Origin of the sequence: Clostridium grantii DSM 8605, assembly GCF_900129965.1 — a bacterium.
Classification (GTDB): domain Bacteria; phylum Bacillota; class Clostridia; order Clostridiales; family Clostridiaceae; genus Clostridium_AF; species Clostridium_AF grantii.
This window is the reverse complement of the sequence record NZ_FQXM01000007.1, coordinates 1-57,671: the sequence shown is the minus strand read 5'-3', so window position 1 is coordinate 57,671 and position 57,671 is coordinate 1. Positions and strand designations below refer to the sequence as shown.

Annotated in this window: 45 protein-coding genes (1 of these 45 running past the window's edge); 8 read left to right on the top strand and 37 right to left on the bottom strand. The window is 29.7% G+C overall.

Going from position 1 to position 57,671, the window contains the following annotated elements:
- The 7 genes from BUB83_RS07730 to BUB83_RS07700 all read right to left on the bottom strand — a co-directional run.
- Positions 1–272: the start of a TFIIB-type zinc ribbon-containing protein gene (locus tag BUB83_RS07730; RefSeq protein ID WP_073337882.1), read on the bottom strand. It extends 826 nt beyond the left edge of the window; 272 of the gene's 1,098 nt are visible here — the first part of the coding sequence; its start codon is at positions 270–272; the stop codon falls past the left edge of the window.
- A gap of 13 nt (positions 273–285) precedes the next feature.
- Positions 286–1,428 (bottom strand): SPFH domain-containing protein, encoded by a 1,143-nt coding sequence (locus tag BUB83_RS07725; RefSeq protein WP_073337881.1) that lies wholly within the window; start codon positions 1,426–1,428, stop codon positions 286–288.
- A 150-nt stretch (positions 1,429–1,578) separates the two neighbouring features.
- Entirely contained in the window at positions 1,579–2,364 is a 786-nt protein-coding gene (locus tag BUB83_RS07720; protein WP_073337880.1) for a hypothetical protein, read from the bottom strand.
- A gap of 11 nt (positions 2,365–2,375) precedes the next feature.
- Entirely contained in the window at positions 2,376–3,074 is a 699-nt protein-coding gene (locus BUB83_RS07715; RefSeq protein WP_073337879.1) for an ABC transporter ATP-binding protein, read from the bottom strand.
- A gap of 2 nt (positions 3,075–3,076) precedes the next feature.
- A complete protein-coding gene (locus BUB83_RS07710) occupies positions 3,077–3,445 on the bottom strand; it encodes a GntR family transcriptional regulator (RefSeq protein ID WP_073337878.1) in 369 nt (122 codons plus the stop codon).
- A 136-nt stretch (positions 3,446–3,581) separates the two neighbouring features.
- On the bottom strand, positions 3,582–5,906 hold the full coding sequence (yicI, locus tag BUB83_RS07705) for an alpha-xylosidase (RefSeq protein WP_073337877.1): 2,325 nt from the start codon (positions 5,904–5,906) through the stop codon (positions 3,582–3,584).
- A gap of 39 nt (positions 5,907–5,945) precedes the next feature.
- On the bottom strand, positions 5,946–7,415 hold the full coding sequence (locus tag BUB83_RS07700) for an alpha-L-fucosidase (RefSeq protein WP_073337876.1): 1,470 nt from the start codon (positions 7,413–7,415) through the stop codon (positions 5,946–5,948).
- Between the two features lie 157 nt (positions 7,416–7,572).
- Between BUB83_RS07700 and BUB83_RS07695 the strand changes: the two genes are divergently transcribed.
- The gene (locus BUB83_RS07695) at positions 7,573–8,385 is read left to right on the top strand and encodes an AraC family transcriptional regulator (RefSeq protein ID WP_073337875.1); all 813 of its coding nucleotides are present in this window, start codon (positions 7,573–7,575) and stop codon (positions 8,383–8,385) included.
- Between the two features lie 5 nt (positions 8,386–8,390).
- Here BUB83_RS07695 and BUB83_RS07690 read toward each other — a convergent pair whose 3' ends face one another.
- Together BUB83_RS07690 and aldA are read right to left on the bottom strand one after the other, a co-directional pair.
- The gene (locus BUB83_RS07690) at positions 8,391–8,813 is read right to left on the bottom strand and encodes an RbsD/FucU domain-containing protein (RefSeq protein WP_073337874.1); all 423 of its coding nucleotides are present in this window, start codon (positions 8,811–8,813) and stop codon (positions 8,391–8,393) included.
- A 111-nt stretch (positions 8,814–8,924) separates the two neighbouring features.
- Entirely contained in the window at positions 8,925–10,367 is a 1,443-nt protein-coding gene (gene aldA / locus BUB83_RS07685; RefSeq protein ID WP_073337873.1) for an aldehyde dehydrogenase, read from the bottom strand.
- A 143-nt stretch (positions 10,368–10,510) separates the two neighbouring features.
- On the opposite strand from aldA, the gene BUB83_RS07680 reads away from it, so the two are divergent.
- Positions 10,511–11,446 carry an ArsR/SmtB family transcription factor gene (locus BUB83_RS07680; RefSeq protein ID WP_143160496.1) on the top strand — a complete coding sequence of 312 codons (936 nt, stop codon included), beginning with the start codon at positions 10,511–10,513 and terminating at the stop codon, positions 11,444–11,446.
- 116 nt (positions 11,447–11,562) lie between these two features.
- On the top strand, positions 11,563–12,420 hold the full coding sequence (locus tag BUB83_RS07675) for a helix-turn-helix domain-containing protein (RefSeq protein ID WP_073337871.1): 858 nt from the start codon (positions 11,563–11,565) through the stop codon (positions 12,418–12,420).
- Between the two features lie 155 nt (positions 12,421–12,575).
- On the opposite strand, the gene BUB83_RS07670 is transcribed toward BUB83_RS07675, so the two are convergent.
- Positions 12,576–14,099, bottom strand: coding sequence for a sulfatase family protein (locus BUB83_RS07670; protein ID WP_073337870.1), 1,524 nt, complete (start codon positions 14,097–14,099; stop codon positions 12,576–12,578).
- A gap of 124 nt (positions 14,100–14,223) precedes the next feature.
- On the opposite strand from BUB83_RS07670, the gene BUB83_RS22925 reads away from it, so the two are divergent.
- A complete protein-coding gene (locus BUB83_RS22925) occupies positions 14,224–14,427 on the top strand; it encodes a helix-turn-helix domain-containing protein (protein WP_084133468.1) in 204 nt (67 codons plus the stop codon).
- A 64-nt stretch (positions 14,428–14,491) separates the two neighbouring features.
- On the opposite strand, the gene BUB83_RS21255 is transcribed toward BUB83_RS22925, so the two are convergent.
- Both BUB83_RS21255 and BUB83_RS07660 read right to left on the bottom strand, forming a co-directional pair.
- On the bottom strand, positions 14,492–14,677 hold the full coding sequence (locus BUB83_RS21255) for a hypothetical protein (protein ID WP_084133454.1): 186 nt from the start codon (positions 14,675–14,677) through the stop codon (positions 14,492–14,494).
- Between the two features lie 51 nt (positions 14,678–14,728).
- On the bottom strand, positions 14,729–16,225 hold the full coding sequence (locus BUB83_RS07660) for an arylsulfatase (RefSeq protein ID WP_084133453.1): 1,497 nt from the start codon (positions 16,223–16,225) through the stop codon (positions 14,729–14,731).
- A 268-nt stretch (positions 16,226–16,493) separates the two neighbouring features.
- On the opposite strand from BUB83_RS07660, the gene BUB83_RS07655 reads away from it, so the two are divergent.
- Positions 16,494–17,885, top strand: a complete 1,392-nt coding sequence (locus BUB83_RS07655) for a sulfatase family protein (protein ID WP_073337869.1) — start codon at positions 16,494–16,496, stop codon at positions 17,883–17,885.
- A gap of 343 nt (positions 17,886–18,228) precedes the next feature.
- A complete protein-coding gene (locus tag BUB83_RS07650) occupies positions 18,229–19,272 on the top strand; it encodes a uroporphyrinogen decarboxylase family protein (protein ID WP_073337868.1) in 1,044 nt (347 codons plus the stop codon).
- A 15-nt stretch (positions 19,273–19,287) separates the two neighbouring features.
- Here BUB83_RS07650 and BUB83_RS07645 read toward each other — a convergent pair whose 3' ends face one another.
- From BUB83_RS07645 to BUB83_RS07595, 11 genes are all read right to left on the bottom strand, one after another.
- Positions 19,288–20,178, bottom strand: a complete 891-nt coding sequence (locus tag BUB83_RS07645; RefSeq protein ID WP_073337867.1) for an AraC family transcriptional regulator — start codon at positions 20,176–20,178, stop codon at positions 19,288–19,290.
- 62 nt (positions 20,179–20,240) lie between these two features.
- On the bottom strand, positions 20,241–20,579 hold the full coding sequence (locus BUB83_RS07640; RefSeq protein WP_073337866.1) for a hypothetical protein: 339 nt from the start codon (positions 20,577–20,579) through the stop codon (positions 20,241–20,243).
- 14 nt (positions 20,580–20,593) lie between these two features.
- Complete coding sequence (locus tag BUB83_RS07635) at positions 20,594–21,790, bottom strand: cytochrome c biogenesis CcdA family protein (RefSeq protein ID WP_073337865.1); 1,197 nt, start codon at positions 21,788–21,790, stop codon at positions 20,594–20,596.
- A gap of 142 nt (positions 21,791–21,932) precedes the next feature.
- Positions 21,933–24,323 (bottom strand): glycoside hydrolase family 2 TIM barrel-domain containing protein, encoded by a 2,391-nt coding sequence (locus tag BUB83_RS07630; protein WP_073337864.1) that lies wholly within the window; start codon positions 24,321–24,323, stop codon positions 21,933–21,935.
- 151 nt (positions 24,324–24,474) lie between these two features.
- Positions 24,475–25,527 carry a glycoside hydrolase family protein gene (locus BUB83_RS07625; RefSeq protein WP_073337863.1) on the bottom strand — a complete coding sequence of 351 codons (1,053 nt, stop codon included), beginning with the start codon at positions 25,525–25,527 and terminating at the stop codon, positions 24,475–24,477.
- Between the two features lie 112 nt (positions 25,528–25,639).
- Positions 25,640–27,292: an ABC transporter substrate-binding protein gene (locus BUB83_RS07620; RefSeq protein WP_073337862.1), complete on the bottom strand. Its 1,653-nt coding sequence runs from the start codon at positions 27,290–27,292 to the stop codon at positions 25,640–25,642.
- Positions 27,293–27,358: 66 nt separating this feature from the next.
- Complete coding sequence (locus BUB83_RS07615; RefSeq protein ID WP_242950649.1) at positions 27,359–28,285, bottom strand: carbohydrate ABC transporter permease; 927 nt, start codon at positions 28,283–28,285, stop codon at positions 27,359–27,361.
- Complete coding sequence (locus BUB83_RS07610) at positions 28,279–29,241, bottom strand: ABC transporter permease (RefSeq protein ID WP_242950648.1); 963 nt, start codon at positions 29,239–29,241, stop codon at positions 28,279–28,281. Before BUB83_RS07610 ends, BUB83_RS07615 begins: the two co-directional genes overlap by 7 nt.
- A gap of 283 nt (positions 29,242–29,524) precedes the next feature.
- On the bottom strand, positions 29,525–31,678 hold the full coding sequence (locus tag BUB83_RS07605) for an AraC family transcriptional regulator (RefSeq protein ID WP_207649331.1): 2,154 nt from the start codon (positions 31,676–31,678) through the stop codon (positions 29,525–29,527).
- 278 nt (positions 31,679–31,956) lie between these two features.
- Positions 31,957–34,740 carry a beta-galactosidase GalA gene (gene galA / locus BUB83_RS07600; protein WP_073337860.1) on the bottom strand — a complete coding sequence of 928 codons (2,784 nt, stop codon included), beginning with the start codon at positions 34,738–34,740 and terminating at the stop codon, positions 31,957–31,959.
- Positions 34,741–34,949: 209 nt separating this feature from the next.
- The gene (locus BUB83_RS07595; protein ID WP_073337859.1) at positions 34,950–35,783 is read right to left on the bottom strand and encodes an AraC family transcriptional regulator; all 834 of its coding nucleotides are present in this window, start codon (positions 35,781–35,783) and stop codon (positions 34,950–34,952) included.
- A 106-nt stretch (positions 35,784–35,889) separates the two neighbouring features.
- Between BUB83_RS07595 and BUB83_RS07590 the strand changes: the two genes are divergently transcribed.
- Complete coding sequence (locus BUB83_RS07590; RefSeq protein WP_073337858.1) at positions 35,890–36,702, top strand: helix-turn-helix domain-containing protein; 813 nt, start codon at positions 35,890–35,892, stop codon at positions 36,700–36,702.
- 68 nt (positions 36,703–36,770) lie between these two features.
- Here BUB83_RS07590 and BUB83_RS07585 read toward each other — a convergent pair whose 3' ends face one another.
- The 5 genes from BUB83_RS07585 to BUB83_RS07565 all read right to left on the bottom strand — a co-directional run bounded on the left by BUB83_RS07585 (position 36,771) and on the right by BUB83_RS07565 (position 44,136).
- Entirely contained in the window at positions 36,771–37,829 is a 1,059-nt protein-coding gene (locus BUB83_RS07585; RefSeq protein WP_073337857.1) for a uroporphyrinogen decarboxylase family protein, read from the bottom strand.
- A gap of 145 nt (positions 37,830–37,974) precedes the next feature.
- Positions 37,975–38,862, bottom strand: a complete 888-nt coding sequence (locus tag BUB83_RS07580; protein ID WP_073337856.1) for a carbohydrate ABC transporter permease — start codon at positions 38,860–38,862, stop codon at positions 37,975–37,977.
- Between the two features lie 13 nt (positions 38,863–38,875).
- On the bottom strand, positions 38,876–39,835 hold the full coding sequence (locus BUB83_RS07575; protein ID WP_073337855.1) for an ABC transporter permease: 960 nt from the start codon (positions 39,833–39,835) through the stop codon (positions 38,876–38,878).
- A gap of 71 nt (positions 39,836–39,906) precedes the next feature.
- Positions 39,907–41,550 (bottom strand): extracellular solute-binding protein, encoded by a 1,644-nt coding sequence (locus BUB83_RS07570; RefSeq protein ID WP_073337854.1) that lies wholly within the window; start codon positions 41,548–41,550, stop codon positions 39,907–39,909.
- Positions 41,551–41,739: 189 nt separating this feature from the next.
- Entirely contained in the window at positions 41,740–44,136 is a 2,397-nt protein-coding gene (locus BUB83_RS07565) for a helix-turn-helix transcriptional regulator (protein ID WP_073337853.1), read from the bottom strand.
- 470 nt (positions 44,137–44,606) lie between these two features.
- On the opposite strand from BUB83_RS07565, the gene BUB83_RS07560 reads away from it, so the two are divergent.
- Positions 44,607–46,130: a sulfatase family protein gene (locus tag BUB83_RS07560; RefSeq protein ID WP_073337852.1), complete on the top strand. Its 1,524-nt coding sequence runs from the start codon at positions 44,607–44,609 to the stop codon at positions 46,128–46,130.
- An 89-nt stretch (positions 46,131–46,219) separates the two neighbouring features.
- On the opposite strand, the gene BUB83_RS07555 is transcribed toward BUB83_RS07560, so the two are convergent.
- The 9 genes from BUB83_RS07555 to BUB83_RS07515 form a co-directional block, all read right to left on the bottom strand.
- Positions 46,220–47,689: a sulfatase-like hydrolase/transferase gene (locus BUB83_RS07555; RefSeq protein ID WP_278336921.1), complete on the bottom strand. Its 1,470-nt coding sequence runs from the start codon at positions 47,687–47,689 to the stop codon at positions 46,220–46,222.
- Positions 47,690–47,697: 8 nt separating this feature from the next.
- Positions 47,698–49,185 (bottom strand): UxaA family hydrolase, encoded by a 1,488-nt coding sequence (locus BUB83_RS07550; RefSeq protein ID WP_073337850.1) that lies wholly within the window; start codon positions 49,183–49,185, stop codon positions 47,698–47,700.
- Positions 49,186–49,301: 116 nt separating this feature from the next.
- Positions 49,302–49,733 carry an L-fucose mutarotase gene (fucU, locus tag BUB83_RS07545; protein ID WP_073337849.1) on the bottom strand — a complete coding sequence of 144 codons (432 nt, stop codon included), beginning with the start codon at positions 49,731–49,733 and terminating at the stop codon, positions 49,302–49,304.
- A 53-nt stretch (positions 49,734–49,786) separates the two neighbouring features.
- Positions 49,787–50,803 carry an aldo/keto reductase gene (locus BUB83_RS07540; protein ID WP_073337848.1) on the bottom strand — a complete coding sequence of 339 codons (1,017 nt, stop codon included), beginning with the start codon at positions 50,801–50,803 and terminating at the stop codon, positions 49,787–49,789.
- A 57-nt stretch (positions 50,804–50,860) separates the two neighbouring features.
- Complete coding sequence (locus BUB83_RS07535) at positions 50,861–52,204, bottom strand: class II D-tagatose-bisphosphate aldolase, non-catalytic subunit (RefSeq protein WP_073337847.1); 1,344 nt, start codon at positions 52,202–52,204, stop codon at positions 50,861–50,863.
- An 11-nt stretch (positions 52,205–52,215) separates the two neighbouring features.
- Positions 52,216–53,262, bottom strand: coding sequence for a galactitol-1-phosphate 5-dehydrogenase (locus BUB83_RS07530; protein ID WP_073337846.1), 1,047 nt, complete (start codon positions 53,260–53,262; stop codon positions 52,216–52,218).
- A gap of 3 nt (positions 53,263–53,265) precedes the next feature.
- Positions 53,266–54,780: a xylulokinase gene (locus BUB83_RS07525; RefSeq protein ID WP_073337845.1), complete on the bottom strand. Its 1,515-nt coding sequence runs from the start codon at positions 54,778–54,780 to the stop codon at positions 53,266–53,268.
- A 91-nt stretch (positions 54,781–54,871) separates the two neighbouring features.
- Positions 54,872–55,741, bottom strand: a complete 870-nt coding sequence (locus tag BUB83_RS07520; RefSeq protein WP_073337844.1) for a class II fructose-bisphosphate aldolase — start codon at positions 55,739–55,741, stop codon at positions 54,872–54,874.
- A gap of 210 nt (positions 55,742–55,951) precedes the next feature.
- Positions 55,952–57,382, bottom strand: coding sequence for an NAD-dependent succinate-semialdehyde dehydrogenase (locus tag BUB83_RS07515; protein ID WP_073337843.1), 1,431 nt, complete (start codon positions 57,380–57,382; stop codon positions 55,952–55,954).
- Positions 57,383–57,671 lie beyond the last annotated feature (289 nt).

The following is a 57,671-nucleotide window of genomic DNA, read 5'->3' as shown; positions in this document are numbered from 1 at the left end:
ATTTTATCTTTATCAAAAATTGACTCTGCTCCACAATTCCCACACTTAAATAATCTTTTTTCTTCTCCCCAATCCTGTGCTTCAAGTTCATCTGCAGAATCAAAATCATATTCCACCATGTTATTTGATTCTGCTTTTATTTCAATTTTATTTTCACAATAGGAACAGCTTAAACACTGTTCCTCTGGATTAAAGATCATGTTGCCTCCACAACCAGGGCATGAAAAATTTTTGGTATCTTCTCTTATTATTTCTTTTTTTTCTTCGTCCATAATTTATATCCCCCTAATCAACTTTTGTTCCACACTCTGGACAGAATTTTGAATCTAAAGATAATTTATATGAACAGTTTGGACATTCTTTTTCTAAAACTTGTGGTGCTCCACATTCTGCACAAAATTTTGCACCTTTTTTTATATCTGCACTACATTTTATACATTTATCTTTTGGTTCTTCCATAGTTTTTCCACATTCAGGGCAGAATTTAGCTTTTTTATCCACAATTGCTGCACAATGAGGACATGCTATTTTTTCTGAAACTGTTTCAATTTTGGGTTCATTTTTATTTGACTCCTTGAATAATTCTGTCATTGCACCCCCAAGTGCTGCTCCTGCACCTAATCCAACACCAGCTCCAGCTAATCCTCCATTTGGATTTTGTGCAGCATCTCTCATTGCTTCTGCTGCCTGATATTTAGCATAATCATTTAAATTACCCAAAACCCCCATAGAAGTACGCTTATCCATAACTTTCTCAACTTCTTCTGGAAGAGAAATATTTTCTATTAATAAAGATGTTATTTGAAAACCATAATTCTCGAATTTAGGAATCATTTTTTTCTTACCTTGCTCACTTAATTCATCATAATACATTGCAAGGTCCAAGGCTGGTATCTTTGCTTCACCAAACATATCTGAAAGACCCGATACGATAGTTTTCTTTAATTGCCCTTCAATACTGCTTGTATCATAGGATGCACTTGTCCCAAATATTTCTTTTAAAAATTTAGTAGCATCAGATACTCTATAAGAATATATACCAAAAGCTCTAAGCCTTAACATTCCAAATTCAGCATCTCTCATCATTATAGGGTTTGATGTTCCCCATTTTTGGTCTGTAAATTGTTTAGTATTTACAAAATACACTTCTGCTTTAAAAGGAGAATCAAATCCATATTTCCAAGATTTTAATTTTGTTAATATAGGCATATTTTCAGTGCTTAAAGTATATTTACCTGGAGTAAATACATCTGCAATAGTACCTTCATTAACAAAAACTGCTGTTTGTGATTCTCTAACAGTTAATTGAGCTCCCATCTTGATTTCATTACCGTCTACTGGAAACCTATACACCATTGTGTTTGTGGAACTGTCTGTCCATTCAATAACTTCAATAAATTGACTTTTTATAAAATTAAATAACCCCATAAAACCCCTCCTATGTTAATGTTTATTATACAAAATCTACTATTTATTATTAATTATATCACATTAATAATGTAAATAGAGTTCCTACAAAAAGAAAATGGGCCATCCTCTTATTTTGAGGTTGACCCATTTTGTTTTTACCATCTCAATTTAAACTTCTAATTTTTTGTCCAACATATAAGAAGTGGTTAAAAATAGAATTACAATTATTATTAAAGTAAATATAGTTTCTACTGTAAAATAAGATACATCATTAAATGGTAATTCTATAGATGAACTCGCTATATCCATACCTGAGCTATCTGCATTTAAATTGAATCCAAAATTCGAAATTATACTATTTCCATAAATAATCTTTAAAATTAAAGTTTCAGCATAAGATATTATTCCTGAAAATACAAAGTAAATAATTACTCCTAGAAATCCCCCTATTTTACCTTTTATTTTATTACAACTAATTAATGTTATCACAAAATAAATTAATAGTATATCAGATATATATTGGGTTATTGTTATTGTTGCTAGAAAGCCATAATTTATAATAATTTTTTCTCTAAAAATATCAAATCCAAAATCTCCCATAGCCAAATCACAAATCATAAAATAAACAAATATTGCACAAACACCTACTGATAATATTGTCCACATTAATGTATTTAATGTTTTAACAAGTAAAACCTGCTTACCCGTCACTGGTAAGGTAAAAGTCAAATAAGCTCTATCATCATTTATATCTTTTTTGTAAAAATCTATTATTAATATAAAAAGTGCTATACCAAGTGCCATAGAAGATAAAACAGTTATTAATATTCTATATTCAATTTTTTGGTCTCCAAATGCTATTAAAGCAATAATGTTTGCAATTACGACAGCAAGTAAAAGCGGTCCATATATTCTGTAAGTGTTTTTTAATTCTAATTTAAATAATTTTCCCATTTTTCTCACCCCTAATCTCTAAAAATATCTCTATAAATTTCATCTATAGACATACCCTTATCTATTCTCAATTGTTCTGCATCTCCTTTTTCAAAAATCTTACCCTCAGAGATAAATGCAACTTCATCAAATAACTTTTCTATATCTCTAACTAAATGAGTAGTTATAATCATGGAACTACCTTCATTAAAATTATTCAATATAGCATCTAAAATTTTCTCTCTTGCCACAGGATCTACCCCTGCAATTGGTTCATCAAGAACATAAAGTTGCGCATCTCTTGATAATACAAGAGTTAAAAGAAGTTTCTCTGTCATCCCTTTTGATAAAGCTTTAATCTTCATATTTTCTTCTAGTTTCATGAATTCCAATAGTTTTTTGCATTTATCAATATTAAAATCCTCATAAAAATCTGAAAAAACTTCTATTGCATCTTTAATCTTCATCCACTTATAAAGAAAATTTCTGTCTGGTAGATAGGCTACTGTTTTTTTTGTTTCTACACCTGGTACTTTGCCATCAATTAATATTTCTCCATTATCTTGATGTAAAAGACCTACTAGCATTTTTATAAAAGTAGTTTTTCCGCTACCATTTGGCCCTAATAAACCTAAAATTTTTCCTCTTTCCAATTGAAAATTTAAATTATCTACTGCTATTTTACTTCCATATTTTTTAGTTAAGTCCTTTGTTTCTAATATAAAATCCATCTCTATACCTCCTCACCAATTTTTTCAGACACAATCTCAATTATATCTTTTGATTCAAATCCCAATTCCTTCATCTCAATTATAAAGTTATTCAAAATATTTTTCGCCATATTTTTCTTAAGTTTTTTTATTATTTCTTTATCCTCAGTTACATACTTGCCCATTCCTCTTTTAGTAAACGCTAATTCTTCTCTTTCCAGTTCAGTATAAGCTCTTTGTATTGTATTAGGATTAACTTTAAAATTTTGAGATAATTCTCTTACAGAAACCAATTTTTCTCCTCCTTGTAATTCACCAGATACTATTGATTTTTTAATATAGTTTATTATTTGAGTGTATATAGGTTCTTTGTCGTTAAATACTATATTCATTATTTCACCACCTTGAAAGTGTTAGTGTATTAATTCAATGGTACACTAACACTTTCAAAGTGTCAATACTTTTGCAAAAAAAAGATGGTGTTAATTTCACCATCTTAAAAAAAATTAATCAATGCTTTATATTGCTTTAATAAACCGTACATACTATTTCATTTGTATCGTTATTTGGAATAATGCTTGTACCTAACTTATTTACTTTAATTTGTGCTCCTTCTATACCTTTTAGTTCATAAATACCCCTCATTAGAATAGTAAACGATTTACAATTTCCTTCATATTTTATGTTAATTATTTTACCTTCTAAGTATATTTCTATTTTTAATTCTTCTTCCCCTTTAATATTATAAATAGAAGTGAAGGCTATTTTTTCTTCAATTAATTCAAATACATGTAGAGTAACGTTATCTGAGTAGTTATAGTCAGGTTTATTATCTTCTTTTCCTACAGCAATTATGCTATTAGGGCGTACCATTAAAGGTAAACTCAAATAATCATGTTTTTCTTTTCTCCAACATTCTCCGCTTATCTTCTCATTAGTAAAGAAATTGGTCCATTTTCCTTTAGGCAGATAATAAGTAGCTTCTCCTTTATCATTAAATATAGGTGCTACAAGAAGTGAATCTCCTAGCATATATTGACGTTCTAAATACCCACAAGTTAAATCTTCTTGAAATTCAAGAATCATAGATCTCATAACTGGTATCCCTGACTTTGAAGTTTCATATGCATTTCTAAATAAATAAGGCATCAAAGTACATTTAAGTTTTGTAAAATAACGTACCACATCAACAGACTCTTCGTCATATAGCCATGGAACTCTATAAGAGATACTACCATGCAAACGACTATGAGAGGATAATAATCCAAAAGCGCACCAGCGTTTATATACATCAGCACTTGAAGTACTCTCAAATCCACCTATATCGTGGCTCCAAAATCCAAAACCTGACATACATAATGATAATCCACCTCTAAGACTTTCTGCCATTGACTCATAATTTGCTGAACAATCTCCGCCCCAATGTACTGGAAACTTTTGTCCCCCAACTGTTGCTGATCTAGCAAATAATACTGCTTCTCCTTTTCCTCTCTTTTTTTCAAGTAAATCAAAGACCACTTTATTATATATATAAGTATAATAATTATGCATTTTCCTTGGATCTGAACCATCATAATATACTACATCAGTTGGAATACTTTCGCCAAAATCAGTTTTAAAACAATCTACACCCATATCTATTAATCTCTCTAATTTACCAGCAAACCACTCACAGGCAGCAGAATTTGTAAAATCAACAATACCCATACTAGGTTGCCACAAGTCACTTTGCCATACATCCCCATTGACTTTTTTAATTAAATATCCTTTTTCCATAGCCTCTTCAAAAATACAAGATTGTTGTGCTATATAAGGATTAATCCACACGCATATCTTTAATCCTTTATCTTTTAATCGTTTAATCATACCTACTGGATCTGGGAAAACTCTATTATCCCATTTAAAATCACACCAATTATAATCTTTCATCCAAAAGCAATCAAAATGAAATACATGAAGTGGAATATCTCTTTCCGCCATTCCATCCACAAAACTTGTTACTGTTTTCTCATCATAATTAGTTATAAATGAAGTAGTGAGCCATAAGCCAAAAGTCCAAGCTGCTGGTAGTGATGGTTTTCCTGTTAAAGAAGTATAATTTTCTATCACCTTTTTTATAGAAGGACCATTTATAATATAATAATCTAGGCTTTCACCTGGAACACTAAATTGAACCTTTGCTACTCTTTCAGACCCTACCTCAAAAGAAACTTGTTCAGGATGATTTACAAAAATACCATATCCTTTATTTGTCACATAAAAAGGAATGTTTTTATAAGCCTTTTCACTACCTGTCCCTCCATCTTCATTCCATATATCAATACTCTGTCCATTTTTAACAAAAGGTGTGAATCTTTCACCTAAACCATAAATCAATTCTCCAACAGATAAGGACATCTGCTCTCTCATAAATTCTCCGTCTTCTTCTGTTTTTATATAAGCCATATCTTTAAATTTACTAGAAGTTATTTTATCTTCTTTATTAAAAAAATCCATAGACCAAGATGATTTTTTATTTATTTCTACACTTAAGTCTCCACTAGTTAATTTAACCACAGATTCATTATCTACTATGTTTATCTTTGAATTTTCTTTACAATTCACTTCAAAATTTGGCCCATTTTTTCTAACTCCCATATGATGAAATAATTGTACCCTAATAATGTCTGGCATAGGAGAGGATAATTTCATCGTAATTACAGGTCCCCTTGTTGTATCTCCTCTATGATTTACTTTATTACATGGTGCATAAACCATAACTGAATCCTTATTAGTAATAACATTATAAACTTCTGTTGGGCTAAATGTGTTAACCCCTTCCTTATTAAACCAATATCCATTACTAAATTTCATAACACCAAGCCTTTCTAAACATGATTAATAAGAATTATATTAATCAATTATTATTTTAAAACAAACTGGATACTTTGTATCTATACCACCCTTAAGCACAATTTTCAAACATTCATCAGTTTGTTCAAAATCTAATTCATTATCAAATCCCAATATTTCAATATCTTTTATATGTCCACTAAAATGTTTACTTCCTTTTTTTAATGATAAAATTTTCACTTCATTACTTTCAGGCCAACTTAAAACATTAGCATAAATATAAGGTGCTTTATAAGTAAAACGAATATCTTCACTTTGGAAGGCTTTTCTATCCTTTTCAGCAAAGGTTCCCTCTGGAACTTCAGTAGATCCTTCTCCGTAAATATTCCAATAAGTAGTATCGTATATTGATTCTCCATTAACCTTTAACCATTCACCAATACTCAACAAAACACTTTTATCTTCTTCTGTAATTGTTCCATCGGCTTTAGGTCCAACATTTAATAAAAGGGTTCCATTTTTACTTACAATATCAATTAAATCGCATACTATATCCGCTGGGTCTTTAAAATCATTATTCTCTGTATAACCCCAAGAGTTTTTAGCTACTGCGGTGTCAGTCTGCCATAATCTTGGTCTTATATCCTTTAATTGGCCTCTTTCTATATCAAAAATTGCAGTGGAATAAGCATAAGCATCATTTTTATAATTAATGGCAACTTCTTCTCCCCATTCAACAGCTTTATTATAATAATAAGCTGCAAATTTCTTTAGATATGGTTTAAAACTCATATTTTGAATCCACCAATCAAACCAAACAATTTTAGGTTGATATTTGTCTACTATTTCACAAGTTCTTGCAAGCCAGTCTTCAAGATGCTCTTTTGTTGCTGGGGTTGAATATATACTATGAGTATCTTCTTGAACAAACCCTTTATGAGCATATCCATAAGGCTCTTGATATTCCATATCTTGAATACCAGAATCAAAATCACGACCTCCGCTAAAAAACCAATAATTCTCTGCTCTATGACTTGAAGCACATAAAACTATATCTTTATCTTTTGATGCTTTTTTTAATTCTCCAAGTATATCTTTTTTAGGTCCCATTTTTACGGAATTCCAGTCTGATAATTCACTATCATACATTTGAAAACCATCATGATGCTCTGCTACAGGCATAAAATATTTTGCCCCTGCTGCTTTAAATAAATCTATCCATTCATCAGCATTAAACTTTTCACCTTTAAACATAGGTATAAAATCCGCATACCCAAAATCTTTGTGGGCACCATATGTTTTTATATGATGGTCATATTCTTTTGTGCCTTTTATATACATCAATCTCGCGTACCATTCGCTACCAAAAGCTGGCACACTATATGCCCCCCAATGAATAAAAATACCGAATTTAGCTTTTTTTAACCAAGTTGGCTCTGGATAATCATTAAGAGATTCCCACTTATCCTTATAAGGTCCTTTTTCAATTACTACATCAATTGATCTTAAATAATCTTCTAGATTTAACATATACTACACTCCTTTTGGAAACAATATTTCTATTAATGACATAAGTATAACACCCTTATCTATAAAACAAAGGGTGTATATTAATAAGTATGTGGACAAAATTAATCATTATATGTTAGTATGTAATTGTAATAAAAAACCAAAAGGAATGATTATAATGCATAATGAAACTAATGTAAATTATTTTGATAACATATATGTTAAGAAATTAATATGTAGGAAAAATTTTTGTTCCCCTGATTGGGCAGAAAACAATTGTGTATATGGTTATAATAAATTTTATTATTTTTTGCAAGGTGAAGGGGTTTTAATAATCAATGGTGATAAATTTATTCCAAAACCAGAAGAACTATATTTAATACCTGCAAATACAATTCATAGCTACTACCATAACCCTAACAATCCCATTGAAAAATATTGGTGTCATTTTAATCTTGTATTAAATAAAGAAAAAAAATTTATCTACTCGAAAGAATCCACCAAATGCAAAATATCTAAAGAAAAAATTACACCTTTATTGGATAAATTAGTTAGCTTAGACTTTTCCACAAATCCGTTAGATACCTTAACAGAAAAAGCTGGTTTACTAGAAATTCTAAAAATCTTTTTAGATAACGTAGATATGAAGAAAATTTTACCTTCAACCTTCGATGAATTTGAAAATACAATAAATACCTACATAAAAAACAATATAACTAAAGATATAACCTTAACTAATCTTGCAGATATAGTTCATTTGCATCCTAATTATTTTATAAAATATTTCAAGAAACATTTCTCTACTACTCCCATTGAATATGTAAATTCAATGAAACTTCAAATGGCAACTTATATATTAATTAACGAGCCAGATAAAAGTATTAGTAATATAGCTATGGATTTAGGATTTAATGACTATAGGTATTTTTCCAGGTTATTTAAAAAAATGTATGGAATAACACCTTCTAATTATAAAAATTCTATTGGGTAATTTCCCTAATTTTCTTCTACCACAATACCCTTTTGTATTATAATGTTTCCAAATTTAGTAAAATCATTAGTGACAATAATACCAACCACCTGATCAGATAAATCGTAAAAACCAAATCTATCTATTGTACCAAGAGAATCTCCTTCTCTGTACTTGGATATAATTTTTTTATAGACATCTGCTGTCCCATTATCTAAAGCCCCACTCATTACCATTGTAGGTATTTCAACAGCATGGTCCAGAGGTAAGAATTTTAAAATATCATTGAGCAAATCGGATATCTTTATATTAAGGATAAATACAGTGTCTTTATTTCTCGATTTATAAGGAAAATTTCCGTCACAAATCAATAGCTGCTCTCCATGACCAACCTCCATAAGTAACTTCATCAAATCTGGGGTAAAAGTTTTTGGTATACCATATAACATAGTATTCCTCCTATAATTTTTTATTTTAGTAATATAAGGACATTTATTTCTTATGAAAAAACTCCCACAAGTTATATAAATGCCCCTATATTTAATTTATCAAAGCAAATATTATTTTCCGTAATTTAAGTAAATAGTTTTCTTCTGTGAATATATATCTAATCCATGCTTACCATCTTCTCCACCTACACCACTTAATTTTATACCGGCATGGAAACCATTGATTAATTCACCATTACGTCTGTTTACATAAATCTCTCCTACTTCAAGTTCATTCATAGCTCTCATAATATTACCCATGTTTTTTGTAAATATATAACCAGATAAACCGTACTTACAATCATTTGCTAATTGTAGAGCTTCATCAAAACTTTCAACTTTCATTGCAGCTACTATTGGTCCAAAGGTCTCTTCTTGAATAATTTCCATATAATTAGTTACATTAGTAATAACAGTAGGTTCAAACCAATACCCTGTTTTAAATTCTCCTTCAGTCAATCTGTTACCACCAACAATAATTTTTGCTCCTTGTTCTTTGGCTTTATCCACCATTGTAACTAGTTTATTCAATTCATTTATATTCATTTTAGGTCCAATATTTGTATCAGGGTCCATTGGATTTCCAACTTTTAATTGTTTTACCCCTGCAACAAATTTTTCCATAAATTCATCATAAACATCTTTGTGAATATACATTCTCTCATTTGAAGTACATATTTGACCACAATTATCATATCCTGATAAAACCGCTAATTTTGCTGCTTTATCAATATCAGCATCCTCAAGAACTATAAATGGGGCTTTTCCTCCAAGTTCAAGGCTAATAACTGTTAAATTATCTGCAGCTGCTTTGTAAATATGTCTTCCTATTTCTGTACTGCCTGTTAATGTTACCAACTTAGTAATAGGATTTCGAACAAGTTCATCCCCAATAACATTCCCTGCACCAGTAACAATATTAATAACACCTTTTGGTAGAACTCTTTCAATAATCTTTCCCAACTCATAAACAGCAAGTGGGGCATGTAACGGTGGCATAAGTACCATGGTATTTCCAGTAATTAATGCATTCCCTAATTTTCTTCCTGCAAGAGCTAATGGAAAGTTCCAAGTCAATAGCCCAACGGTTACCCCATATGGAATCCTTTGAATCATTATTTGCTCTTCTTCAACATCACTATAAAGAATTTCCCCTTGAATTCTTCTTGCTGACTCTGCTGCATAAGAAATAAATTGGGCTGTACCTTCTACTTCCTCATATGCCATTGAAATAAGTTTTCCTTGTTCTGTTGTTAAAAGTTCGGCTAAGTGTTTTTTTTCTTTTAACAATTCATTAGCTAGTTCTCTTAAATACTCCCCACGACGTTGAGCTGTAAGTTTAGACCAAGTTACTTGAGCTTCTCTAGCACTTTCTAAAGCTTTTCTAGCATCCTCACGTGTTCCCATGGGAACTGTTGCTATAACTTCCTCATTTGCTGGATTCAATACCTCAATAGTTTCATTTGAACTTGCTGGTACCCATTTTCCATCTATAAACATATTATATGATTTCATAATTTCATCTCCTTAATTGTGAATTTTTTAGTTCACTAATGAACTTTTATACTCTTATTAACTTGATTTTAATCCTTTTTCTTTAATTTGTCAATGCTTTATGTAACTTTTTTTGTTGACTTGCGAACTAAATAGTTATATAATTGTTTTACCTTAAGGAAAGTGGTGTTAATATGAAAATTGCTGTAACTTCCGAAAATTTAGATTTTTTCCAATGTTTTTCTTCAGAAAAAAAGCTAAAAATTATAGAATTATTAATAGATAAACCTATGAATATTGGAGAGATTGCTAATGAGTTAGATGTTTCATCAACCATTATAACCAGACACATTAATGCACTTGAAAGTGCCGGTTTAATTACCTGCCAATTAAGTCCTGGGAAAAGAGGACTTCAAAAAGTTTGTTCTATTTCTACAAATGAAGTAATTCTAGATTTCACTTCAAAGAATACTTTGCCAAGCAATTCCATTACCTTTGAGTTACCAATTGGTCATTACAGTAATTACAAGGTAGAACCAACATGTGGATTAGCTTCTGTGGAAAATTATATAGGTATGGTTGATGATCCAAGATACTTTAGTAATCCTGACAAAACTAAAGCTAGCCTTTTATGGTTTCAATCTGGCTATGTAGAATACGAACTGCCTAGTTACCTTTTTGATAAAACAGATCAAATACAGTCCATAAATATATCCCTTGAATTGTGCTCTGAATTTCCTGGACACAAAGATGAGTTTCCTTCCGATATCCATTTTTATATTAACGATGAGTTACTTGGTTTTTGGACTAGTCCTGGAAATTTTGGCAATAAAAAAGGAACTTATACTCCTGACTGGTTTTCATGCGGCACAGAATATGGTCTACTAAAAACTCTGATAGTTGATAATACTGGTTCTTATATTGATGGTGTTAAACTATCAGATGTAAAACTAAGCCAACTCAAATTAAACAATAAAAACAATCAAAGACTTCGACTATCATCCCCAAAAGAAACATCACACCCTGGTGGAGTAACCATATTTGGTAAAGGATATGGTAATTATGATCAAGATATTAAGGTTACTATTAACTATAAATAATTAACTTTTATATCTTTAATAATTTATTTTATTGACTTATATTCCTTCTATAATAAAATAACAATATACATCACTTTTATTAAGTAAAAAAACTTTAGCTAGGACGGTATATTCTTATGTCAGATAATTATTTTATTGATGATTCTTCAAAAAATGAGCTACAAGCTTTATTAAATAAAGTACCCCATAAAATTCATTTCAAAGTGCATAGTATATTAGATGTAACTGTTCCCCCTAGTTGGGCCATTGAAGATAATAGAAAAAATAAAGATTTTCATATTCTATTTGTACAAGATGGTTCTGGATATTACTTTTTAAATGGAGAAAAAATTCTCTTAGAAAAAAATAGATTCTTTTTCATTAGTAGCGACTATCCTCATCACTCTATTCCTAATAAAAAGAATCTTCCTCATATTATTCCCGTTAGATTTGGAGTATATAATAATGATGATGATATATTCCAGTACCCCACTTGTACTCCTTTTGCTTTTTCATTTATTCCCAAAGAGCCCGCTAGATATGGAATCTTACTTCAAAAACTTTACTCATTATTTTATTCCAACAAAACTCCTAATTATATTGCTGAATGTTCTATTATTTTATCAGAATTATTGATTAAAGCTGAAAGTGATTTGCAATTTCAAAATGATTTTGCTTTATCGCAAACAAATAAAGATCTAGAATTAATAAAAAATTATTTGGACAGCAATTTAACCCTTCGCTTAAAAAACGCTGAACTAGCAAATATGATTAATTTATCCGAAAAATATTTTGTTAGGAAATTTAAAACTCAATATGGTGTTTCCCCCATAAAGTATCATTTGTTCAAGAAAATGAATTACGCTAAATTCCTACTAGAAGAAACGGACTTTAAAATTGAAAGTATAGCTAATGAATTAGGATATCCTGATGGTTTTTCTTTTTCAAAACAATATAAAATTATGATGGGCAAAAATCCTAGTGAGGAAAGATAGAATTTTTTAACAAAAGTAAAAAAAATAACAACTATATCTTGTGCGTTTACTTTAAGATTGAATAAGTTCACGACTATAAGTTTCACAGTGGGATCCCTATAAAGTATTTCCATTGAAAATACTTTACCAAAACACAAAATCCTCCATTTTTATTGTCATTCTTTCCAATTGGCTGAATAATGAACCAAAATACTACGACCTTTACAGAACTCATTAAATTTAGTGTCTAAGCCTTTAGCTGCAAGCTTATCCATTTTTTCTGATGCATTAACTGGAAAAGCGATAGGAAAGTCATCTAAAAAATTAGGATATTTATTTTCTATTCCTTTTTTCTTACTTGGAACTAGATCATGAGCTTCTATTTTAATGCCATGGCTAATTATATTAAAGTCAAGAATATCTTTTAAAAATTTATTTTCTATATTTAAATATTCATCTTTACCGTGAAGATTATTTAATTCATTTGGGTCACTATCTCTATCATATAATTCTGAATAACCATCAAAAGGATAATAAGCATATCTATATTGTCCATCCTCAACAATTTTAATGGTATCACAAAATTCACTAAAGTTTACATTTCTACTAAGGTTACCATTTAATAAACTAAGCATTGATTTTGAATATCCAATTCCATGTATACTACCTGCTATTTCTAATACCGTTCCTGGAATATCAATATTACCCACTAACAAATTTGAACGTTTATTTTTTTCCACATTTGGTTGATTGCTTAGAATCATAGGTATACCTAATTGAGCTTCAAATAAATATGGTCCTTTTTCATTCAAGTCCATATCTCCTAATAAATCACCATGGTCTGAGCTAAATAAAATTGTGGTATTATCTAATAGATTTTCTTTTTCTAAATACTTAAGAATTTTTCCTATCTGAGCATCTATCTCCATAATCATTTCCCCATAAGCTTCACGGATATCCATTATTTCCTTTATATCTTCACTAATGTTTCTTAGTGCACTTCTATATAATGCATTTTCACTCAAATCCTTATTTGGACGTATAATAGGCTTAGGTAATTTATCTACATTAACTTTCCCTCTCCACTCTTTTGGTGGATCATATGGAGTATGTGGCCCCTGAAATGAAACCCAAGCAAAAAATGGCTGTTCTTTATGCTCATCAATAAATCCTAATGCTTTATTTGCTGTAAATCCTTCATAATATAAATTATCATCTAATTTAAATTGATGTTTTGAATTTACATTGAAAACACTTTTAACTGTAGAGTCTTTCTCTTTTAAGAATTTTAAATAAGAATCTTCATTCTTCAATCTATTTTCTTCCATCAAACTACTATGCGTGAACCCTTTTGTATCCAATCCAGGTGTATGATGAAGTTTCCCAAAAGCGCCTGTTACATAGCCTAAATCATTCATCTTTTCTGCTAAATATTCTACTCCTTGTCTAAAAGGAACATCATTAGTCCATACCTGATGATCACTCACATACCTTCCTGTCATCATAGTTGCTCTTGCTGGAGCACAAACCGGCGATTGAGTAATGCATTTATCAAATATAACTCCTTCATGAGCTAATTTATCAATATTAGGTGTTTTTATTGCTTCACAGCCGTATATTGGTAAAAAATCTTTTCTTAATTGGTCGCATAATATTACAATTATATTTCTCTTTTTAATGATTTTCCCCCTCTTTCCCATCTATTTGTATCCATAAAATAATTATATTAGCTTACATTATAAATCAAAGGGTTTATATTAATATGAGTGTGGACAAAATTAACAAAAAATCTGTTCTTAGTTGATCCATTAAAATAAATACAATATTATACATACTCGCCAATATATCATTAAAAAACGTTTAGAATTAGCACAACTTTTACTTGTAAATACCAGTAAAAAAGTAAAGGAAATATCTAGAGAAACAGGTTTTGATAATGAAAAATATTTCTCAAGATTATTTAAAGCTAAGATGAAAATTACTCCTAGTGAATATAGACATAGACTAAATCAGGATAAATTTTTATAAATAAATATATCAATAGCTAGACAAATTATTTTTCCTTTAACAACAATCTGTCTAGTATAAATTATTAAATTAAATAAATCTCTATATAATATGCTGAAGTATATGCGTTATCTCCATCACTAAACCATGCTTGTAGATTAGTTTTTCCTTTTTTTAAGCTTATTGTAAATATTGCTACCACATCACTGTTTTTTATTTCACAAGATTCTTCAATTCCTTGAATACTTATTGTAGCTTTTTTTAATGGCAATGATTCTCCTCCATTATAAAATATCCAATTCTTTTCTTGAATGAAGTTTCTTCAAAATTCTACATCATCACCTTCAATACCTGCAGAAATTGCCCTGTTTTCTGATTTTGGCCATCTTCTAAGCTCAAATCTATATTCTCCTTCTTTTTCCACTTCAAATTCCCAATATCCCTCTACTTTTATTCCTTTTCGAATTTGAGCTTGATTCCAGGCTGAAATACACTCTTCATTACGAATATCATGATTTGTAAAAGCCGTTGGATTCTCACCAATAACAATTGGAATATCTACATCAAATTGCACTGATACAATTTCCCACCACTTCTCATACTGTTGTCTTAATTTTCCAACTACTTCTGGATATAAACATGCTATATCTTTTCTTTGTTCTCTATCAAGGGCAACATCATATAATTCTCTTCCATTTATCAATCTCCATTTTTTAGTCATAACAGCACTTTTGCGCCATTTTACAGGATAGGCCACTCTTTGAGAATCTGTTACAATAGTTCTATCCTGCCATGGTAATTCTTTATAAAGCAATGCTTTTAAACTCATTCCGTGAAAATCTACTCCTTCTTTCACAGGAACTGAGCATAAATCAAGCATTGTAGGCATAAAATCAATATTCGCAGTTAATTCATCAATATCCTCACCATAATTTAAATTACCTTTTGGCCATCTTATAAAGAAAGGTACACGGTGTCCTCCATCATATTCTGAATTCTTCATACCTCTTAATCCACCATTATAGCCATTAACAACAAATTCTTTACTATCAAGTTCTGCTGCACAACTAGAACCATTATCAGTCATAAATATTAAAATAGTATTTTCCTCAAAATTCAGCTCTTTAAGTTTTTCTCTTAAACGTCCAAAATTTTCATCAATATTAGAAATCATACCATAAAATCGAGCTCTGTCTTCAGGAACTTGTCCAATATACTGTTCTGAATACTTACTCTCTACATTATAAGGACTATGAGGTGCATTAGCTGCTATGTAACAAAAAAAAGGGTTGTTCTTATTTTCTTCAATAAATTTTAAACTTTCATTAAAGAATACGTCAGTACAATATCCATTGAATTTTTGTGGTTCTCCATTTACATAATAGGTGTCATCGAAATAATCGTTCCCCCAATAATCCGGTGTTTGACTGATACCTCCACCACCATGAACTATTGATTTTTCAAACCCTCTATCAAAAGATCTATATGGATACTCGTCTCCTAAATGCCATTTACCAAAAATCCCTGTTCGATACCCATTTTCTTTTAAGGCTGAGGCTATTGTCCATTCTTCTTTTCTAAGCAAAGACCGTCCTCCAACTGTATGCCATACCCCTGTACTATTAGAATAATGCCCAGTCATTAATCCCGCACGTGTTGGTGCACAAGTAGGTCCAACATGAAAATTTGTTAATCTTACACTTTCATTGTAAAATTTATCTATATTAGGAGTTTTAATAATGTTATTCCCAGTACAACCAAGATCACCATACCCTTGATCATCGGTTAAAACAAAAATAATATTTGGTTTTTTGCTCATAATTAACTTCCTTTCTTCGTATTAAATTTTTCTTGAATTCAATTTTATAAATAAAATTTTATCATACAAAACATATTATTCAACTAATATACTTTATATTTAGGTGCATATTTTAAAGATTAATTCTATCCTAAACTCCTTGTTTTATATCACTATTTAACAGTCTAATCATACTTTTTGATATTCATAAGTTTCTTAATAATTGGTATTATCCTCTTATAGTACTAAATACAATTTACTCAATTATATTCTTAAGGAGAGAATTATTATGAAACCTAATATTTTATTTTTCTTTACTGATGACCAAAGATTTGACACCATAGCCGCTCTTGGCAACAAAGAGATAATCACACCAAACATAGACAGGTTAGTAGAAAATGGAGTGTCCTTTACTCATGCCCATATTCCTTGTGGTACTTCTGGTGCTGTATGTATGCCTAGTAGAGCAATGTTACATTCTGGAAGAACTCTTTTTCATTTACAAAATGAAGGACAGGAAATCCCTGAATCTCATATTACTTTAGGAGAAACTTTAAAAAATGCTGGTTATCGAACCTTTGGAACAGGTAAATGGCACAATGGAATAAATGCTTATGCTAGAAGTTTTACTGATGGAGCTAATATCTTTTTTGGTGGCATGAATGATCATTGGAATGTTCCTATAAATAATTTTGATCCAACAGGTAAATACAGTGTTCCTAAGAAAAAATCTGTTAACCCTTGGTTTTCTAATCAAACTGAAAATATTATTTGTGATCATGTAGAACCTGGTAAACATTCCAGTGAACTTTTTGCTGAAGCATCAATTGATTTTATAAAAAATTATAATAGTAATGATCCTTTCTTTATGTATATTTCATTTATGGCTCCTCATGACCCTAGAACCATGCCTGAGGAATTTTTAAATATGTATAATCCTGATGAAATTTCTTTACCTTTAAACTTTAAAGAAGAACACCCTTTTGATTATGGTATAAGAGATGTTAGGGATGAAGTATTAGCCCCTTATCCTAGAACTCCAGAAATAGTTAAAAAACATATTTCAGAATATTATGGCATGATTACTCACCTAGATAATGAACTAGGAAAAGTTTTAGCTGCCTTAGAATCAACTGGTAAACTTGAAGATACTATTATAGTATTTGCTGGAGATAATGGACTTGCCCTTGGTCAACATGGACTTATGGGAAAACAAAATTGTTATGAACATAGTATTAGAGTTCCTTTAGTATTTTCAGGTCCTGGAATACCTAAAAACCAAAAAACAGATAGTTATGCTTATCTTTTAGACATATACCCTACTTTGTGCGACCTTGTGGATATAGATGCTCCAAGTTCCGTTGAAGGTAAAAGTTTATTTAAAACCATCATGAACCCAAAAATAAAAACAAGAGAAACTTTATATTTTGCTTATACAAACATGCTTAGAAGTGTTAAAAATGAAAGATATAAACTTATAGAATATGTGTATGGTGATACTACTTCCACTCAACTTTTTGATTTTATAGAAGATCCTTGTGAGCTGAATAATTTATATTCTAATGAAGATTATAAAAAAATTGTTGACTCTTTAAGAAAAGAATTATTTAAATATAGAGATGAATGGGATGACTGTGCTCATAAATTTGGAAAAGAATTTTGGGACAAATATAAAATTTAATGTTTTTTTAATTTAAATAAAATAAAAATAGACTCTGCTTACTTTATTGTGAGCAGAGTCTATTTTTTCAATTGTGAATCAAATTTTTTATATCCTAAATGACCATAATTATTTTATAAAGAATGAGATTTTGTAATGCTCATAGAAAGATTACTTGATGCTTGCTTTTATTAACTATATAAAGCTGAAATATTCAATAATAAAACATAAATATTCATTTTTTATTATTACTATTGCTTATATAATAATTTATATAAATCATACAGTGACCACATATAAAAGAGTAATAGTTTTCAACACAACAAATTTTTGAAAAATATAATTGAAAGGTGATGTATAATCAATGAATTCAAAGGAAAGAGTAAGAAAAGCTTTTAATCATATAACCCCTGATAGGGTGCCTGCAAACTTTGAATGTGTTTCAAGTGTAATGGAAAAACTCCAAAAGTATTATGGTTTTAATGAACCTGAGGAAATATACAAGAAATTTGACATTGATATTCGATGTGTAGGAGCGAGCTACATTGGACCTGAATTTAGGACATGGAATGAAAAAGGTAATAAAGTAACAGAAGATTTTTGGGGATTTAGAAAAACCCATCATTGGACTGGTAAAGAATATAATACAATCACCTCTTACTACCCTTTAGATGAAATGGACACTATTTTTCAAATAGAAAACTATAGATGGCCTGACCCTGATTGGTTTGATTATGAATCTATAAAATATCAATGTGACCGTCATAAAAACAAGGCTATAATAATTGGACATGAGGGCCCTTTTCAAAATGCTACAAATTTAAGAAGCATGGAAAAACTATTTATAGATATGGCATTAGACTCAGAGCTTGCTCACAAAATTTTTGATAAAATGGTAGAATTCGAACTTGAATATTATGAAAGAATGTTCATAGCTGCAGACGGTCAAATTGACATTTTGAGACCTCATGACGATTACGGTACTCAAATAAACCTTCTATTTAGTACAGATATGTGGAGAGAATATTTCAAGGAAAACACACGTAAACTCACAGCCCTTGCTCACAAGTACGGTGCTTTTTATCAGCAACATTCCTGTGGTGCTGTTTATGATATTATTCCAGAGCTTATTGATTGTGGTGTTGATTCTCTTGAGCCCATACAAAAGGTTATCGGTATGGACCCAGCCAACTTAAAATTTAAATTTGGAGATAAACTTACCTTTCATGGCGGTATTGATACCCAAGGTGTTCTACCCTTTGGCACCCCTGAAGAAGTGAAGAAAGAAACAAAGCATTTCATAGATACCCTTAATATCCATGGTGGCTATATTTTGATGGCAAGCCAATCCTTTGAAGGGGATGTGCCTATTGAAAATATAGCAGCCATGTACAGTGTTCGAGATTAGTCACCATTTAATGAATTATAGTCTGTATTCTTTGTAATTTTGAATGGAATCAACAGAATAAATTTCACTTTGCTTTCTAAATTCAGCCGGGGTTAACCCCTCGGCTTTTTTAAAGCGGTTAATAAAATGACTAGTATCACAAAAACCTAAATTTTCTGCTATTCCTTCTATGTGCATATCCGTTTTTACCAACAGTTCTTTTGCCCTGATAATTCTTCTATTATTAATATGTTTTCCAGGAGATTCCCCTACCACCTTCTTAAATACTTTGGAAAAATAATCTGGACTATAATTGGCTAATTCAGCTAATTCATGAACACGCAAAGCTTCTCCAATATTCATTTCTATATAATCAAGAACCTTTTTTAAGCAGTTTTTTTCCATATCAGAAAAGACTTCTATTGTACTGTTTCTATAATATTTAAAGGTATTTATTAACATGCTATATATGATCTTAGAAATCAAATATTTATTTTTTTCTGAATCACTTGAAAATAACCCCATGATACGATTAATATACCCCATTATTTTTATGCTAACAGGTGAACTTAAAATAGGAGAAGCATCTTCTATAATGCTTTTTATAATGTCAATACTGTGGCTACCTGAAAACTCAATCCAATATAAGCGAAACCTATCATTAGAGTTTGTCTTATATATGTGGGGAGAAAATGCATCTATTATAAAAACCTGATTGTTTATTACATTATATTCTTTGCCTTTATATTCTAGCATTCCTGAACCCTCTGCAACAAAATGAATAGTACAATAAGGATATAAATTATCACGGCAAATATAAAACTCTTCATCTACCAAACCTGTACCACAGCGGTTTACTGTGTATAAAAAGTTGCTGCTTTCATAGCCACTATTATAATATTGCTTATTTTCATTCATATTTGTCATAATATAATTATACTCCCTATATTATTTCAATAATAACTTTATTGTATGTTTTTAATAAATTATTATATTTTTTCTACAATCACCCTGTTTATCACTTTATCACTTAATAATATTTTTTTTATATTTTCAGGTAGTTCTTGCCACTTTATTTCACTCTTGTTTTCCTCATCTATTTTATTAAGATATTCTTCTATTTCAAAATACATCCATCTACTAACTACTGAGCGATGAAAAAAACAAGGATCATAATCCTCAAAATGCTCAATAGTTTTTTCCAAAATTAATTCTTCTTTAATTGGAAAGTTGGTAAGTAATCCATTAAAAATTATTTCTTCATTAAATGAATATAATTTTAAGGAAATATTTTTTGGTTTGTTTTTTTCTTTCTTATTCCACAACATTATATCCTCTCTCCTTAAGTAAATATAATAATATATACTGCTAAAACTATTAATACTATTGAAGTTACAAGTTTAATTAATGGTATCCTATGACGTAATTTTTCAGATACATTAAATAAATTCTTTGTTTTAGCTATTAAAATTATTACAACTAATAATGGAAGTATAAAAGCTAGTGAATATACACATAGATAGGTAAATGCTTTTATACTCAACGCATTACTATCATGCATAATATACAAGATTGTAGCTAAATAAACTTGTCCTGTGCAAAGAAATTCTAGTACAGACATTATCATTCCCAACAAAAAGGCTATTATTATAAAATGCTTAAATTTATTATTCTTTAAAGCTTTCTTCATTATATTATGGCAAAATCCTCTTAACTTACTTGGTAATTGATTTTTTATTTCACCATATTTTTCTTTCTTAGCACTGAATATATCTTGAATATTCAGACTTACAATAAATACTACAAATATACCCATTATTATTTTTAGAAATATCTGATAGGATTTCACATCTAACATATCTAATACCTGATATAATACTGTTCCTAAAAGCAAATAAGTTATAAATTTACCTGCAATATAAGCTAACCCCACTTTTAATACATTGATTTTCTCATCCACAATAAATAAACTTAAAAGAAATAATAACATTGCTAATGAGCATGGATTAAACCCATTTATAAGTCCAAATAAAAATACTCCAACCCCTTGCATATTTTCAAAATATTTATTTATACTTGTTGATGCTTCATGTTGATTTTCTATTTTTTTCAAGGTAGGAATATTATTATTATTTAATTGAATTCTAAGTTCTTCCAATCCTTTTTCAATATTATCTTCTCCTTGATAATATTTATCTCCTACAAACATTATGGGATAAGTTCTCTCGGATTTTTTTACATTATATTCATCACAATATCTAAGCATATTTTCTAGATGAACCTCTTCAAAAACATTATAAGCTTTAAATTCCAACTTATAAATATCCTTCTCTGAGTTTAAGTACCTCATATATTTTTCAATTTTATCTTGTTCATCCTGGCAACTAACACAAGCATTAATATAAAAATATACTATTTCTACTTTTTGATTATTTTTGTTCTCAGAATAAGCAGTTGTAGAATTCATAAACATATATAAAAATATAAATACTATAAATATAACTTTGTTTTTTAGTAAACCTTTACTTTTTTTATTCATAAACTCGGCAACCTTTCTTTAAAAAAATTCTTATGTAACTCTATTCTTTAATTAAAGTCTAAAACTATTTATAAATAAAATCAACATATAATTTAGCAACCTGGTAAATATCATATGCTGATTTTATTTTTTTGTTGTTTGTTTAGTTTGTTCTTATTACTACTTTTGTGTCTTTTAATCCTGATGAGGTTGCTTTAATTGTGATTTCACCCTTGTGTAATGATGATTGAACTACTGCTAAACATAAACCATTTAAAGCTTTCATTTTGTTTCCTGTAAAACTTTCTTCAACAGTAGGATCTCCATTATCCACACCTACAAGCTTTCCAGATCCTTCAACTGTGAATAAAATTTCATTTTTTGCAGTAGGTACTAAATTACCCTTTTCATCTTCAATTCTAACTTTTATATAGCACAAATCTTGACCATTTGAATTTAATTCCATTTTATCTGGTGCAAGAATAATTGTTGATGGCTGGCTTGCTGTGTTTATTACTTCTTCACATACCACTTCACCATTTATTTTACCTATTGCTTTTAAACTTCCTGGAGTGTATATAATATTCCAATATAAATGTAAAAATTCAGAATCACTAATGTTTTTTTCTCCTAAAGATTCTCCATTTAATATAAGTTCAACACTTTCACAATTTGTATAACACCAAACTGGAAGTTCTTGACCTTCTTTTCCTTCCCAATTCCAATGAGGCAAAATGTGAATCATAGGTTCTTTTGTCCATTGACTTTTATAAAAGTAAAAAGCATCCTTTGGAAATCCGCATAAATCAATTACTCCAAAATAAGAACTTTTAGATGGCCAAGCAAACGGTGATGGCTCTCCTATATAATCAAAACCTGTCCAAATAAATAATCCAGACACATATTCATTTTCCTTGGTTATTTTCCAAGAATTCTCAGCCTTGCAAAATCTACTTGCCGGAGTTATAACTGATAAATCTCCTCCACCAGTTTTTATATTTCTTAAACTTTCTATGCTATCAGCTGATTCAATAAACCTTTTATATTCTCCTCTGACTTCAAACGGAGTTGCTGAACAGGTTTCGCTTCCTAAAATTATTCTGTTTGGATATTTTTCATGGTCTTCTTCATATAAATTTTCATGATAATTGTACCCGGTAATATCTAATATTGAAGGTAATCCAATTTCATTTGAACCCTCCATATGAACTGTTGCTGTTGTTATAGGTCTAGTTACATCTTCGCTTCTAATAATATCATTTAATTTTTTTGTAATTCTAAAGCCCTGTGGTAATGCATGTTCATCAACTTCATTCCCAATACTCCACAATATAATAGAAGGATGATTTCTATCTCTTTTAACCATTGTTCTTAAATCCTTTTCACACCAATCCTTGAAGTATTCTGAGTATGCATATATTGGTCTTCTAATTTGTTCCCCTAAAGTTCCTTCATCAAATACTCTAGGTCTTTTACCAATTTCCCATTCATCAAATGCTTCATCCATAACTAGCATACCATGTTTATCACACAAATCTAACAAAACTGGGGAAGGTGGATTATGGCTAGTTCTTATTGCATTGCAACCCATTTCTTTTAAAATTTCTATTTGTCTTTCCTTTGTTCTATCTCTTCCAGCAGCACCTAAGCATCCTCCATCATGATGGATACATACCCCTTTAATTTTTACACTTTTATCATTAAGTAAAAATCCTTTGTCTGCATTAAATTCAATTTTCCTAATACCAACAGAAGTTTCCTCATTATCTACTATTATATTATCCACTATTATTTCTGTTCGTTCAGTATAAAGATAAGGATTTTCTGTACTCCATAAATTAGGTTTTTCTATTATCACATCTTGATTAAATTCATAAACAGAATTTGAATCAATATTTTTTTCTTCCTTAATAGTTGTAACTACTTTTTTGTCTTTATCTAAAATTGATACTTTTAATACACAAGTTTTTTCTTCAGCGTATTCATTTTTAATAGACGTTTTAATATTAATAATTGAACTTATTTTTGAAACTTTTGGTGTAGTAATATATGTACTATATCGCTCTATAGATAAGTAATCTTTTACTACCAACCTTGCATGTCTATAAATACCTGCTCCTGAGTACCATCTTGAACCCGGTTGAAGAGCTGTATCTACTCTTACTGAAATTAAATTTTCATAATCACCAAAAACAAAATATGGTGTTAAATCATAGCTTAAACTTGTGTATCCATATGGGTGATATCCAACTCTATCACCATTTACATATACACTACTATTCATATAAATTCCATCAAATTCTATAAATACTTTTTTATTTTTGTATTCTTCTGAAAATGAAATAAATTTTCTATACCATGCTATGCCACCAGGTGCATATCCTCCACGGGGACCGCTAGGATTATCTTCTTTAAAAGGGCCTTCAATACTCCAATCATGTGGAATTTGAACTTCCTCCCAATCAGAATGGTCTACCTTAGGATTAAATCCTGCTAAATTATCACCTCTTTTGAATCTCCATGAAAAATCTAAATTTTTAACCACTCTACTCATAAAAATAATACCTACCTTTCAACAAAATAATTATATTTTACTTTAAATGCATTTAAACATATTCCTTTAACTCTAATTATGTCAATCAATAGGTATTATTTGAATATCAAAAAGTAACTGGAACAAATAAAAAATATGTTAAATAGTTACCTTATTTTCTATTTATTTTTAAAACCGCCCCACTAGAAGTTCTATATTTTCCACCTCTATAAGCTACATATAAATATTCTGGGATACCGTCTTTCTTTAAAAGTTGAGGTCTCTCAAATCTGCCTTCTCTATCTAACCCTGGTAAACCTTCATCAAAATATGTTGGAGCATCTTTATATGCAATTTGTGGATCTGACCATTTGATTCCATCTTTAGATTCTACATAAAGACCATATTCATGGTTAAAAACACCCATATCACGCATTACTGATTTATACATTCCATTCTCATACCAAATACTAGCATCTTCACATTGTATTTTTTCTTCTATATATGAATATTCTATAACTGGATTATTTTCATATTTAACATATGGACCAGTTAAATTATCTGATTCTGCAAATCCATATTTTCTATTACCATTAAATTTTGTTGCTGAATCATAGTCCCATGCTTTGTAGTATATTCTATACTTACCTTCTGGTGATATTACAAATGCCGGATTAGAGGTGCAAAAACTATCCCACTTTCCTAATTCCCCAGTTTTTATCATTGGTTCACTTCCAACTCTTTGCCATGGGCCATTTAAATTATCAGCAATAGCCATACCTACTCTTTTACTTTCCACAAGTTTATGAAAGTAAGGTTTGTACTCTTCTTGTGTCATTTCTCCTATTTCATCCAATGTAGCTCCAATCTTTGAACCGTCTGAGCCCATATAAAGCATAATATATTTATCTTGTACTTTGTAAACTGATGGATTATGGATAGACCATGAATCCCAGTTATCCCCACCACTACCTTTAAGGGCTACATCTAAAACTTCATAAGGCCCTTCTGGTGAATTAGCAACTGCATGTCCAACTTCACAAGCTGCAACCCATCCAAGATGATCGTATTTGTTTAACCAACGAGCAAAAAATACATGAACTCTACCTTCTTCATCATAAATAGGTGAACAACCCCATACATTATACTCTGGGTCTTCTAAAATTCTTCCTACTGGTGTTAAACTTTCACAAAAGTTTGATTCTACTGCTTTTATTTGTGTCATTCTACTATCCTCCCGAATTTCTATCTTATAAATTTTCTTCGAATAAATTTTTTCTTAGATATTTTAAATACTGGGAGTATAGAATTCTACTCTCCCAGTATTTTTTTTGCTACTATTTTAATGCTTGTTTTTCATCATAAGCCTTTTGGTAAATTTCTAAGTATTGTTTAATATTCATGTTGTCAAATTCAGCAATATACTTATCCCAGCCTGCATCTATATCTTCTGTTCCTGATATAAACTTAACCATCATTTCTGTTACATAGTTAGATAATTGAGTTTGAATATCAACTATTGTTCTTGAATCTTCTTCACTAAATACTAGATCTGTTACTATTTCATTTAGTTCTGGAATATATGGCATATATTTATCTCTAGATTCTTCATAAAGTAAAGTTTCTATATCATCAGGACCACTTGATACTCTTTTTAACCAATAGTCTGCTGTTCTTAATGAAGGTCCTACTTGACTCCAAGTATGTCCTTTTGCTTGGTCAGATATCGGTGATACAAGTTCATCCCATTCAGCTTGACCTCCATCAATAGCTATATCTCCATCTTTTGCTTCTACCCATTCTTCGCCTGGTCTTCCTGAAACTTGTCTCATCATTACTTCTTTTTCAAAATTTGCATCTGCCCATCTAATAGCTGCTACTGGATCTGCACATTTATCTGTAATATTAAAAGTTGCATCTCCTTTAAGTGGATTGTAATATACATTTTGTTCTCCTGCTGGTCCTTTCAATGCTGGTACAGTTTTATAAGCTTTATATCTTTCAGAATCACCAATGTTTGAGAATACTCCTGGCGCTCCTCCTGGTGCAGCTCCTAAAATTACATCTCCTGGATTCTCACCAAGTTTTTTCAATTGCTCACCATTTTGAGTATAAGCTTGTGGATCAAGTAGTCCTTCTTCAAATAACTTGTTCAAATACTTAAGACCTTCTTTCCATTCATCTTTAGTATAAGCAGTAGCTATCTTACCATCTTCCACCTGTAAGTAATTTTGACTATTATTAGTATAAGTAAAAGCATTCATTATAAATATTTCTGGACTTGCCATCCATCCTTTTTGAGCTCCAGATAAAGCAATCTCGTCAGCTTTTCCGTTTCCATTTGGATCATTTTCTTTAAAAGCTTTCAAAACGTTATAGAATTCATCTGTAGTTGTAGGCATTTCTAATCCTAATTTATCTAACCATTCAGTATTTATCCACATTTTACCCATTACATAACAATGATAGCATTCTGCAATTTTAGGAACAGAATAAATATTTCCATCAGGCATTGTTAACTGTGCTTTAATTCCTGGATAGTCCTCTAAAGCTTTTTTAATATTTGGTGCATATTTATCTATAAGATCATTTAATGGAATCAAAATTCCTTGTGATCCATATACATATTGTTCTGAAGGAGTAAAGAAACTATCGAATATTACATCTGTATAATTACCACTAGCCATTAACAAGTTTAATTTTTGTTGTCTGTCTTGTTCTAAAGCAACCGTCCAATCAAAGTGTATGTTAGTTTTTTCTTCCATCCATTTTGTGAAATCGTTATTTTCAAAATCGTCAACGGCTGGTCTAGTTCCTGCAAAAGCTGTAAAATTAATTTTTTCCTTTGCTATTGGATACTCTCCTGGTTCTGATACATTTGTAGATTCCTTAACTTCTGGTGCATTATTTGCCTTATTTCCACAACCTGTTAAAGCAATTGAAGACAATAAAGATACTGTAATTAATAATGTTAAAAATCTTTTTTTCATGATAACCCTCCTAAAATTTTATGTTATATTATGAAATAAAATTGAAACCATATTAAATTAAAACTTTTATCCTTTTATAGCACCAACCATAAGACCTTGAACAAAATATTTTTGAATAAAAGGATATAAAATAAGCATAGGCACACTTGAAACAACTATTACGCTATATTTAAGCATTTGTGCTAAATTTTCTTTATAAACAATATCATCCATACTCAAATTAGTAAGCATTTGACTATTTGTGGTATTACTTATCAATATATCCCTCAGAACAAGTTGAAGTGGGAACATTTTTGTATCATTTAAATAAATTAAGGCATTAAAGAATGCATTCCAATGTCCAACTGCATAAAACAGTGTTATTACAGCTATTATTGGTTTTGAAAGAGGTAGTACAATCTTCATTAAGAATTTAATATCACTACATCCATCTAATTGTGAAGCTTCAAGTAATTCATCTGGTATTGTTGTTTGAAAATATGTTCTAGTGATTATCATATTCCAAACACTCATAGCACCAGGAATAATCATTGCCCATCTAGTATATAAAAGTCCCAAATCCTTAACTAAAAGATAAGTTGGTATTAATCCTCCATTAAAAAGCATAGTGAATACAAATAGAAACATTATGAAATTTTTACCTGGCACTCTTTTTCTTGATAACGGGTATGCTGCAAGTATTGTAATTACAACATTTGTAAAAGTTCCTACTACTGCATAGAAAATTGAATTACCAAAACCTGTAACTAGCATATTATATTTAAAAATAGCTTTATACCCATCTAAATTAAATCCTACTGGCCATAATTTAACTTGATTCTTTACAATCGCTATTCCTGAACTAAATGAACATATAAAAATATAATACAATGGATAGAATATTATCAAAAGAAAAATAGTTAATAAAACATAATTAAATATGGTAAATCCTAAATCTTCTCTTGATTGTTTAACTTTAATATTTTTCATTTTGCTTTTACCCTTTTTTACCATAAGCTTGTCTCTCCTAACTTTTTAGCTATTTTATTTACCAATACTATTAAAATAAAAGCTATAAATGATTTAAATAATCCAATTGCTGTTGAGTAAGCAAAATCTGGTAATGAAGATGTTAATCCTACTTTATATACATAAGTATCAATTATTTCTGAGGTAGAAATATTCATTGGATTTTGCATTAACAAAGCTTTTTCAAATCCTACATTTAAAATATTACCTAAATTCATAATTAATAAAATAATAGCTGTAGGCATAAGCGAAGGTAGATCTATAAACCATAATCTTTGCTTTTTACTTGCCCCATCTACTATTGCGGCTTCATGCAGTGATGGGTCTATTCCTGATAAAACTGCTAAATATATGATAGATCCAAATCCTATTCCTTGCCATACTCCTGACCAAACATATATTGAACTAAAGGCTCCTGGTACTCCCATTACATTGGATGTAAAGTTTATTCCAAAGATAGCTAAGAAATTTTTTATTAACCCATTTCTTGGGTTTAAAAATTCCATCAACATACCAACCATTACTACAGTAGATATAAAATGTGGTGCATAAGAAACAGTTTGTACTATTCTTTTATAATTTTTATGACCTACATAATTTAAAGCTAATGCTAGAAGTATAGAAAATGGAAATCCAGCAATTAATCCGTATAAACTAAGTCCTAAAGTATTTTTTAAAACTGATACAAATTGATATGATTGTATAAATCTTTCAAAATGTTTAAATCCTACCCAAGGGCTTCCCCATATTCCTTTGGTAATATTAAAATTCTTAAAAGCGATTTGTGCTCCTAACATCGGGTAGTAAGCAAAAACCAAAATATATGTTACTGGAATTAATAACAACAAATATAGTTGCCAATTTTTCTTTGCTTCTTTTAATGTAGACTCCCGCATCTTTGATTTACTTTTTTTCTTTAAATTACTTTCAACAATTTCCAAATCACTGTTCCCCTCCTAAAATGTTTTGTTTTCCGATGGTCTTACAATACCATGTGAGGATAATAACGTATACATGAAATGATTTTTTTATTAGCAAAATTAAAGATTTTCGAATATGCAATTTTAAAAACGTATACACCATTTAATATTTAGCTAGTTTTTATTGCAATAAAGCCTAATAATACAGTCTTTTATACCAAGTTAACACTCCATCTAAAGATAAAAATAGATTATCCCCAAATTGCTAAGATAATCTATTTCTCTTTAAAATTCATTATTTTGTTTAACTTTTTTTCCTTGAATTATTTGGTGAAATTCCATTTCTTCTTTTATATGCCCTGCAGAAAGTAGCTGAAGTATAATATCCTACTTTTTCTGAAATAATATTTATATTTAAATCTGTTTCATTCAATAATTTTTGAGCTTGTTCCATCCTTATTCTTTCAAGATAATTCGAAAAACTTTCTCCTGTTTGTTCTTTAAAGAAATGTGACAAATATACATTTGAAAATCCATGTTCTTCTCCTAACTTCGTCAAAGATAAATCAGGATCTTTGTAATTATCATTGATATATTTAATTAACTTATGTTTTAAATCTTGGTTGTTGCTTTTTTTACTATCCATAACTTCATTGCATATCATATAATATATCTTTGAAACTTGATTCATTAATTGAATACCCTCACATTTATATATACTTTTATTAAGCTTATTTATTTCACCACTTATTGCTGAATCTTCTTCCAGATTTAAATTTTCAGTAACTTTTAATAAACTACCCCATAGTTCAATGGCCAATGTTTTTGTTTTTGTAGGAGAGAGATTTCTATTACTCATATTTTCTTCATAAATTTCTTTTAATATTTTCTCTACTTCTTCTTTTTCTCCAGCTTTAGTACAATTTATTAACCTAGTTTCTATTTCTAATGGATAATAATAGAATAACTTTGTTCTATTATTTTCATTATACCATTGTATTTTTTCTAAACTTTTATGTCCAAAATTATCAATAAGATACTTTGATTCTTGGTAGGACCTAAACACATTGCTTAACTCTTCATAAAGCCCGCCCACATAATAAGTAACATCTAATTCTAAAGTTTCCTTTGCTGTATTATCTAAAAATTTAATTATCTCTTGTATCCTTAATTTTATAGATTTTTCTTTTTCGTGGAATCCTGTCAAAATTAAAATTTTCCCATCTTCCATATCTGAAATAAAAGCTTCTTCTAAAATTTTAGACACAATTACTTCTCTAAATGCAATTCTTTTTTTCTCCATATCTTCTATATTTATAGTCTCTTGACATTCCTCTGCTAAAGTTACACTGGCAATAATGACTACATATTTATCATATTTCAATAAATTATCATCATTTAAATTTAAAAGTAATGTTTCAATTTCCTTTTCACTATTTATATCACCTTTTAAAATCCTATTATATATTTGATTTCTAAGCATAATTTTTTGTTCTTTAATTGCTAAACTCATAATTTCAGAACTATCCATTAAATTTCTAATTCCCATTTTAATGAAATCATAATTATTAGTATCTTTTATATCTACTCCTATGTTTTTTTCTATTTCTTGTAATATACTCATAATAGGCTTTGAACTTCTTTTTGCTAAATAGTAAGATAATATTATACCTGCAGCAAGTGTAGCAAAGAAAATTAACCATGTAATTCTTTTAATTATTATAACTTTTTCCATAACGATATTATAAGGTTGTACTGCAACATATCTCCAACCATTAAAGTTAGATGTAGTGAATGTAACTAGCATATCTACACCATTTATTTCCTGTCTTGAGACAAATTTGTCTCCCTTAATTTTTACATCCTCAATATTAAATTCTTTATCCATAGTGGATACTGTACTAATCAGTTTGCCTTCCTCATCAGTAATATAGGCTATTCCTCCACCGCATACATCTACTCCACTGAGAAGTTCTTTAATTTCAGTATTATTAACTAGTAATACAATTGCACCCTTAGAATCTGTGTATTTACCTATTTGTTGTATAAAAGTAACTACTGAAACTTTTCTTCCTTTATACTCAATAATCTGTTCTGGTAAACATTCTCTTCCTTTTCCTTTATATAATAAATTTTCATAAAAATCTTCATATTTCATTCCTTCATAACTTAGATAATCTTCATAAAACACATTTGAATACTCTGTCAAATCTCTTGCTAATACTAAATTGCTTTTCTTGAAAAAAACGTATGTACCTAAAATAAATTTATTATAAAGACTATAATTATACAAACTATTTCTAGTTTCAATTATTGGATATATATCTTTTTTAATAAGTGGGTCTTCCAAATATAAAAATTTAGACACCTCAATATTACTCATATATTCATAAAAAATACCTTCTATTTCTCCTATTCTTGTATCTAAAACTTGAGATGTTTGTTCAAGTATAGACATATTATATTTTTCCACATCTTCAGTCGCTATATTTAAAGCACTAGTATATGCAATTCTTCCAACTAAAATAGGAATAAAAAGCACAATTATATATGGAATAAGAAATGTATATAGCATGGTCTTATTTGACTTAAAATTAATTTTTATAAAAATCCCCCCTCGGTATGTACAAATATTAACTTTAATATACTATGTAAATTTTACTTCAACTAAATAGTACAACAATATGGAAATAATTTCAATCAACATATAAAACTTTTAATAATTAAAATAATGCTCTACTTTATTTTCCATGTAACTCTACCTTTAATGCCGCTATTTTCATTCACTGTTTTCATTACAATCATTAGGATAATCCTTTCCCTTTGTTTAAAACCTGGTAATTCTATATCAATTGAATTTTCTTTTTCAACAGTTTTTTCTACAACAACTTCACAAAATTCATTTGGTTCTGGATCTGGCCAAAAATCTTTGTTGTGTTTTACAAGAATTCTAGCTTTTCCTTCTATATTTTCAAAACTAATAGATACTTTTTTATTATCCTCTGAGAAATTAGGGACATTCGTAAGCAATCTATAAAATATAAAACCTTTTTCATGAGAAACCATAGTATTTACATTTTCTCCAAACTCTACTGGTATGGTAGAATTCATGTCATTATCATTGATTTCCATATTGATATCTGGCTCTTCTTCTAATATTGAAGACATACGCCATCCTTTTAAACTTAGTTGATTTTCAACAATTGGAACAAATGGACGTGATATAATGTTTTTATTTTCTATAATAAGTTTTGCTTTCTTAATTTCCTTTGTTTCAGCATAAATTTCTAGTGGTCCTTGTTTTTTTAAAGTTCTTACAATTAATTGACATAAACCATTAAACATTTTTTTTCTAGGTTCAACATTTGAATCATGGTCACTTGGATCTCCGTTACCTACACCAATAATTTTACCTGCTTCATTTGTTGAAAATTCTACCTGATAATTACAAGTTGGTACTTTTCTTCCTACGCTATCTACAGTATATACTGTTACTATAGCTACATCTTCGCCATCTATTCTAACATCTGGGTCTTCTAGTCTTAACTTAAGTTCTACTGCTTCTCCAGTAGTTTCCACTTTAGTTTCTGCATGAAAAACACCCTTCTTTTTAGATATTGCATATAATTCACCTGTTTCATATTCAACTGTCCATTTTCCTTGCTCATACAAATCTATTTTCTGCTCACCTAAGCTTTTACCATTTAAAAATAATTCTGCTGTATCTCCATTTGTATAAACCCATACATCTATTTTTCTATTTTCCTTACCTTTAAAGTTCCAATGAGGAAGAATATGAATCATAGGTTTTTCGGTCCACATTGCTTGGAGTAAGTAAAAATTATCTTTCTTAAAGCCACTACTATCAAAGGCTCCTCCACCGGCAAATAATTTAGGCCAATTTGCTTCTCCTCTATATTCTATACCAGTCCAAAAGAAAACACCCATAATAAAATCTCTTGTATTAGCCTCACGCCAAGCAGTACGATGAGTATTTCCAAAAAAAGCATGGTTAGTATCATAAGCAGGATGATGTTTGTCTGGATCGTAATCCAAATATATTCCCCTAGTATTATTTGTTGCTCCAGCTTCTGGTGCAACAATAGGCTTGTCCGGATTTAGCTTATGCACATCATCATAGAGTTTAATATTGTAATTAATTCCAATTATATCTGATGCCACTGTTGCGGCTTTATCTAGAAAACCTCCATTTAAAGCAATTGTTACTGGTCTTGTATTATCTAAATTTTTGATATTAGCTTTCATTGTTTCTACAAGACGTCTACCTTTTTCAGTACTTTGAAGTGGTTCTTCATTTCCAACTGACCATATAATTATTGATGGATGATTTCTATCACGCTTTGCCATAGTAGTTAGCTGTTTTAAAGCCTCTTCTGAAGTTTCAAACCATCTATTCTCATCCATTACTAACATGCCATGTTTATCACAAGCTTCCAAAAGCTCTGTTGCTGGATTATTATGAGCGCATCTATACCCATTACATCCCATTTCACGAAGTCTTTTTATCCTAAATTCATGAACTCTATCAGGTAATGCTACTCCTAATGAGCCATGATCTTGATGATTGGAAGTTCCCTTAATTTTTAAACCTTTTCCATTTAAGAAAAATCCTTTATCTGCTAAGAATTCAATTGTTCTAAATCCAAAAATCGTTTCATATTCATCTATAATTTCTTCATCTATTATAACAAAAGTTAATAGTTTATATAAATTAGGGTCTTCTACATCCCATAGCATAGGATTATTTACAATAACTTCTTGGTTTACTGTAAATTTGCTTACAAAATTAATTTCTGTTTCACTTTCAATCTCTGTAATTATTTTCCCATAAATATCTATAATCTTTGAGCTAACTTTGATTTTTTTACTTTCATTAAAATCATTACGTATAGTAGTTTCTATAGGCACAAACCATTCATCCTTGCTAGACTTCTCTGGATGAATATATGTTCCCCATAAATCAACAGAAATTTTATTTGTTTTATTCAACCAAACATGTCTATATATACCCGCTCCTTCGTACCACCAACCTTCAAACTCTGTAGTATCAACTCTAACTGCTACAGTATTTAATTCTTCTCCATATTGAGCAACATCTGTAAAATCAACTTCGAAACTATTATATCCACTCCAATTTCTAGCAAGCAGATGTCCATTTACCCAAACAGTACAGTAAGTAGCAACTCCATCAAAAACAAGAGTAGTCCTTTTATCTCTATCTTCTTCATTTAATTTAAACTTTCTTCTATACCAAGCCAAATTTCTTGGTAAAAATCCATGATTAGAATTCTCTGTTTCATCATATTCACCTTTAATCACATAATCGTGAGGAAGATCAACCATTTCCCAATCTTCATCATAATAGCCTTGTGTTGCAGCCCCCTTAGCTCTTTCAGCTTTACTTGCCATATAAGTTGATTGATGTCCTCTTATAGAATTATTTATTATATCTCCTTCATAAAATCTCCAACCAAAATCTAATAATAATTTTTCTCTCACAAAAACTACCTCCCACAGTGTAAAATTAAATCGTTTTCTTTTAAATTTATTTAAATAATAAATTTAAAAGCCCTATAAATAGTCTTAAATTTCTTCATAGCTATATAAAATTTTACACTTAATTCTACTTAAAAAATATGAGGAATATTTATTTTTATATGCAATATTAAATAATTACAAGTAAATCCTTAGTTTTTTATTGCAAAACCCTATTTTAATGAATAATTCTTTCTATACTCGGTTGGTGATTGTTGAGTATATTTTTTAAATATTTGAGAGAAATAATATGCATCTTTAAATCCTGTATTTGATGCAATTTCTAATATTGACATATTGCTGCAAGTTAAAAATTGTTTTGCTTTTGTCATTCTTTCTGAATTAATATATTTAACTGGTGACATACCAAATAAATCACTAAATAATTTTGTAAAATAATTTGGATGCAAATTTGCAATTCCAGATAATTCACTAATAGTTAAATCCTTTTTAATATTCTCATTAATATATGTAATAATTTTATTCATCTTGTCAATAGTAGATGTTTTAGAAATTTTTATTTCTTTAATATTTGAATTTTGTATATAATAAGAAATTAATTGCATTAAAAAAGCTTTACTTTCTATTGAAGATGCAATTTTATAACTATTTGAAGTTTCCACTAATTTTTCAAATATATTTTCAATTTCTTCTGTTTCCCTTACTTCTATTTTAAATGGAAATTTTATAATATCAAATAAATTATAGCTACCTATTTTTGCTGTAAAATGGCAATAATATTTTAAAAATGTGTCCTCACTTATATTTGAAAAAGAATGTGTAATCCCTTGAGGTATAAATATAAGTTCATTTTTTTGAGGATAAAAAATTTCATCCTCTATTTTTATCCAGCCTTCCCCGCCACGTATGTAATACAATTTATTGTATTGATTAACAGCATTCATTTCTTTCCATGGAAATTTACATTTAACAAATTTAGATATATATATATTTACATTTAAATTAGACAAATAATTATTTATAAAAATAGAATCATTTTTTTCCATAAAAATCCCCACCTATTAATTATTATATTGATTTTTTAAAATACTTTTCTTTATTATACCATGCATGGTAAACTATAATTGAATAATATTAGAGGTGACAATACTTATGAATAATATGAATTTAACTGAATTTGATTTTGTTATGAAGTATTTTAAAATAGAAATTTTAGAACATGACTACATTCAATTGAATAATTCTTGGGATTATAAAGATATTACTTCTCCTTTTAACAGATTATATTTCCCCATAGAAGGAACTGGTATAATAAAAAAAAATTCACAAAGTACAGTTCTAGAGAAAAATTATGCTTACTTGATTCCAGCAAATTCTACCTATGACTATTTTTGTGAAAATAATTTAAATAAAATATATATTCATTTTAAAACTAGCTTTATACCTGGGTTTGATATATTCAGCGAACTTTCTGAAATTTTGAAACTTTCTTTTGATGAAACTAATACTTCTAGTTTAATTCATTGCTATAACAGTAATGAACTAGCAAGCAAGATTAAACTTAAAAGTATTATATTAGATGTTATTTCTTCTTTTATTTCTAAATCAAATATTAATTTTAATAAAACTTACTCCCATATAATTTTCTTAGAACCTTTTCTAAATTATATTGAGCAACATTGTTCAATGAATTTTAATACTGATGATATGTCAAAATTTTTTAATATAACTTCCTCTAAATTAACTAGGGAATTTAAAAAACATCTTAATAAAACACCAAATCAATTTGTTAATCATTTAATTATTGAAAAATCAAAACAAAATCTTATGTTTGATTCTGAAACCATTAAAGAAATTGCTTATTCTTTTGACTTTAGAGATGAATACTATTTTTCACGTTTTTTCAAAAAAAATGTAGGGGTTTGCCCTAGAACTTATAGAAAAAATAGAGAAATAATTTTATAATTATTTCTCTATAATCCCATATACCTATATATCCGCATAAGAAAATTCATCATTTCTTCTTATATTTTCTAACGTTTACTTAATTTTTCATAAACTTCGTTATAATACAAAGCATTCTCAATAGGTGTATTTGACGGAATATGATTACCCACCGCCATAAAAAATCCTGGATACTTTTTACCTATATCCATACATCTTTTAACTTCATTATAAATTTCCTCTTTTGTTCCAGATAATAATATCTTTGTATCTGCATTGCCAATGAAGGAATGTGTTTTTCCATATTTTTCAGCAATATATTTCATATCCGTTGTTGGCTCCATAACAAATCCATGCACTCCACAATTTGCAACATCATCAATGAATTCATTATAATTTCCATCAGAAGTATAAATTATTTTTTTACCTGCTTCTAATAAAGGCGCAAAAAATTTCTTATAATTTGGAAATATGTATTCTCTATACCAACTTGGATGAACAAAAGGTCCTGAAGTCCAAACAATATCATCATGTACCATTATTACTTTTGAATCACATTCTGCTAAGGCTTCAAAGTACTGCATTATCCATTTGCCATATCTGTTCATTACTTGTCCAAAACTATCCATATCTGTACCCATAGCCATCAACATCATGTCCCACCCAAAAACCTCCAAAAGGCCTGATACGGCTGTGGAATAAATTCCTGTCATATTAATCCCATCTGGATTCTTTTCGCAATTTGCTTTATAGTGATCATTTAATTGCTTTACTAATTCAGATCTATCTTTTTTCCCATACTTCTCGTAAAAATCGAATTTTAAAACCTCTTCTGGTGAATTAAAGGGACATGAAACTTGATTACTATAATCTTCTCCACCTGTTGCATATTCAGCATGTCCCATATCTGTCTTAAAACCATCAAATATTTGTGTATGAAATAAAACACTCCAATTAAAATCATAATTCCAAACTTTTCTAAATGCTGAGCTTGCTTTAATTCTTTCTTCCTTTGTACTATTAGTATCAACAGATATTCCCGTAACTTTTTTAACCAAATCCCAATGTTCACTAGCAGAATATTCGGTTCTAGGTACTCTATCTGTCATTTCTAAATTTAATGCTGCCCATCCATCTTTATATGACATATCCTATTCCTCCTAATATATACATTTTATAATTTTATTTTACAGTATGATATACATTAATTGAATTTAAAATTTATACAAAAGGATGGACATTTTCATCACTTTTTTCTTTCCTTATTTATTGAATTATAATCTACCATAGTTCCTATTCTTTTAAAGATCCAATCATTATACCTTTAACAAAATATTTTTGTAAAAATGGATATACAAAAAGAATTGGTACTGTAGCAACCACTATTGTTGTATATTGAATAAGCGACCTATACATATTTTCTTCTTGAGGATTAACACTAGATATCTGAGTCATAGTAGCTTTATCATTATTTATTAAAATTTCTCTTAATACTAACTGTAACGGATATAAGCTTCTATCTCTTAAAAATATCATGGCATTAAACCATTCATTCCAATGTCCTACAGCATAAAAAAGCGTTATTACTGCAATTATAGGTTTTGAAAGAGGTAATATTATTTTATACAAAATCACAAAATCATTTCCTCCATCTATTCTGCAAGCTTCTTCTAAGCTTTTAGGTATTGCCATAAAAGAAGTTCTCATAATAATCAAATTCCATGTTGATATACATCCTGGTATAAGCATTGCCCATACTGTATTTACCATACCTAAATTTTTAACTACTAAATAATAAGGTATTAAACCCCCACTAAAAAACATAGTTATTACAATCATTATCATAAAAAACTTGTTGAAATAAACTCCTTTTCTTGAAAGAACAAAAGCTCCTAAAATGGTCATACCTAAATTTATCAAGGTACCCGCAACTAAATAGAATATTGTATTAGCATAACCGGTTATAATATTAGGATTCTGTAAAACTAATTTGTATCCTTTTAAGGTAAATCCTAATGGTCCAAATAATAAACCTTGGTGCTGCATCAATCTATTTGGATCACTAAAAGAAGAAAATAACACATGTAAAAAGGGATATACAGATATTATCATTAAGAATGATAATAATATTATATTTGATGTATCAAACATTTTTTCACCTATACTTTTTTTGCCTACCATAAGTAACTCCTCCTTACCACAAACTAGTTTCTGAGTATTTTTTACTTATTTTATTTGCTGAGAACAGAAGTACGAAATTAATAATAGAATTAAAAAATCCAACAGCTGTAGAATAACTATAATTAAATTCAAGCAAACCTTTTCTATATACAAAACTTGATATTACATCAGCTGTTTCATAGGTCAAAGGAGAATATAAAAGGATAATTTTCTCGAAACCTACATTCATCATTTGCCCTAATCTTAAAATTAATAGTATTATAATTGTAGACATTATTCCCGGTAATGTTATATGTAACATCTGTTTCCACCTACCACCACCATCTATGGTACATGCTTCGTATAATGAAGGATCTATTCCTGATAAAGCAGCTAAATAAATAATACTTCCCCAACCAATTCCTTGCCATATACCCGACCCAACAAAAATTGTTCTAAAAAATTTAGGGTTTGCCAATAAATTTGAAGATGTACCTCCAAAAAATACTATTATATCGTTAATTATTCCTTCACTTGCGGTAAAATCTATTAAAATACCACATACTACAACCAACGAAATAAAATGAGGTAAATAGGTTAATGTTTGAACTGTTTTCTTGAAAAATTTATTTCTTACTTCATTCATCAACAGTGCTAATATAATTGGTGCCGGAAAAGCCCAAAACAAATCATAAATATTTATCAATATAGTGTTCTTCATAAGTCTTAAAAAATAATAGCTTCCAAAAAATTCTTTAAAATACTTTAATCCAACCCAAGGACTTCCGTTTATTCCTAATCTAGGTACGAATTCTTTAAAAGAAATTATCAATCCATACATAGGCCAATAACAAAATACTAAATAGTATATTAAAACAGGGATAGCCATAATGTATATATACTTATTACGCTTAAAATCAGACTTTAAAATAGTCTTTAAATTTATTTTACTATTAGTTGCATATTTCTTAGATTCAATTTCTATATTTGACACATAAATACCCCCTTGCAAAAATCAATTTACAATTAAATTAGGAGGAGATTACTCCTCCTATTTATCATCAATTATCTAGCATTATACCTTTCCAAAGCATTTTGTTTATATCCTATAGCTTCTTCAACGCCTAAAGCCTTTAATTGTTCTACATATTCATCAAATTTACTTATTGGTTCTAATCCCATAATAAATTTATACATCATTTCCTTTTGATATGTTTGTACTTCTGACATTATAGGTGCAGCCGCTTTATTTTCATCAGCACTTAATGTTACCGGTGGCATTACATAATCGTCTTTGCTAGCTCCCCAAGTTTCCATAGAATTTAATATTTCATCACTTAATTCTCCATAAGATAATGGATTTCTAATAAATGGTCCTACGTGTACTTTATATTTTTGATATATATCCCAGAAATCTAATCCAGTAGGATCATTTGTTAAAGCATCAGTGAATTCTGGATGTTTGCCACTATTTTTAATCCCTTCTGGGAAAAAGTTTTTATCTATTCCCGGTTCACCATCAACCATATTATAAGAAACGCCTTCTACACCATAACAATAAAGTAAGAATCCTTCTTCAGTATAAGCATAATCCAACCATTTAACTGCTTCTTCTGCATATTTAGAATCTGCTGTTACAACCCCATAGTAATCTCTTACATAAGGATTAGTTTGACGTAGATGTACATCTTCTCCTTTATTTAAACTTGGCATTGGAGCTGCTGCTAATGCAAAATTAGGGTCACTAGTTTTTCCACTTGCTAAATAAGGTCCAAATGCACCATAACCTTCAATTCCTGCTCCAGCTTTTCCAGAACTAAATAATGCATCTCTACTTTTGTTATCTCTAGTAGCAAAATCTTTATCAAGTAAACCTTCTGAATACCATTGATTCATTGTTGTTAAAAAATCTTTATATCCTGGTTCTATAGGTCCATATTTTACAGTTCCATTTTCGTTAAAAAATGAATTAGATACTCCAAAAGCACCTACAAAAGTATCATTTGATGCCCATCTCCAATCAACTGGAAGCAATAAAGGGGCTTCAACATTCTTTTTATTCTTAAATTCTGTTAATACGTTATGCCATTCATCTATTGTTGTTGGCATTTCCAAATTTAACTCTTTTAACCAATCACTTCTAAGAAATGCTCCAGACCATGATGGTTCTTTATCTAATTGTACACAAGCAAAACTCCATATATTTCCTGAGTCACTAATGGTTTGTCTTTCAATATCTTTATTTGTTTTTCTTATAGCATTATATTCTGGGGCATATTTATCTATATAGTCATTTAATCTCAAGTATACTCCATCATCTATAGCTTTATCTGGTCCACCTGGATATGTAGGAGCATTAATTATGATATCAGGAAGTTCATCTGATGCTATCATAAGATTAAATTGCTCATTTTCTTGTCCAGCTGCGGGATGAATAAATTCTATTTTTATATTTGTTCTTTTTTCCATTTCTTGAAAAGCTAAATTTTCCGATAAATTTTGAATAATAGTTGAAGAAAATGGCATCCAAACTTTTAAAGTAATCTTTTCTTCTGATATTGGTAATTTTAATTCCGTATCAGCGGTTACGTTTACATCAACTGGATCATTAGATACTTTTTCATTACTTTTATTTCCTCCACATCCAGCTAACAAAGTTGTTGAAAGAAAAATACTTAAAATACCTGAAATTAATTTAGATTTTTTCACTAAAAATCCCCCTTACGATATTTTCATTATTTAATTGATTTATAATTTTGTAGCGCGCCCTACAATTTCATTATAGATAAAGGATTACCATTAATAAATGCTCAGTTTTTTCATCATTATCAAAAATTAACTTAAAATTACTCAAAACCTTTTATATTAAAGCTTTGAGTAATTTTATTTATTTTCATTTCAATTAAAATTATCCATTTTTTCCGAATTATCAATTTTTGCTTCATTGTTTTTTTCGCATTTATTCTTTTTACCTGGAGTTGTTCCTTCATATTTTTTAAACACTCTTATAAAATTCACACTATTGTAGAATCCAACCATAGCTGAAATATCCTTTATACTATAACATTGATGATCCAATAATTTTTTTGCCTCATCAATCCTAACTCTATTAATATAATCTAACATACCCATACCTGTAGCCTGTTTAAATAATTTTGATATTCTACTAATATTCATATCAAAATTATCAGCTACCATAGATACATTAAGATTTATATCCGCATACTCTTTATTAATAAATTCTTTCATATCCTCTATTACACTTTTCTGTTTATTAAATTTCTCTTCTTCATAGTAATCATAAAATTTTTCTAATGAATTAATCATTTCTTTTTCCAATTGGTATACCGTTTTACACTTATAAAATCTTTTAAAGGGATAAATTTCTTCCATAACTGTAATCATAAAATCACTATTTTTCTCTTCAATAGCACTAATAAGCAAATTTGCCACTCCAAATATTTTAAATTTCATAGCCTCTAGAGATAAACTATTATCTTCAATAATACTGTGTGTCCTTTCCATTAAAATATTTTTGGCACTTTTGTAATCTTCAATTATTATACAATTAATAAATTGTTGTTCACTTTGAAAATATGTATCATGTTTGGATTTCTTTTCTTTATTCATTTTTATCTCACTACAGTATTCAACAGTATTTATTTCCATAAAAGTGTTGTATTCAAGAGTATCGATAGTTTCTTGATATGCTATTGGAATGGCCTGAATACCCATATTGCACTCAGAAATTGCTGCTATGGCAAAAATGCCCAGTTCAGTTTCAACCTCTTCTTTTATTTTGCCCATAATACTTGTCCAATACTTTTCATCTTTATATTGTGTAAATTCTTTAAAATTTATAATGCAGGTTAACATATCATTTATTTCTACTATAAATACTATTTTTTCCTCTTTTATAATCTCTAAAATTACTCTATTAATTATATCTTTAAGCATCATCAACATGTCATCTTTATTTAAATCTTTAAAATAAAGAAAAAATTTATTATTAACATCTAATATATAAAAGGTTATCAAAGAAAAAAAATCACCTTTAAACTCTATATTATAAATATCGCATGCTTGTTCTACTGATGAATAATCAATTTTTCCTCTAACTAGTTTGGAGATAAAATTATTTCTTAACATATCTTTCTGTTGGTCTAATTTTTCATATATGCTTTCTTTTTCTTTAATAACAGATATAACTGATTTTTGTATATAATCAAATTCATTTTTGAATCCTAATAAACTTTCTTCATCTTTATTAAATAATCTTATTAAATTACTTATGGGATTATAGTTTTTAATTGAAAATAAATAAGCTGCCACTCCACCAATTGCAAAACACAATGCGATGGTTATAAATATCAGGTTTTTAATCTCCGCTGATTTCTTTAACAAACTTTCAGTTGGTACAACAATTATATATTTCCAACCATTCACTTCTGAAGTAACATAATTTACAATATATCTATTACCATCTATGCTAAATTTAGAAACATTTTCACTATGCATAAAATTATTTTCAATCAATTTCTTGGTGAAATTTTCATTTGTAGTTGCTATTACAGGGTTTAACTCTTTATCAAGAATTATTATATTACCTTCAATTATTTCATTGTTTTTAATCATTAAATCATATATTGCTTTTTTATTTAACTCCACCACAATATTTGCTTCAACCTCTTTCCTAGAATATATGGGCAAGGATTGCATATATTCTAAAGGTTCAACTAACTCATCTTGCTTTATGCTATTTTTCTCAATATTATCATTATCAATTCTGTCATTGTAATAAACTCTATAATTATTGCTCTTTAATTTTTTATACCATCTATCATAGCTATTATTCTCTTCTTTATAATTTAATCTATAATATTCTAGGGGACCATAAGCTCCAAAATCTGAAATAATAAAATCATTATTTTTAAAATATATAAACAACTTGTCTACGTATCCATTAGCAATTTTAAAATTCTTGATATAGTTCATTATTTCAAGTTTATTATAACTTTGGATTGGTCCTAATTGTCCATTATAAACCATCAAAGTATTAATCTTGCTGTAAAATGCCATTTTTGTTACTATTTGTTCAATACCAACTAAATTAGTGTCTATAGTTGTTTGAAATTGTTTCAATGATTCAATATAAACGCTATTTGTTTTCTCTTCAATTACGTTAAGAGACTCTGCATAAATATAACAACTTAAAATAATGGGTATTGTAAGTATGAACATATAAGATAATATCCATTTTATAAAAATTTTATGCTCTTTGTATTTATTCTTCATCAACTTCGCTCCTTTCCTAAGTTCATAACCATATAAACCTTTTTGTATTATTATACCATTTATGATTTAAATATCCTATAATTATTATTTACTATTGACTTAATCCCTATAAATACTAACATTTATCAACCCAAGTTTATCTCCCCTCAACTTACCAACATTCTGGCTTTCCCCCCTTCCTAATCAGTGAAAATAGTAGGTCTCAAATCATAACTTTTATATCTATATCCGTTTCATGATAACGAATACAATATATCATTTACATTATAGCTGGTCAATGTGCTTTATTTTTTTTATATGCAAATTTTAAGATTATACAGCTTGGTACTATATTTATTTAAATAAATATATTCCATCTTATAAATTCACAAATACATGTTAGAATTTTATATTCAAATATCTTCTTATTGAGATTACACTTTATTATATATTCACATTATTTTTTATTAAATTAACTGGAGGTTGAAAACATGAAGAAACCTAATATTATTGTTATAATGACAGATGATCATGCTGCGCACGCCATGAGTTGCTATGGTAGTAAAATAAATACTACTCCAAATATGGATAGAATAGCTAATGAAGGTATCAGATTTGATAATTGTTTTTGTACAAATTCTATTTGTGCTCCTAGCCGTGCTGTAATTCTTACTGGAAAGCATAACCATTTGAATGGAGTACGAACATTAAGTGATGGCTTTGATAGCACTCAAATGACATTTCCTAAACTTCTTAAAAAAAGTGGTTATCAAACTGCAATGATAGGAAAATGGCATTTAGGAGAGGAAAAAGAAAATTGGCCTACTGGTTTTGACCGTTGGTGCGTATTTCCAGGTCAAGGTGACTACTTTAATCCTGTTATGAACGATATGGGAGAAAATAAAGTTTTTGAAGGTTATGCAACAGATATAGTTACTGATCTTTCCCTTGATTGGATGGAAAGCCGAGATAAAGAAAAACCTTTTTGTTTATTATGTTACCATAAAGCTCCTCATAGACCTTGGGAACCTGATGCTAAACATGCTCATATGTATGATGATGTAGATATACCAATGCCTGATACTTTCAATGACACTTATGAAAACAGATCTAATGCTGCAAAAAGAGCTAACATGAGAGTAGTATCGGATATGGACTCTGTTGATTTAAAACTTCAACCGCCTGAAAATATTAAAGATTACGGGACAACCATGCCTGGTTGTGAACACTTAAGAGATAAATTCAATGCTGATAGTTTTAGAATTCCACTACCTGAAAGTGTAGAAAATTATTCATTAACCACTGAAAATGGAGAAATAGTAACTTTTAATTCTTTAGATGAACTTAAGAATTGGAAATATCAAAGATATATAAAAGATTATTTACGTTGTGTAGCCTCTGTGGATGATAATGTAGGTAGATTATTAGATTATTTAGATGAAGAATCTTTAACTAATGATACTATTGTAATTTACACTTCTGATCAAGGATTTTTCTTAGGAGACCATGGTTGGTTTGACAAAAGATTTATGTACGAAGAATCCTTAAGAATGCCATTTGTGGTTCGTTATCCAAAAGGAATAAAAGCTGGAATAGTTTGCAAAGATATGGCCTTAAACTTAGACTTTGCTGAAACTTTCCTTGACTATGCTGGCGTAGATATACCGGCTGAAATGCAAGGAAAATCATTACGTCCTTTATTTGAAGAAAAAACTCCGGAGGATTGGCGTACTGGAATGTATTATAGGTATTGGATGCACTTAACTCATCATAATGTAGCCTCTCACTATGGTATCAGAACAGATAAATACAAATTAATTTATTATTATGGTGAAGCTTTAGACGCAACTGAAGCTTTAGATATGCCAACTGAACCTGAATGGGAATTATTTGATTTAGAAAAAGATCCTTGTGAAATGTTTAATGTTTATGATGACTTAGAATATAAAGATATTGTAGATAAACTAAAAACTGAATTGTATAAATTAAAAGAAGAAGCTGAAGATTATAAATAAAGTTTCCTTTTCTTGCAAAAAATAAACCATTTGAAAATATTCTCTTGGTTTATTTTTTGCATAAAATATATTATTTGAATTAATCAATCTTAGTTTTCTTTCAATTTCAATTGTCTTAAACGTCCTTCCCCTCGAAACAAATCCTGTGCTGCTTTCATATTTTCACCTTGAGTTACTACATGTAGGCTTAAATCATTCTTTTCTTTCATGGTGTGAGTTTCAACCGTAAGTCCAAGTTCTTTTTTCCATTTTTCTAACTTATTCATATATGTTTGTTTAATTTCTTGGTAAGATGAATTATCAAATAGATTGTTAATTTCTTCAGGGTCATTAATTATATCATATAACTCTCCAAAAACTTCTTCCCCATCAAAAAATCCAGTCATTTTCATACGATGGTCATTCATTAATTTATTTTCTATTACATTCCCCTCTGGATAATAAGTAAACTTCCACTTAGCATCTTTTACCATTAAAGCTGATTCATTCTGTAATGCACCGCAATAATACTGGGCATATACTTCATTCTTATGGGATTCACTTTTATCCTCAATATAAGGCATAAGACTTTTACCTTGTACAGAATTAGGAATATCCAACTTTAGAATATCCAAAATTGTTGGCATAACATCAATAGATTCAACAAAGCTGTCCATTCTCTTTCCTTTATATTTATTCTTAGGAAATTTAATTAAAAGAGGTGTTTTCATAACCTGTTCATACATATGACCCCATTTTTCTACATACCCATGTTCACCTAACATACTGCCATGATCAGAAGTAAATATTATTAAACTATCTTCATATAAATCAAGAGATTTTAATTTATCAATAACTTGCCCAACACGGTCATCAACATGTGTAACTAATCCATAATAAGAAGCTTTACATTTTCTATAATCTTCTTCATTTAATAAATTAAATCCTCTTACTTCATGAAAATACCTTTGCAAAACTGGTTTAGTATTTAAATTCTCATTAATGCTATTTGGCATTGGTAATTCACTAGGTTTGTACATAGATGCATATGGTTCTGATGGAATATAAGGTGTATGGGGATCCATAATAGATAATCTAGCAAAAATGGGCAACCTGTCTGCACTTATGTTATCAAGATCATTTAAATAATTCTTTGTTACAATACTATCCATTGTATCATCTTTATGAGAAGGTCTTGTGCCAGAAATAATCAATGGAATTTCACCATAATTCCTTTTATACTCTGTTTTTTTTCTAAGTTCAGGGTCTGTAATTCCAAAACACGTTACATAATTTTCAGGATTATTTGTTTTATAAATTCTTTCATTGGAGGAACTCATACCAAACTTAGCTGGTTCAATATTACAATGCCATTTACCTTGATTTAAAGTAAAATATCCTTGGTTTTGCAAAATACTATACATGGATACTTCATTATCCAAAGGTCTTAACATATTATCAAGAGCACCATGACTGAGCGCATGACGTCCAGTTGCAATACTAACTCTAGAAGGAACACACATAGGACTGTTACAATATGAGTTTTCAAAAACAATAGAATCTTCTGCTGTATTATAAATGATATTAGTTAAAGTGTCACTCCTGATTTATATATGGCAAGTTCCCTAAATCCATTTTTTTCATTATTAACCCATTCTCCACTAGCCACTTCAATTACATAATCAATGAATTCCTTAGCCACTTCCTCTATAGTTTTATTCTCAGTTAACTGTCCTCCATTAAAATCAATCCAATGTGGTTTCTTTTTATAAAGTTTAGTATTTGATGAAATTTTTACAGTGGGTACAAAACTCCCAAATGGTGTGCCTCTTCCTGTTGTAAATAATACTATTTGACACCCTGCTGCAGCTTGCGCTGATGATGCAACTAAATCATTAGAAGGTGAGTCTAAAAGGTTCAATCCTTTTTTCTTCAAAACTTCCCCATATTTTATAACATCCATCACTGTAGAATATCCAGATTTTTGGGTACACCCTAAAGATTTATCCTCTAAAGTAGTTATACCTCCATCTTTATTGCCTGGAGATGGATTTTCATATATTGTTTGTTTATTTTCTCTGCAAAATTCTTTAAAATCATTTATCATATAAACTATTTTATTAAATACCTCCTCATCATAAGCTCTTTCCATAAGTATAGTTTCTGCACCAAACATTTCAGGTACTTCAGTTAAAATTGTAGTTCCTCCATTAGCTACTAAATAATCTGAGAATTCTCCTAATAAAGGATTTGCAGTAAGTCCTGACATACCATCTGAACCACCACACTTAAGTCCAATTTTCAACTCGGATATTGAAATATCCTCTCTTTTATCATTCTTCATATTTTCATATAAATCCTTCAATAATTCAACTGCTATAGGTATTTCATCTTCAACTTCCTGAACCACTAAAAACCTAACTCTAGATTCATCATATTCTCCTAAAGAAGTTATAAATTCTTTCATTTGAATATATTCGCATCCTAGTCCTAAAACAAGTACCCCTCCTGCATTTGGATGCCTTACCATATTTCTCAGAATATTTCTTGTAGCTATAAGATCATCTCCCATTTGGGAACAACCATTATTATGTTTAAAAACCCCTAAATAATCTATATCATCAATTTTTACTTCTTCCTTGAATTTATTAATTATTTTATCACAGGTACCGTTTACACAACCAACTGTAGGAACAATCCATAATTCATTTCTTACCCCAACACTTTTATCCTTTCTTTTGTACCCTTTAAAAGTACGAAACTCATCTTTATATATATTATTGCAACTTTTTTTATTGTACTTATATTTCTCAATCCCTTGCAGATTAGTTTCTACATTATGACAATGTACATGTTCACCTGAATTAATTTTTTTTGTAGCATGTCCTATTTCATAGCCATACTTTGTAATATTTTCATCTTTTATTATATCATTTATTGCTATTTTATGACCCATCTTTATATCTTCTTTTACTTTAACTTCCCTACTGCCATCATATAATATTTCACCTTTTTCTAAGTTTTTTAAAGCCACTAACACATTATCTTTTACATTTATTCTTATATGTTTTATCATTTATTTTCACCCACCTAATTTAGAATAGTATTTTTATAAGATTTTCTTATAATAAAATAAAAGGAGGGTGTTTATAACACACTCCTTTTATTTTATGAAATATATATTATTAATTTCTAATCTACAACTACGCCTTTTTTCAATATAATGTTTGCATAAAGTGCTGATTCACCTGTTGCAACCACTGCATATGCTTTTTTAGCTCTTTCATAAAACTCAAAGCGCTCTACATGTTCAAATCCATCAAAATTTGCATCATGTTTTTTAACTACGTCTCTATATTCTTCCCAAATAGGAGTTTTTACTGGGTCTCCTGGTACAACTTCCATAAGAGAAACAGCTTTTTCTACGTATGGATCTAAAGGGAAAAATTTTAATATTGCATCTAAAAGTTCAGGTACATCATGTCCATCAGCTCTTACAAGACGATTAGCTATAGATGCTGCTGGAAAATTACCATCTGATATAACTATTTCATCACCATGACCCATTTCCATTAAGATTTTAATAAGTTCTGGAGATATTATTTTTGGAATTCCTTTTAACATATTATTTCCTCCATTATTGAAATAGAATTATTTATTTATAAAGAATAACTTTTTTATGCAGGTGTTATTTCGCCATCAACATCCCATAAAGCTTCCCATGTTTGACCTGCTTTCCATAAGAAAACATCTCCTTTTATAAGACGACAATTCTTATCTACCTTTTCCATTTCTTTCATTTCTTCATCCGTTAATAAATCTGTAACTGCTGCCTTAAGATTACTTGCATATTCATTTCTATAAATTGAGAATGGAATTGGACTTTGTCCTCTTTGTACTGCCCATTTAACACAAATAACAGCTGGATGTACTCCATGAGCTTTTGCAATTTTAACAACAATAGGATCTTCAATATCAACAAAGTCATTTTCAGTTTTGTCACGATCCGGACGAGTTGGTGATCCAATTGGGCAGAAACCTATTGGAACTATTTCATTTTCTTTTAAATAGTCAAATAATTCTGGTTGTTGGAAACATGGATGTAACTCCATTTCGTTTATAGCTGGTTTAATTTTTGCATCTCTCAAAACCAATTTCAATTTTGGAATTGTCATATTTGAAGTCCCAATATGTTTTACAAGTCCCATTTCTACTAATTGCTCCATTTGACGCCATGTTTTCATATAGTTTTCATGAATATATGGTTTAGCATTAGGATCTCTTGAATCTATTGAAACACCTTTTCCATGGAAATTAGGGAATGGCCAGTGTACAAAATATACATCTAAGTAGTCTAATTGAAGATCTTTAAGAGTTTTTTTGCAAGACTCGATAACATCATCATGTTTATCATTCCACACTTTAGAAGTTATAAATAATTCTTCTCTTTTTATTCCTGTTTCCATTATTTCTTTAAATACTTCCCCTATTAAATGTTCATTTCCATAAACAGAGGCACAATCAAATAATCTGAAACCAACTTCTGCTGCTCCTTTTACTGCATTTGCAACTTCTTCTGCTGTAAAACGATCTGAACCAAAAGTTCCCATTCCTATTCCTGGCATTTTAACTCCAGTATAAAGGTTTCTTTGTGGTACTGATTGTGGATCAATAATATCATTTAATTTTTCCATATATATTCTCCTTTTATATTTTATATTTTCTATTTTCTATTCATTCTTTTAATTTTATCAAACTGCTAATCTAGAATTTGATTTTTCTGGTGTACATGCAAATACATAATCATCAATGCAATTTACTACCCAATCTTTTATTAATGCTTCAGGCTCATTTTCAAGTAATCCAATTCTTATTTTATTGTATTGAATAGGCATAAATTGATGAACTAAAGTTAATGGTATTTTAACTTCTTTCAAATTGCTTACCATTTTATCAACCGCTGTTCTTACATCTTCTCCTGGAAGATAGTATCTACATCTATCTGAATAGCTGTATTTTCTAGCATATTTTATAGCTTCTGAACTTCCGTGGTAATGTTTCTTCCAATTAGACGGATTTTTAACCATTGCCATATCTAAAACATCAATGAAATGTGATAGTTCAACATCTGCATTATATTTAAACAATTCATTTTCTATATTATTAAGAGCAAATAAACCTTCTCTTAAAGCAAATGTCAACGCTGGTCCAACTTTTAAGATTGCTATTCCATCTTCCACCATATCTTTTAATTTATATTTTGTTTGATAATCTGTTGAATGTCCTTCAAATACAAGGCCATTGTATTTATTTAAAGAAGAAATTAATTCTTTTGCTGCTTTTTTATCATATTCATCTACAGATTCATCACCAAATTCAACTCCTGGTTGAACAACAACTGCTATTACTCTTTCCCAAGCACTGTTAAGTCCATGTCTTTCATAAGCTGCTTTAAAAGTATCAACTGTTGATTCAAAATCTTCTACTTTTGTAACTTGTATTCCTTCTTCTTCCTCTTCTTGTGCTCCACCAGGTATTGGTACTTCACTTCCTACTACATAAACAGGAGGTACTGCCTCTGGATTAGTTTTTAATAATTCTTTATAAGCTTCTTCAGCTACTGCACAAAGAATAGCTCCTCTTTCTGCAATAACACCAGTATCTAGTGGTTCGTCTTTCGCATCATCTGCCACCTTCATACTTGTATCTATATGAATCTTAGTAAAACCTGCAAGTACATATTCTCTCAATAATACTTTAGATTTTTCCATAGCCTCAGTTTCATTTTCATTAACCCATGTAAGAGGACCCAAATGATCTCCTCCAAGTATTATTTTATCTTTAGGGAAATTAACTTTTTCAGCAATACAATTTACGAATTCTACATAATCTTTAGGCATCATTCCTGTGTATCCACCAAATTGATTTACTTGATTTGCTGTAGCTTCAATCAATACATATTCATCATCTATAAGCGCTCTTTCAAGTACAGCCTCAATAACGTAATCACTAGCAGTACAAGCAGAATAAATTCCTTTTGCTACTCCACTTTTTTGACTTTCTACAATAGTTACCATTGGATGTTTAATAGACATAATTATCCCCCCTAATCATTTAATAATAATATTTTACCTTTAACAAATCCTGGTGTTTTATACATATCAAAACCGCTTTTTATTTCACTTAAAGGAAGTCTTTTAAAAATAAGTTCATCCTCAAATCTTAAATCTCCTGTTGAAAAATAGTGTGCAGTCAATGTCCATTCCTTACCTGGGAAAGGAGCACTATAAGACATCCAAGATCCTGTTAAATCAAACTCTTTTCTTAACATTTTTTCAAGTAATTCAGGTGTAAAGTTCAACTCTCTTGTTGGAGTTCCTATATAACAAACACCTGCTTTATTGCCGGCAAGTTCAAAAGCTAGTTTCATAGTTGCATCTACTCCAGCTGTTTCATAAACAAAACCAAAACCATTGTTACCTACTAAATCTTTAATTTGTTCTTTGTAATCTTCATCTCTTGTATTAATTGTGAAATCTACTCCAAGTTTCTTAGCAAGTGCTAATCTATCATTATCTATATCAAATACACAAACCCTTTTAGCTCCAAATATTCTTGCCCATTGTGCAGTGAATAAACCAATAGTTCCTCCCCCAAGAATAGCAACATCTTCTCCACCTTTATAATCACAACGTAACAAACCATGTAATGCTACTGTAGAAGGTTCAAAAAAAGCACCTTGTTCATAACTTACACTATCGCCAAACTTTACTACATTTTTTTCAGGCATTTTCACATATTCTGCAAAACTTCCTTGTTCTCTTGAACCAATGAAACTATAATGCTTGCATAAAGCATAATCACCTTTTATACAATCATCACATTTCATACATGGAACAAGTGGTACTCCTGCAACTCTATCTCCTACTTTTACACAAGTCACGTTTTCTCCTATTTCTACAATATCACCCGAAAATTCATGTCCAATAACTATAGGATAAAAATGTGCCCCATCGGCTAAAACTCTTGGTATATCTGATCCGCAAATTCCTGTTGCTCTTACTTTTACTAGAACTTCACCTTCTCCAACTTGTGGATTTGAAACCTCTTCGAATCTTAAATCATCTTTTGCATGAATAACTCCTGCTTTCATTGTTTACACCTCACTATTTTTAAATGTTTCTTTTAAATTTTCATATATTTTAAGATAAGTATTATAATACTTTTTATAAACTTCATGTGCTTTCATATTTGGTTCATGAACTCTAGTTATTTTAATAGTTTTTTCTACTGCCTCTTTAAAATCTTTATATACTCCTGTTCCAACACCCGCTAATATTGCTGCTCCTAAAGTTGTTGCAGTATCAGATGTAGGCACTTTAATAACCTTACCAGTAACATCAGCTTTGATTTGAGTCCAAAGTTTACTATTTGCGGCTCCACCCATTGCTATAAGTTCATCAACTTTTACATCCACTTCTTCAGCAGTCTTTAAATTATGCTGAAGTGAATAAGCTGTTCCTTCTAATACTGAGCGTACCATATGACCTTTTGTTTTATCATATCCAAGTCCAAAGAAAACACCTTTTGCATTTTTATCCCATATAGGAGATCTTTCACCTGCCATATAAGGCAAAAAAATCACTCCCTCTGAACCCTTTTCCACCTTAGAAGCTTCATTAACTAAAGCATCAAAAGCATTAACTCCAGTGCTTTTTTCCATCTCAACTTCATAAGCTCCTAGCTCTTGTCTAAACCATTTAAGACTTCCACCACCTACTGTTCCACCTTGTAATAACCATGCATCAGGTATTACATGATAACCTAAAATTAATTTAGGATGTCCCAATGGTTCTTCTAAACATATACTCATACCACCAGCTTGTCCGCCTTGCTCTTGAGTTTGTCCGAATTCAATAACTCCTGAACCTAATGTTCCGCAAGCTGCATCTAGCCCTCCTGCTACAACTGGAGTTCCAACCATAAGCCCCGTTGCTTTTGCTGCATCTTCACTAACTTCTCCAATAACCTGATGACATGGAAAAATATCCGGTAGTTTGTCAATGTCTATTTCTAGTTCATTGCAAAGATTTTCATCATACTTTCCTGTTTTCATATCAAACATATGAAGTCCATATCCTTGAGATACTTCTTGAGTCATTTCTCCTGTTAACTTGAATGCTATATAACTATTACATTGAAGAAATTTATAAGTTTCTTTATAAATATCAGGTTTATTTTCTTTTAACCATAAAATTTTTGGTGTAGTATATGTGGCATCAAAAGAATTACCACTAACTTCAAAAATTCTATCAAACCCTATCTTTGCTAATGTTTTTTGTGATTGTTCTGTAGCTCTTCTATCCATCCAAATCATTGCATTATGAAGTAGATTTCCCTGTTTATCAACAGGTATACATGCCCAACTTTGCCCATCTACACCTATGCCTGCAATATCTTCTGCATTAATATTTCCTTTACTTAAAGCTTCTTTAGTGGCTGAACAAACAGCTTCCCACCATTCCATAGCATCTTGTTCCACATAATCTGGCGCTGGATAATATACTTTATAAGGTTTTGTATCTTGAGCAACTACTCTACCCTTTAAGTCAAAGATAGCTACTTTACAAGCTGAAGTCCCGATATCTATTCCTAGCAATAATTTACTCATATCAATACTCCTTTATATGATTTAAATTTATACATTTACTTCAATATTTAATCTATAGCTAAACGTTTAGCTCTTCCTTAAAAAATGCAAATTACTTGCATTCTTTAGCTAGTCCAGAACTATTACATAATCTTATTTTCTCTTTTACAACTTCCTTTACAGCAAGTCTAGCTGCCCCCATATAATTTCTAGGATCGCTTTCATTTGGATTCTTTGCAAAAGCTTCTTTAATAGCTTCTGCCATAGGTAATTTAAGTTCAGTTGCTATATTTATCTTAACTATTCCTCTTTTTAAAGCTTCTTTTATACTTTCATCTGGAACACCTGATGCTCCATGCAATACAAGTGGAATATCTTGTACCACTTCTCTTATCTCCGATAATCTATTAAAATCTAATTTTGGTTCTCCTTTATACATTCCATGAGCTGTTCCAATTGCAATTGCAAGACTGTCTATTCCTGTTGATTCAGAAAAATCTTTTGCTTCACTAGGGATGGTAAATGCTGCATCTGCTTCATTGATGAACATATCATCCTCAACTCCACCAATTCTTCCTATTTCAGCTTCTACCGCAACTCCAGCAAAATGAGCTAGTTCCACTACCTTTTGAACCATTTTGACATTTTCTTCATAAGGTAACTCTGCAGAATCAATCATCACTGATGTATATCCACTTTGTATACATTTAATAATTGTCTCATAAGATGAGCAATGATCCACATGAAGAGCAACAGGGATGTCATATAATTTTGCTTCTGCTTTTACCATAGCTGCTATATTATGAATACCTGCATGTTTTAAAGTTCCTGGAGTAGTTTGTATAATTACTGGTGCATTTTCTTCTGACGCTCCTTGTAAAACTGCTTGTATAGTTTCCATATTATGAACATTAAATGCAGCTATTCCTACGCCTCTTTCTTGCGCTAGTTTCATAAATTTAATAGGATTAACCAAAGCCATATTTATTCCTCCTAAAGATAAAATATATCGTTATTCTTTTTATTTTGATATAGAGCGAAACGTTTCGCTTTCTCTTTAATTAAAGTATAGTCCCTTTTTTTTTATCTGTCAATAGTATTGTGTTGATTTTAAAATTCACATTAAATTACTGACACGAAAAAAAGAATTGCTAGCTACGAAACAGCAATTCTTTTTTTATTTCTATAATCCTTATAATTTTAAACTAATTCTTTGTACATAATAATATTCCTCTAAACTAAATCTAGAACAATCTTTTCCCACTCCACTTTCTTTGCATCCACCATGAGGCATATTGTAAGTGAAAAATGGTTCATTAACACATACACTTCCTGAATCAATATTTCTTGCTAGATTTAAAGCTTCTTTTAAATTATTTGTATAAACATAAGCTGCTAATCCATATATAGTATCATTTGCTAATTCTACTGGATCATCATTTTCATCAAATTCAAGAATAGGCATAATAGGTCCAAATATTTCCTCTTGGTATACCTTCATATCTTTTGTCACATTCATAAGAACAGTTGGCTGAAAGAAATATCCATCTCTTTCTGCTTTTTTACCTCCACATAGAATTATGGCTCCCTTTTTAACTGCATCTTCAATAAGATATTCCATACTTGATACTGCTCTGGCAGATGATAAAGGTCCCATAAGAAAATCTGCTTCATCCTTCCCACTTCCTAAAGTAATTCCCTCAACAAACTCCTTAACCTTTAAAATAAACTCATCTTTTATATTTTTGTGTACAAAAACTCTATTTGGAGCAACACACACTTGCCCAGAGTTAGTAAATTTACCTTTTGCTATTGCAGATACTGCTTGCTCAATATCCGCATCATCAAAAACAATAACTGGTGCATTTCCCCCTAACTCCAGAGAAAGATGCTTTATAGATGTTGCACTTTGCTCAACAATTTTTCTTCCAGTTTGACTTGACCCAATAAGTGTTATTAAATCTGGGATCGTACTTTGATTTAGTGTTTCTGAAATAGATGCACCTGCACCTGCTATCATGTTAATTACACCTGCTGGCATTCCAGATTCATGTGCAAGCATACCTACATATAAAGATGCAAGTGGTGTTATAAATGCTGGTTTTAAAACACAAGTGCACCCAGATGCTAAAGATGGACCTAATTTATATCCTATGTTTAATAGGGGGAAATTCCACGCTAAATAGCCAACAACTACACCAACTGGTTTTCGAATAATCATATTCATATGACCATCATCATAATCTGGAATAATACTTCCATCCAAACGTTTTGCTTCTTCTATAAAAAATCTTAAGCAATCTGGTAGCATATTAAAATCATATTCAGCTGTTTCATAAGCTTTTCCTGTTTCTTGTATTAACAAATCTATAATTGTTTCTTTATTTTCTTCAAGTTTATTTGCAAAATTTAAGATATATTTTTCTCTTTGTGAAAGCGACAGCTTAGACCAAGTTTTAAATGCAATTTCTGCTTCTTTTGCTGCAAGTATAGCTTGTTCACTTGATGCTTCAGCAAACCTGGCAATCACCTTGCCTGTAATTGGACTATACACTTCCATTTCTTTTCCTAATCCATCTACAAGTTCACCACCAATTAAGTGTTTAAATGAAATTTTATTCATAATTCTTCCTTCCTCTCTATACTTTAATTTTCTCTTGATATCTCTCCCATTCTTACAATATCATCATGACTAAAAGAAACTTCTTGGATATGTATTGAAGTAATTTAAATATATGGATATATATTAACCACCTAAATAAAGCTATACATGTTTTGTAAAAATATGGTTACTATAGGTGTCCGCAATAACTCTGGTAACTTACCCTTCCATGTCTCACAGGATCTGTGTCCTAAATTCCTTCGTTCAGTCTATCCAAGAGGCGGATGTCAGCATATGCTCCTCGACCGGG

What these genes read in the sequence shown, in the direction of transcription:
- BUB83_RS07595 (WP_073337859.1), bottom strand. Translation starts at nt 35,783, where the DNA reads ATGGAAAAAAATGATTCTATTTTTATAAATAATTATTTGTCTAATTTA.
- BUB83_RS07650 (WP_073337868.1), top strand. Translation starts at nt 18,229, where the DNA reads ATGAATTCAAAGGAAAGAGTAAGAAAAGCTTTTAATCATATAACCCCT.
- BUB83_RS07640 (WP_073337866.1), bottom strand. Translation starts at nt 20,579, where the DNA reads ATGTTGTGGAATAAGAAAGAAAAAAACAAACCAAAAAATATTTCCTTA.
- BUB83_RS07540 (WP_073337848.1), bottom strand. Translation starts at nt 50,803, where the DNA reads ATGGAAAAATTAAATGATATTATTGATCCACAATCAGTACCACAAAGA.
- BUB83_RS07690 (WP_073337874.1), bottom strand. Translation starts at nt 8,813, where the DNA reads ATGTTATATGGTATACCAAAAACTTTTACCCCAGATTTGATGAAGTTA.
- BUB83_RS07585 (WP_073337857.1), bottom strand. Translation starts at nt 37,829, where the DNA reads ATGTCATATAAAGATGGATGGGCAGCATTAAATTTAGAAATGACAGAT.
- BUB83_RS07695 (WP_073337875.1), top strand. Translation starts at nt 7,573, where the DNA reads ATGCATAATGAAACTAATGTAAATTATTTTGATAACATATATGTTAAG.
- BUB83_RS07675 (WP_073337871.1), top strand. Translation starts at nt 11,563, where the DNA reads ATGTCAGATAATTATTTTATTGATGATTCTTCAAAAAATGAGCTACAA.
- BUB83_RS07560 (WP_073337852.1), top strand. Translation starts at nt 44,607, where the DNA reads ATGAAGAAACCTAATATTATTGTTATAATGACAGATGATCATGCTGCG.
- BUB83_RS07715 (WP_073337879.1), bottom strand. Translation starts at nt 3,074, where the DNA reads ATGGATTTTATATTAGAAACAAAGGACTTAACTAAAAAATATGGAAGT.
- fucU (WP_073337849.1), bottom strand. Translation starts at nt 49,733, where the DNA reads ATGTTAAAAGGAATTCCAAAAATAATATCTCCAGAACTTATTAAAATC.
- BUB83_RS07635 (WP_073337865.1), bottom strand. Translation starts at nt 21,790, where the DNA reads ATGAATAAAAAAAGTAAAGGTTTACTAAAAAACAAAGTTATATTTATA.
- BUB83_RS07530 (WP_073337846.1), bottom strand. Translation starts at nt 53,262, where the DNA reads ATGAAAGCAGGAGTTATTCATGCAAAAGATGATTTAAGATTCGAAGAG.
- BUB83_RS07605 (WP_207649331.1), bottom strand. Translation starts at nt 31,678, where the DNA reads ATGTCTATACTTGAACAAACATCTCAAGTTTTAGATACAAGAATAGGA.
- BUB83_RS07520 (WP_073337844.1), bottom strand. Translation starts at nt 55,741, where the DNA reads ATGGCTTTGGTTAATCCTATTAAATTTATGAAACTAGCGCAAGAAAGA.
- BUB83_RS07565 (WP_073337853.1), bottom strand. Translation starts at nt 44,136, where the DNA reads ATGAAGAATAAATACAAAGAGCATAAAATTTTTATAAAATGGATATTA.
- BUB83_RS07720 (WP_073337880.1), bottom strand. Translation starts at nt 2,364, where the DNA reads ATGGGAAAATTATTTAAATTAGAATTAAAAAACACTTACAGAATATAT.
- BUB83_RS07655 (WP_073337869.1), top strand. Translation starts at nt 16,494, where the DNA reads ATGAAACCTAATATTTTATTTTTCTTTACTGATGACCAAAGATTTGAC.
- BUB83_RS07615 (WP_242950649.1), bottom strand. Translation starts at nt 28,285, where the DNA reads ATGGTAAAAAAGGGTAAAAGCAAAATGAAAAATATTAAAGTTAAACAA.
- BUB83_RS07550 (WP_073337850.1), bottom strand. Translation starts at nt 49,185, where the DNA reads ATGATAAAACATATAAGAATAAATGTAAAAGATAATGTGTTAGTGGCT.
- BUB83_RS07535 (WP_073337847.1), bottom strand. Translation starts at nt 52,204, where the DNA reads ATGTCTATTAAACATCCAATGGTAACTATTGTAGAAAGTCAAAAAAGT.
- BUB83_RS07515 (WP_073337843.1), bottom strand. Translation starts at nt 57,382, where the DNA reads ATGAATAAAATTTCATTTAAACACTTAATTGGTGGTGAACTTGTAGAT.
- BUB83_RS07725 (WP_073337881.1), bottom strand. Translation starts at nt 1,428, where the DNA reads ATGGGGTTATTTAATTTTATAAAAAGTCAATTTATTGAAGTTATTGAA.
- BUB83_RS07620 (WP_073337862.1), bottom strand. Translation starts at nt 27,292, where the DNA reads ATGAAAAAAAGATTTTTAACATTATTAATTACAGTATCTTTATTGTCT.
- aldA (WP_073337873.1), bottom strand. Translation starts at nt 10,367, where the DNA reads ATGAAATCATATAATATGTTTATAGATGGAAAATGGGTACCAGCAAGT.
- BUB83_RS07630 (WP_073337864.1), bottom strand. Translation starts at nt 24,323, where the DNA reads ATGAGTAGAGTGGTTAAAAATTTAGATTTTTCATGGAGATTCAAAAGA.
- BUB83_RS07670 (WP_073337870.1), bottom strand. Translation starts at nt 14,099, where the DNA reads ATGGGAAAGAGGGGGAAAATCATTAAAAAGAGAAATATAATTGTAATA.
- BUB83_RS07660 (WP_084133453.1), bottom strand. Translation starts at nt 16,225, where the DNA reads ATGAGCAAAAAACCAAATATTATTTTTGTTTTAACCGATGATCAAGGG.
- yicI (WP_073337877.1), bottom strand. Translation starts at nt 5,906, where the DNA reads ATGAAATTTAGTAATGGATATTGGTTTAATAAGGAAGGGGTTAACACA.
- BUB83_RS07590 (WP_073337858.1), top strand. Translation starts at nt 35,890, where the DNA reads ATGAATAATATGAATTTAACTGAATTTGATTTTGTTATGAAGTATTTT.
- BUB83_RS07525 (WP_073337845.1), bottom strand. Translation starts at nt 54,780, where the DNA reads ATGAGTAAATTATTGCTAGGAATAGATATCGGGACTTCAGCTTGTAAA.
- BUB83_RS07625 (WP_073337863.1), bottom strand. Translation starts at nt 25,527, where the DNA reads ATGACACAAATAAAAGCAGTAGAATCAAACTTTTGTGAAAGTTTAACA.
- BUB83_RS07580 (WP_073337856.1), bottom strand. Translation starts at nt 38,862, where the DNA reads ATGGTAGGCAAAAAAAGTATAGGTGAAAAAATGTTTGATACATCAAAT.
- BUB83_RS07645 (WP_073337867.1), bottom strand. Translation starts at nt 20,178, where the DNA reads ATGACAAATATGAATGAAAATAAGCAATATTATAATAGTGGCTATGAA.
- BUB83_RS07700 (WP_073337876.1), bottom strand. Translation starts at nt 7,415, where the DNA reads ATGTTAAATCTAGAAGATTATTTAAGATCAATTGATGTAGTAATTGAA.
- BUB83_RS07710 (WP_073337878.1), bottom strand. Translation starts at nt 3,445, where the DNA reads ATGAATATAGTATTTAACGACAAAGAACCTATATACACTCAAATAATA.